Here is a 48,936-nt window from a genome sequence, read left to right as displayed (position 1 = left end):
CCAGAGGTAATTCCACCTAATCCTCCTGGTAATAACAACGAAGTTCCTAATACCCTAACTACTATAACTCCTGATGTAATTTCAATTACTACACCTAGTAATAACGATCAAACTACTAATACCCAAACTGCTAAAGAAAAAATCAAAGAATTAGAATTTGCCAACATTACACCTAGTTCACAAATGAATAATGATAGCAATTTCCTAACACTAAGTACCACAGAGGAAACATTAGAATTTTTAGAAGGAAGGCGTACCAACGAATATTCAAATTACCTTGGAAGAGATTTTAACGGACAATTAATTAGTATCAAAAATATCCGAGAAGTCTTAAGTAGTATAGCAAATAAAACAGGAACAAAACCTGGAATTATTTATGTTCACACTTACACAGAACAATTACAACTGGTATTATACATGGAAAACAGTCAGCCAATTGTTAAAATAATATCAGATTTCAACCGACGAAAACTGATTAATGCTGTGCGAAAGTTACGGGCAAAAATCACGCGAGGTAGTCTTGATAGTGATGAATATCTGTTGCCAGCACAACAATTATATGATTGGCTCATCGCACCCATATCAGCAGAATTAGAAGCCGCGAATATTGATACTTTACTATTCAGTATGGATCAAGGTTTACGAACTTTACCTGTAGCAGTATTACATGATGGGGAACAATTTCTGATTGAAAAATATAGCCTCAGTTTAATTCCCACTATTAGTTTAATGGACATTAATTATCGCCCACTTCAAGATACCAGAGTATTAGCAATGGGAGCAAGTGAATTTACGTCTCAAAGTCCCTTACCAGCAGTACCTGTGGAGTTAGAAACTATTTCCCAAAAATTGTGGCAAGGTAGTCAATTCGTGAATCAAGAATTTACTCGCGATAACTTGGTAACTGAACGCAAAAAATATCCTTATCCTATTATTCACCTAGCGACTCATGCAGAATTTTTAACTGGCCAGGCTAGTAATTCATTTATTCAACTATGGGGATCGGAGCAAATAAAGTTAGACCAGATTAGGGAGTTAGGCTGGAATGAACCCCCAGTAGAATTGTTAGTATTGTCTGCTTGTCGTACTGCTTTTGGAGATAGAAATGCAGAATTAGGGTTTGCTGGCTTCGCAGTAGCAGCAGGAGTCAAGTCAGCTTTAGCAAGTATTTGGTATGTGAGCGATCAAGGTACATTAGGGTTAATGACAGAGTTTTATAGTCATTTGAATAATGCCAAGATTAAGGCAGAGGCGTTAAGACAAGCCCAGCTAGCAATGTTGCGAGGGGAAGTGGTTATTGTAGATGGGGAGTTAAGGGGAAGTGGAGCGCGTAGTGCTGTGGTGTTACCATCAGCGTTAGGAAAGTTTGGGAATCAAAATTTTTCCCATCCTTATTATTGGGCGGGGTTTACTATGATTGGTAGTCCTTGGTAGGGTGATTTCAGTAGTATGGGAGTAGGGGAAAAATTCAAATATATTTTCTCCAAACCAAATATTTTATTTATACCTAATCATCCTGACATGATATAACAAGCAGGATACTTGTGTTACCAAAATTACTAACAGGCAAAGTGCCTTTAACAAATAATAAAATTTTACACCTCATATCAAATCCACTTGATTTGGTATAAAACAATGTTCCATCTTCAGCTACTAAATATGCACGCTTATCTCCCCACCTCCTCACACCCCTAACCCTTCCGACACTCTTTATCTAACTTACACCAATGCTACCAGATTTGATATCACGCGCCTCCGAAACTGCCGTAAATGTAGTATCAAGGAAATCTAAAAAAGACTCCCTTGATTTCTTGATTTCCGGCAAAATTGAGTAAAATTCCCCAATATGGTCTCCAACAAAGCCAACAGAGCACAGAGCAACTAACTGATACTGAGCTAAACCAAAACAAAACTAGACTCTAGTAACAGAATCTTTTTTCAATACATTCACACCCTTACCATTACCATTAACAGAAACATCCAACTGCGGGCGACTCTCCTTACCAACAAACAATTTCTTCAACCAATGGAGAAAATTATCAATGTAAGTAAACCACACAGGTACTACCACTAATGTTAACAATGTAGAAGTAGTTAATCCACCAATAACAGCGATCGCCATCGGACTTCTTTCTGCTCCTCCTGCTCCTAATTCTAAAGCTATGGGTAACATCCCGGCAATAGTAGAAAGGGTTGTCATCAAAATTGGTCGTAACCGAGAAATTCCAGCTTCACGCACTGCATGAAATTGAGACATTCCTTGTTTTTCATTTGCCAAGGAAGAGTCTACTAACAAAATTGCATTTTTGGTCACCAAACCCATCAGCAGTACAATTCCAATTAAAGCAAACAAACCTAACTCCTTCTGGAAAATCATCAACCCTAACAATGCACCACCAATAGATAATGGTAACGCAACTAAAATCACTATTGGATACAGAAAATTATTGTATAGCAACACTAAAATTGCATAAATACATAATATTGCCAAACCTAATGCACCCAAAAACCCACTAAAAATATCCATCATAATTTTGGCCTCACCATCAGACTCTTCAGTGACATCAGGAGGAAGTGGGTTCATTGCTGGTAATGATTTCACTGCTGTTAGTCCATCTCCGAGAGAAATATCCTGTAAGTTTGCCTCAAAGGAAACTTGACGATAACGGTTAAAACGGTTGATTTCCGCAGGTCCACTACCAATAGTAATTTCAGCCACTGCTGACAATGGTACTAACCCACCATTTTGACTGGGAATGCGTAAATTCTTAATTGCATCTAAGTCATTTCTAAATTCCTCTGCTAACTGTACCCGAATAGGAATTTGACGGTCTGCCAGATCGAACTTAGCTAAATTACTGTCAATATCCCCTAGAGTAGCTAAAGAAGCAGTACGAGCGATCGCTTGTACTGAAACTCCTAAATCTCCTGCTCTAGCAGGTAATGGTTTAATCAAAATCTCTGGTTTGACTAAACTAGCACTGGAAGTCACATCCACCAACCCCGGAACTTCTCGCATTTGTTTTTCCAAAGCATCCGATGTCTGTTGCAAAGCAACTGCATTTTCACTCTTCAGAACAATTTTTAAATCCTTATCACCACCACCTGGACCTTGACTAGCAAAATGAATTCGTGCTCCTGGAATATTCTGAAATAGTGGTCGTATCTGTTGTTCAAATTCTTTTTCAGAAATATTTCGTTCTTGTCTAGGTAAGATGGTAACGTATAATCTACCTTTGTACACAACTCCACCGCTTCTACTACCTAGATCGGCAAACACACTGGTAACAAGTGGATTTTCCTGAAATAGTTGCATTGTTTGTTGTGCAACTTGTTCAGTTTCTGCTAAAGTTGAACCAGGAGGCAATTCTATATCAACTATACTCACTCCCGATTCTTCTCCACCTGTTAATCCTTTCGGCAGCAGTGGCACGAGTTGCAAGCTACCAATAAAGAATACTAAAGCAATAACTAAGGTGATAATTTTATGGCGCAACGCCCAAGTTAATAACTGACTGTAAGGACGAATTTTTCTTTGTTTATGGTTTTGTTCTGGAAAACAAGGAGATGTTTCCAGTCTTCTCTGTTTCAATAACCGCGCTCCTAACATTGGTGTCATTGTAATAGCGACTAATGTGGAAAACATAGTTGCGACTGCTACCGTAATGCCGAAAGGTTTAAAAAATTGCCCCGGTATCCCACCCATAAATGCCACGGGTAAGAAGACTGCAACTATTGTGGCAGTTGTTGCAACCACCGCAAAACCAATTTCTGCTGACCCATCCAAAGCTGCTTGGAATGGTTTTTTCCCCTTATCAATATGCTGTTCAATATTCTCGATCATACAGATAGCATCATCTACCAAATTTCCCATTGCTAATGCTAGCGCTAACAAGGTCATCCCATCTAAGGTGTAGTTGAGGGTTTTCATTACTAAAAAAGTAGGGAGTATTGATAGAGGTAATGCTACTGCTGTTACTAAAGTTGGTCGCCAGTCTCGTAAAAATAGACCTACAATGATTACAGTAAGTATGGAACCAATAACTAAAGCGTCTATGGATGCTTGATATGATTCCTCAATTTCTGTTGCCTTTGTAAAAATTAGTTGCAAGTTTACATCTGCTGGCAATATTTTCTCAAGTTCGGCAACTGCTTCCTGCACATTTCTTTCTACAGTAACTAAGGTACTACCTGTGCTACGAAGTACCCCGAAAGCTACAACCGGTTTACCAATATTATTTGTTTCTGAGTCTTGGTTGGAACTATTTTTTTCTAATAACCAAGCTGTTTCTCTAGTTTCCCCAAAACCATCAATAACTTGACCTACGCTCGAAAGGGGAACTGCACTACCAGAAGGCAGAATAATTTGATATTCTTTCAATGCTTCTACTGTGTCAGCACTCCCTAAAGTCCGAATACTTTTTTCTGTACCTCCTGTTTGAGAACGTCCTCCTGGTATATTGGTATTCAAAGCGCGAATTTGATCGTTGACTTGAGTAGCAGTAATACCAAGACTTTCTAGTCTTTCTGGACTCAGTTCGATAAGTATTTCACGGTCAACTCCCCCAATACGGTTGATTTGAGAAACACCGGTAACATTAAGAATAGCGCGACTAATTTCTTTATCAACTAATTCGCTTAACTCTTCTACAGAACGTTTGTCAGAGGTGACGGCGTAGCTCATTATTGGGCCTCCTCCAGCAAAATCTACTCTTTTAACGATAGGATCATCAATGTCTCGGGGTAAATCTTGGCGAATTTCATCTATGGCATTGCGAACATCATTGGTGGCGCGATCGCTATCTACTGCTAAGTCAAACTCAATTATAGTTGTGGACACTCCATCATCTACTTCTGAGGTGAGTTTTTCGATATTTCCCAAACCTGCTACAGCATCTTCAACTTTTTTTGTTACTTGAGTTTCTAGTTCTGTAGGACCTGCTCCTTGTTGTCTTACTGTGACTGATACTAAGGGAATATCAATATTAGGTAGATTATCTATTCCTAATTGGAAAAAGGACATTAATCCTACTACTGTTAAAACGAGAAACATGACAAGAGTAGGAACTGGTTTTTTTATTGACCAAGCTGATAATTGAAATGACATGGTTAATTCAAAATGTGAAAGTAAAAAATCAAAATTTAAGAGTATTCATACCAAAATACAAAATTTTGGCTTACTTCTGGTAAATACTAATTGTGATGGTGTTTTCTCTCTAAATACTTAATTATTTGAGTTAATATGTAACTCTTGAAATTGGGATAAAATTTTTCCTACCCAACTATAATAGGTTGATTTTAGTCAATAACTTTAACTATATCTCCATCTTTGAGATATCCTGCACCTGATACTACTACTTTAGTACCTAACTCTAAACCATTTTTTATTTCAATTTTTGCATTAGCTAAATCACTATTCTTACTCAAAATTTTTCCTATTTCTACAGGTACGGCTTTAACTTGATTATTGTTTTGCAAAACATAAACAATAGACTGCCCATCTGCTTGAGGTAATACTGCTTTTGCTGGAATTTTTAATCCTTGATTTGTTGCAGTTGTAATTATTGCTCGTAAAAACATTCCTGGTCGTAATAAATTACTATTAGGCAAATCTATTTTGACAGTTGCTTCGCGAGTTTTTTCATTAACTAATGGTGCTATTTCTCTCACTATTCCTGACATTTTGATCCGACTATCAGCATCAGAACTAATTTTAACTTTTGTACCTATTTTCACCTGTGGTAATTGAGTTTCTGGTACTTCTAATTGTAGTTCTAATTGATTGTCTTTAATAATTGAAAACAACATTTTATTACTAGAAGTTACATCACCAACACGAGCTATTCGTTCGGCTATTATACCGTTTGCGGGTGCTTTCATTAAAGTCTGTGCTAGTTGAGTTTGTCTCTCTTCTAGACGAGCTTCGTCACTGCTAACATTTGCTCTAGCGCTGTCAATATTTGATAATGCACTTTCAACTTCTGCTCTAGCACTACTTACATTAGCTTTGGCGCTATTGACTTTGGCTTCTGCACTCCGTAGTTGAGCCATTGAACTACTGAGACTTGCTTCTGCACTCTCTACTCTTGCTTCTGCACTGCTAACGTTTGAGTTGGCAATGTCAACTTTGGCTTTAGCGCTACTAACGTTAGCATCAGCAATATCAATTTTGGCTTTGGCGCTATCAATATTAGCATCAGCAATTTCAACTTTAGCTTTAGCACTATTAATATTAGCTTCAGCAACTCGCACCCCTTCTCTTGCTGTTTTCACCGTAGTGCTACGAGTTTCTAATTCTTGAGAAGAAATAACACCTTCTGCTCTTAGGGTTTGATATCTTTCAAAATCTCTCATTGCTTGTTCTTTGTTGGCTCTGGCTTCTGCTAATTTTGCTTCGGTTTGGGCAACAGATGCTAGAGCATCATTACGACTTGCTTGGGTTTGTTTGAGAGCAGCAACAGCATCATCCCGACTTGCTTGAGCTTGTTTGAGAGCAGCAACAGCATCATCTCGACTCGCTTTTGTTTGCTTTAACCCAGCTATCGCCTCATCTCTACCTGCTTTTGCCTGAGTAATAGCAGCTTTAACACCATCGCGATCTGCAATTGCTTGTTCCCAAGCAGCAGTTGCTTGCTCTACTCCTACTTTAGTTTTGCTGTGAGCAGCTCTTCTTTGCTCTACTTCACTCCTAGCAGATGCTACTTGAGATTTTGCCTGGTTAATTTGCGATTTTAAAACGGAGTCATCCAGAATTGCCATTACTTGGCCTTGAGTAACTTTTTCTCCTTCATCTACTAAGACTTGTTTAATTTGCAACCCATTCGCTTGTGGTAACACTGGCAATAGATCAAAAGCAACAACGTTACCTGTAGCATCAAGGGTACGTTCTACTGTTGCTAATTCTACGTTGGCTACTGTTACACTGATGGTGGGAGTCAAGTTTGTCTCGACTGGAGCTGTAGTAGTTTGTGTAGAAGTGCTATTAGCTTCTGTATTTTGCTTTGGTTTGGAAAGTAGCTGCATACTTACCACACTAGCAATTACACCAATGGCAATACCAGGAATTAATCCTTTCCATCCTCCTCTCTTTTTTTGACCGGGAAATTCTTTGGTGTCATTAATGTTCTCCTTATCTTCTTCTGCTTTAGAATAGAGATTCTGGCCATCTATGTTGTAAATCTCTGCTTGGTTAGAATCATCTACACGATCGCTCTGTTGCTTTTTTATGATATTTTCTGGTATAATAACTTCCTTCAATTTACTTACCCCTATCTACATTTACATTGTAAAGAAAAATTATAGTTTTGCTATATCTATTTAAATTACACAGTAATTTGTATAGAACTGTTCCTAACTCTGGTCTAATGTACTTAATTACCTTGACTATTGCAAACTAGAGAAAAAATGAAATAAGAAATTAACAAACAACTCAAACAACTACAATAAAAATTAAATCTAAAAAAATTGAAATTAGTTAAGTGAAAAATATGTTTAATGCCACCGAAATACTAATTAGTTCATTTGTCGAAAAAATTAAGGAAGGCTACCATCGCACTTACGGGGGTTATAAGTCTAATTACGAAGAAATTATTGGTTGGGCAGGAAATATGGCACTAGAAAATATTGCCAATAGTGATGCCCTTTACCATAATGTTGAGCATACTATTTTAGTGACTCTTGTCGGCCAAGAAATTTTAAGGGGAAAACATATTCGAGAAGGAGGTGTGGCCTGCGAAGATTGGTTACACTATATTATTTCTTTAGTTTGCCATGATATTGGATATGTAAAGGGAGTTTGTCGGCAAGATAAAAAAGGTTGGTATGCTACAGGAAGGGGAGATGAAATGGTTAATTTACCTTTAGGTTCTACTGATGCTAGTTTGACTCCTTATCATGTGGATAGAGCAAAATTATTTATTAACGAAAGATTTGGTGGTCATAAACTGATTGATGTAGAAATAATTAAACAAAATATTGAATTAACTCGCTTTCCTGTTCCAAAAGAATCAGATCATCAAGATACCGTTAATTATCCAGGTTTAGTGCGGGCAGCAGATTTAATAGGTCAGTTAAGTGACCCCCGCTACCTTAAGAAAATAGGTTATTTATTTTACGAATTTGAGGAGACAGGTTTTAACCAAAAGGTAGGATATAAAAATCCCAGCGATCTGCTTGATAATTATCCCCAGTTTTTTTGGCAAGGGGTTCATCCTTATATAGAAAAAGCTCTGAAATATTTATCACTAACACAGCAAGGTAAACAAATTATTGCTAATCTTTACTCCAATGTATTTGTTGTGGAGCATGACCCTTCTCAAAAGATTGGTGTTTAGAAGTTAGGAAGTTATGGAGTTAGGAGCTTGGGAAATCTGAAATACATCTGGTCTATTTTTGTTAGGTGGGAAAGACTTAAGATTTTATATATCAGTAATTATCCGAATTTAATATGATACTAATGTCAATTTCATAAGTATCTAGTACCAGTATGCGGAAGTTATGTATTAGTCAAAAATCAAAAGTAGCCTGATTAGGCTTTTAAGATTTTGCAACTGGTCAATTATTTCGGCTATCCTGAACTACATAAAATTAATTACCATTATTTATTCCCTTTATTTTTTCAAACTTATGCTTTTCCGCTTAAGAGAATTTGTGACTAATTTTACACAACTACTTACAGCGCATTCTGTGGTTGATGAAGTACAAACTTAATTTAAAATTTTGTAGAAGTAGGGAATATGAAAAAGTGGATTCAGTAACAATAAATATATCTGATTACCAAATATAATTATTAGATATTAATTATTTCAAGAACCAAATTATCTATTGGCAAAGAGTTTTATTTTTTTTAATATGTCTGTCCTATTCAATAATTAACAATTAATAATTATCTCTCCTTAAAGAAGCATTCAGAACTCAGTGGTTACTTTTTAAAAGTTTAGAAGGAAATTTAAACTGCTGAAAAACTATCCAGCTAACGGGACTTACACAAAAAAGGAGCAAAAAATAGGATCAAATATAGATAGCTAGAAGCTTTTACGTCGAAAAGGTATAATTCTTTTATTACCAAGGGTTCTATACATTTTTAGGGCTTTGACGTAATTCCCTTATCTAGAATGACTTTTCCTACGGAATGCTGCGCAAACAAGCATTTTTCTGACCATAAATTGTGTAAGTTCCACTAACTGAACAAAGAATTTACACAATAGCTAAAAAAGCTGATAGCTAGTTAAAAATAAGAGGATTGACTAAAAATCTTTTTTGCGCCTTAATATGTATAAGCTTTAAACTTTAATTCTTTGGTAAAACCAATTTACTACTCATAGTAAATATACAAATAATTTGGCTTAAATACTTATACAATACTTCGATAATTAGTTATAATTAAGCTATACTAATTAGTAGCTTAATCAAGTTCTACAAAGCTATCATCCTGTAATAAATTTTGCTACAGTATAATATCTTACTCAATTACCCATTACTAACCTTATGAATGTTATATTTTCACCTCTTCAACGGTTTTTAATTACATGGCTTTTATTATTAGTAGCAGGGTGGTTTACTATTGGAGCAATAAGTTATATAGGTGAAATAGTCAGTATTTTGATTACAGCAGGATTAGTAGCATTTTTGCTCAACTATCCGGTGGCTAGATTACAAATATTTTTGCCTCGAAGTTTCGCAGCAGGTTTGGTATATTTAATGGCTGCTTTAATAGTGTTAGTTATTGGTTTAACTATTGTGCCACCAGTATTTAATCAAGCTCGACAATTGTGGTTAAATTTTCCAGAGTTGTTAGAGTCAGCAAGATTACAATTGACAGAATTTCAAGCCTGGAGTGAATTTAATAATTTACCCTTCGATGTCGGGATTTTGCAACAGCAACTATCAGCAAAAGCTCAAGAAGAAATCGAGGCGATCGCTGCTACTAGTTTTGGTTTAGTATTAGGAACGGTTAACTGGTTTTTCGACTTAATCTTAATCTTAGTAATCTCCTTTTATATGCTTCTAGATGGAGAAAGAGTCTGGGATAATCTTACCAGTATTATTGCTCCAAAAGTACGAGATGTATTTACACAATCTCTAGAAGGTAATCTTCAAAGTTTTGTTTCTGGGCAGTTGCTATTAGGTTTATTTATGGCAACTACTTTGTCTCTAGCTTTTTGGTTCCTTGGTGTTCCCTATTTCTTATTATTTGCAGTATTTATAGGTGCAATGGAATTAATTCCATTTATTGGAGCAACTTTGGGCATTGGTACTGTGGGTATTGTTGTAGCATTTATAGATTTGTGGTTAACATTAAAAGTCCTAATAGTAGCGATCGCTATGCAACAAATTAAAGATAATATAGTTGCTCCTAGAATCATGGGTAATTTAACTGGACTTAGCCCAGTAATTATTTTTGCAGCATTACTATTAGGTGGTAGAATAGGAGGACTATTAGGAGTAATACTAGCAATTCCTCTAACAGGAGTTCTGAAAAGTATTGTGGAAGTTTTGTTAAATCCTAAACTACCACCCCAAACAGGTTCTTTTTTTTATAATCCTCTGGATGAAGAAGGGGATATGGGGAGATAAGGAGATGGGGGGATGGGGGATTGAATGGTGAAGTACAGATAGAGTTAAAAACATATATTGTTTATATAGTTAGTGTTTTAAATTATTCGTAAATATCTAGGAAAGTCAAAGAATTACTAAATAAGGACAGTGAGTTTACATCTCAAAAAAAATGCTATATAACCGGATTATAGATAATATAAAATCTGAGTAATTATTTATTTTATGACTTTAGGAGTCATTTTAGTTATTAGTACCTCTGAAAATTTTTTGAACACTAATTATCAAGATAATTGATTCTTGATTGATATAACATCTGTCTGATAGAATAAAATACCATCATTATGCTATTGTACATTTAGTTTTTATTATACAAATGTCAGAAATTTAGAGTAGACAAAGAAAGCGATAAAACAGAAAGGAAAATCTAAAACTTTCTTAGTTGATTTCCATAAGAGTATAGTTCCCAACTTTTTAATCTTTTTGTTTTCTTCCTTACTCTTTATTCCCTACTCCCTATTTAGACTATTAGAACTATGAAATGGTGGAAAAATCTTAAAAAAAATCCTTTAGCAAAATTTGGTGCATTATTACTATTAATTTTTTATCTAGTAGTAATTACTGCTGACTTTATTGCCCCCTATGATCCCTACACATCTCAACCTAACGGTTCCCTACTACCGCCTACTCAAATTTACTGGCAAAACCAAGCAGGTGAGTTTATTGGACTCCACGTTTACCCCACAACTCAAGGCCCTGTAGATTTAGAAACTGGACTCCGGGAGTTAAACGTAGAGTTTGATCAACCATCTCCTCTCGGTTTATTTGTCCAAGGAACGCCCTATAAACTCTTGGGTATTTTGCCCTGGGATCGACATTTCTTCGGAACTACAGGTGAAGCAAAATTTAACTTACTAGGTACTGATGAACAAGCAAGAGACCAATTTAGTCGTTTACTTTTTGGTGGTAGGATTAGTTTATTTATCGGTTTAGTAGGAATTACTATCTACTTTCCCCTCGGAATGATTATTGGTGGAATTTCTGGTTACTTTGGTGGTTGGATAGATAGTATTTTGATGCGTTTCGCTGAAGTATTAATGACAATTCCAGGTATATATTTATTAGTGGCACTTGCTGCTGTATTACCTCCTGGTTTAACCAGTGCCCAAAGATTTCTCTTAATTGTGGTTATTACTTCATTTATTAGTTGGGCAGGGTTAGCTAGGGTCATTCGTGGACAAGTATTATCTATCAAAGAACGAGAATTTGTTCAAGCAGTAAGGGCGATGGGAGCAAATTCTTTTTATATTATTGTTCGTCATGTATTGCCCCAAACGGCAACTTATGTAATTATTTCAGCAACTTTAGCCATTCCTAGCTTTATTATCTCAGAATCAGTTTTAAGTTTGATTGGTTTAGGTATTCAACAACCAGACCCCTCCTGGGGAAATATGTTATCCTTGGCCACAAATGCTTCTATTTTAGTGTTACAACCTTGGTTGGTATGGCCTCCAGCATTATTGATTATTTTGACGGTATTAGCATTTAATTTATTAGGAGATGGGTTGCGAGATGCTCTAGATCCAAGAAATTTACAAAGGTAATTTAACAATTAATAATGGATAATTGATATACAGAGCTTTAAAGCATCTCGTTTTAAGGAGAAAAAATTCCTAGGAGATTTCCGTATAATTTAAAAATCTAAAATGCTCTAAAATAGGTAGAAAATTTAAGGCTTTTTCTCATTATGTTTGTATGATTTTTTCATCAGATGAGATAAGAACATTATTATCGTTTTTTGCTGTTATCATTTCATTGGTATCATTCTACTTTACGCGACGAAATTGAATACAGTCAAATCGACCAATTATTTTTGCCTATATTGTTGCAAATTATCTTTGCAAGAACCAACTTGACAATGTGGGCACATTCTATGATTTAGTAGTATCAAATAAAGGAAATCGTCCGGCAGTAAAGATTTGTCTACATTCTTCACCATAGGAGATTAAAAATATTTTTGAAGATGGAATTAACAGCGAAGATGAAGCTACCAGAAAATTCAAAATTGAACAAATTGAGAATTGTTTTTATCCAAAAAGTGAAATTATTTTATTAGAACATCGTGAAAAATTATCCACTGCTTTTGGAGGTACTTTTGAAGCTGATGTTAGATTTGGAGCTACTGTTAGAAAAAAATGATTAAAATTTGGTTCAACTATTGATATTTCAATAACTTACTTTAATTTAGATGGTCGTTCATTTAAGTCTAAATTACCTCTTCAAATATCTCCAAGAGAGTATTTTTCAAGAATTACATAGAAAAATGTAAAAATTTTTAAGTAGTTTATAGATGGAGATGAAATTATTGAAGCAATATCAAATTCTTTAATAAATTAGTTTATACTGAAGAAATTAATCTGAATAAATCTGATGAAAAAATATATAAAGCCATAAAAAAGCTGTAGTTATACACTATAATTCAGAGATAAATACTGTAATTTTTCCTGTAGAATAAACAAATTAAATTTGTCGATTTACAGAATAAATACAATGAGTTTTCAACACATTAAATTAAACTAGAAAAAAAACTATAGTGCTACACTATATTTAGAGATAAATACTGTAATTTTTCCTGTAGAATAAACAAATTAAATTTGTCGATTACTAGAATAAATACAATGAGTTTTGAACACATTAAATCAAACCAGAAAAAAACTATGGTGCTACACTATATTTAGAGATAAATCCTGTAACTTAGTCTGTAGAATAAACAAATTAAATTTGTCGATTACTAGAATAAATACGATGAGTTTTCAACACATTTTTTGTAGGAGATAAAATGACTACTACTTTCAAATATCAGCCTAATTTAGCTACAAAATTAGTTAATGGAATTCTTTCAATTAAACCACTCGCTAATTTTGCTAAAACTCAAGCACGAAAGATGATAATTAAACGTGCAGAAAAAATTGGTGTTCCTTGGCGTAAACAAGCAAAAGAACTTTCGGAACGTAATTGGGATAAAGAATGGAAGGAGGTAAATAATCCTAATTTGACATATCCAGAATATTACCTCACTTCATTTCATGCTTATGAAAAAGGTAATATGAGTTGGCAAGCTGCAACTGAAGTAGAAGTAGCATCATTGGCAGTTCATGCTGGTATTTGGCCGGAAGAAGGTTTGAGTGGAGATGCTAGACTTCGTAACAGTTTTCTTGATATTTTAAAAGCAGAAATTTCTACACCAAAAGATGTTTTAGATTTAGGATGTAGTGTGGGGTTAAATACTTTTCCTCTACAAAAAGTTTTCCCTGAAGCTAAGTTTACAGGAGTAGATTTATCACCTTATTTTTTAGCAGTTGGTTTGTATCGTTCTCAAGAGCAAAATTTGGATATTAATTGGGTTCATGCTGCTGCTGAAGCAACTGGTTTACCTGATGATTCTTTTGATTTAGTTTCTATCTGTTTGGTATGCCATGAACTGCCACAAGTTGCTACTCGAAAAATATTTCGGGAGGTAAGGAGGTTATTACGTTCAAATGGTAGTATTGCTATTATGGATATGAATCCTAAGTCGGAGGTTTATACTACGATGGCTCCTCATATTTTTACTTTGTTGAAGAGTACGGAACCTTATTTGGATGAATACTTTACTTTGGATATTGAAAAGGAGTTGGTTAATGCTGGTTTTTCAGCTCCAAAAATAATTTGCAATACTCACCGTCACCGCACTATTATTGCTAGTGCAGGATGACGGAAATATGTTACCAGTGACAAAATACTCAAAGCCTTAGCAATCAAAACTTCTGAATTCCCCTCCCAGGAGGGGTTAGGGGTGGGTTGAATTCTGAATTCTGACTTCCGCGTAGCGGTACTAGGGTTGCTTGATTATTAAAGTTGTAATTTTTATCGCCCCTTCAGAGCAAGGAGTCAAGACTTAGGAGTCAGAACTCAGAATTAATATCAATTCAAAAATTTATTAGGGTTGAAGCTAGGGAAGACTTTCACTGTTTAACTGAAAATAGTTTTCCCTTTCTTGAATTGCAATATTTTGGATTAGTTTTGATAATATAGTAGCTAATTTATTTTCAGCTCTTAAAGTTTTAATATTGAATAAAAAATCATGTATAAGGGCGAAGTAAACCTAAGTATATATTAGTGTATCACAATTTTTAGAGAAGTACAATTGGTATCGGCGATTTTTTTTAGAGCTTCAAAGAATGAGAATCTAATACTATAGTAGTAATGCAGATTAATTTTTGAGGCAACAACCATAGCAAATACTATCTAATCAAAAAAGAGAGTGGGAGAGTAGGAAGTAGAGAATAGAAACCCTGACTCTTTAATTTTCTTATATTGCCAAACCAAGGTCTATTATATCCACTAAAAAAAGTTAATGCAGGAGGATTTTGAAATTTGTATAATGTTGCTCAAGAAAGGTTAAATACACTTCTATTTTTTTCCCTTTTCCCTCTTGCCTATTCCCTAAAATATAAAATTTTGTACCTCATTCAGAGACAGAAATTGCTCTCCAAGAATCTAGCGATCGCTATTAACCCTTTTTCCCGTCTGTGCAAGAATAGGATTATTTTTTTGACTTTTTTTGATTTTTTTAGCTCGATCATTACTGCCATCTAAATTTCCTGGTGAATTAGATTTATTTGTCTCACTTACAACTTCTTTTCCTTGTAATTCTGACAACAATGTACGACGTTTTAGCTGAGATTCTGAGTCATCCGGTTTAATAGCAAGAGCGCAGTCATAACAAGCCAAAGCTTCTTTATAGCGTTTAATTTTTTCTAAGACTATACCTTTTCTTCCCCAAGCTTCATAACTATTATTGTTAATAGCAATTGTTCGGTCATAAGCCGTCAAAGCTTCTGAATAACTTTCCAATTTTTCTAATACCCGACCCTGACATAACCAACCTTCATAACGTTCCTTTTGAATAGCAATAGCATGATTACAAGAACTCAAAGCTTGGTCATACTTTTCTAACTTCAATAATGCTTCTGCTTTACCTAGAAAAGCTTGGTAACATTGGGGGTGAATTTTAATTGATCGGTCGTAAGAATTAACTGCTTCTTTATACTTTTCTAAAGCATCCAAAGCTACTCCTCGATTATGCCAAACTTCATAATCATCTGGCATTAATTTAATTGCTTTGTCGTAGCAATTAACTGCTTCTTTATATTTTTCGATTTGCCACAAAACAGCACCTTTGTTGTACCAAATTTCATATCTATCTGGTTGAATTTTCAGTGCTTTATCATAAGAATTAATTGCTTCAGTGAAAGATTGCAACCTTCCAAGTAAATTACCTCTATTATACCAAATTTCAAATTTATCTGGTTGAATTTTCAGTGCTTTATCAAAAGTATTAATAGCCTCCTCATAACGCTCTAATTTTCCTAACAAAGCACCTAAATTATGTAAAATATCAACATTTTTCGGCTGAATTGAAAGAGCTTGTTGATATGAAACAAGTGCCTCATTATATTGTTGTAATTTATTGAGTAAGATACCTCGATTGAGCCAAATTTCTACATGATCTGGCTGAATAGAAAGAGCTTTATCATAGGAACTTAATGCCTCAGAATAACGCTCTAACCTGATAAAAACATTGCCACGATTAAACCAATATTCAAATCGATCGGGATTAATTGCAGTAGCTCGATCATAAGCAGAAAGAGCATCAGCATAACGCTGCAATTTCACAAATACATTACCTCGCTTAAACCAAGCTTCACTGAAACCAGAATTAAGAGAAATAGCTTTTTCAAAATTTACTAAAGCTAGATCGTATTGACCCTCAGAAAATTGTTTTTCTCCTAATTTTAAATAATCATCAGCAATCATATTAGACTGTTTTTCTAATGATTTTATATCTTGATAATTTTTAACCGATTCAGTTGCTGAATTTACAGGGTCATTAATTTCTTGAATAGCCTGATGTTTAGCTTCTTGAGCTTCGGAAATAATCACTTGTAGTTGCATTAAAAACTGAGACTTCAGAGCTTCTATTTGTTCTACAGATGATTTTGAAATTTTAGCTTCTTGATGAATAAATTCAATAGACTTTTTTGCAGTGACTATGTGGCTCTCTAATTCAGTAAATAATTTTTGGGATTGATTCAGATTTGATTCTAACTCACTGATTTTTTTTAACCGCTTATTAACTTCACCTACTAATTCTTTAATTATCAATCTTCTGACCAACCAAAAAAAGCCAATAGTTACAGGAGGCAATAAAGTTGCAACTAATAATAAAGTATTTAATAAAGTCAGAGTAGGATTAAGATCTAGACTAGCTTCTGATTCTCCATCTGTTTGTAAAGCAATTTGATAAGCTACTTGCCGAAATTGATGATTATTTTCTGCTGAAAATTCTACTACTTTCCCTAACCAACTGTTGTTTAAAATTCCTTTAATTTGATTTAGGTTTGGAGTTGATAGAGCAGCCATAATTTTAGGGGTATTATTGACTTGACTGAGTAATATTTCTGGAGGAGCAATTGATTTAGTCGAAGGCAAACTACTAATATTAATAGAGTCAGTAAGATTGCTAGTTTCTGGTGCAGTTGTCTGAGGGTAGGAATTAATATTAGGAGTAGCTGTTGCCTCTGTAGTTAAATTTTGGGAACTTAGGGCAGCAAGGGTTAAGATGGCTGTCTTAGAAATATTCATATTTTATTTATTTATCTATATAATAGAGGTTAGTTTTTAGTCAATTTTTATTGGCAAAGATTCCATTGAAGTACAGGAGTAGTTTTTGATTTCTGTGGAGAAGAAAAATTGTCTACCTGAGTTGAGCATGGAGTCTACCTCCCTATTACAAGAGTTTGTTACACTAAACCGGAAATTTATAAAGTTAAAAGTCATGCATTTAAAAGTTAAAAGTTAAAACTAAGATTTTATAGACTGTAAATTTTGATGCTACAGTAACTTTGGATAATTATTCTACATCTAAGAGTTTGAAAGCATTTGTGAAATTTTACACTAAATTAGTATTAGGAAAAGGTTAGAAAGAATTAAGGGAAAAGGGAGTCAAGAATAAAAGAAAGAAAAAATTGCTTGAGATAAGCAGATTCTAGGATTAATCAAAGCTAATAGTATTTCTCAGATATTGTAGATTTTTAGGGAATAGGGAAGGAACAAAAAAAATATCTTATTAAGATTATAAATGTACTCAAAAGTCATGTAGTTAAAAGTTAAAAGTAAGATTTTATAGATTGTAAACTTTAATGCTAAAGTAGCTTTAGATAATTATTCTACATCTAAGAGTTTGAAAGCATTTGTGAAATTTTACACTAAATCAGTATTAGGAAAAAGTTAGAGATAATTAAGGGAGACCCCTATATTCTAGACTTTTAAGTAATAGTCAAATTCTCACATCTAATTCCTAATTTTTAAAAGCAGAAACTTATCTCTAAAATATCAGTTTGGTAAATTTTTGGTATAGTGCCATGTCTTTTGGTTAAAACAATAAATTTTGCTTGCAAGGAAACATGAAAAATAAGAAAATTGATAGTAGAATGCTCCAAGGTATTTGCCTAGTACCGCTACGCGGAAGTCAGAATTCAGAATTCAGAAGTCAGAAGTTTTGATTGGCAAGGCTTTGAGTATTTTGTCACTGGTAACATATTTCCCTCATCCTGCACTAGTGCTATACAAATAGGGAAACTGGATTATAACCGCTTCATTTTTGTATAGACTTCTCTATGGACTGCTATAGCTAAAGTTAAAAATTAAATTCTTGCTATGGCTAAATTTGAGAGTTTGAGAATTTCCTGAGAGTAATAGCTACTGCTATACACAGCATTTTCTTCATTCTTGCTTCTTCTTTCTTCTTTGCCTTTGCTATAATACAGCGTTACTTGAAGATTAGTATTAGATCAAATAACTATAAACAATTTTCTCAAAGCTACTGTTTGTTTACCTACTTAATAACTCTTGATAATTTCTCAATCAAGCAATAAATAGTATTGTTGAACAAATACTTACAGATTTTGAGTTAATTATTTCTGATGACTATTATACTGATAATACTCCAAAAATTATTTGGAGTTATCTGGAAAAAGATAGTAGAGTTAAATACTTACAAAATTCCCAAAACTTAGGGCTTTTTCTTAATTGGAGTTGTTGCTGATAATCTGCATTTTTAATTATTCCTTACCTTTGCTATAATGACGTATTACTTCAAGATTAGTATTTGATGAAATGCCCATAGACAATTTTCCCAAAGTTACTGTTTGTTTACCTACTTACAACTCTGGAGAATTTCTTACTCAAGCAATAGATAGTATTCTTGAACAGACATTTACAGATTTTGAGTTAATTATTTCTGATGACTGTTCTACTGATAATACTCCAGAAGTTATTCGGAGTTATCTGGAAAAAGATAGTCGAATTAAATACTTAAACAATTCAAAAAACTTAGGACTTTTTCCTAATTGGAATCGTTGTTTAAAATCTGCTTCTGGAGAATATATTACTGTCTTTGCTCAGGATGATGTGATGTTGCCAAAAAATTTAGAACAAAAGGTAAAAATTCTAGACAAATACCAAAATGTTGGTTTAGTTACTTCGTCTATTATGGTGGTGGATGGTGAGAATAATTATCTTAATTGGGATTGGGCAAATTATGGTGATGATAGGTTAGTGAATGGTGAGGAATGGGTAAGAAAAAATTTGGGAGAAGCTAATCCTATTTGTTGCCCGTTTGTATTGATGAGACGAAAGGTTTTAGAGAAAGTTGGCGGGAAATTTAATGACAATTATGCTTTTGCTGCGGATTTAGAATTATGGTTAAGAATTGCTTTATTTGCTGATTTATATTTTGTCAAAGAAATCTTGGGATATTATCGATGGCATGAAGGAAATAAAACTCACAGTTTTGATGATTTTTATCAGGTTGAGGAACATTTACAAATCTGTAGTAATTTAATTGATACTTTAAATTTATCAGACTCAGAATTAAATGATTGGGAAACTGAGGTGTTATCTCGAACTGTTAAATGGGTGAGTTATTATCGAATTTATCGTCATTTGGAAATGGGAAATTTTGATGAGGCGTTAAAGTTATCTGAATTACTCGAAAGTTGGCGGGGTAGATCGGGAAAATTAGGTATTTCTTTGAAAGAGTTAGGTACTAGAATACAAGAAATATTGCAAGTAAATTCTCGCCTAAAGTCTGAGGTTGATGTATATAGTGCTTGGGTGAAAAATCTGGAAAAAGGGAAATTTCAACTGCAAGAAGATTCTCAGAGATTGCATTCTTGGGTGGATAATCTTGAGCAAAAAAATTCTGCTTTAGAGGCAGAAAAATCATGGCTAGAATCTCAGGTAAAAGCTTGGATGCAAACGGCACAAAAGTATTATCAGAAAATCAGAGATAATGGAAATAGTCGAGAGGTAAATTAGACGAACTTTCATAAATTAATGCTACGCCAATCGGGCTGATTTTTTTAGCCTGAGTGGAAAATAGACACCAAAGTAATATTTTAGGTAATTGGTATTAGATAAGAAAGAATAAGAATTTTAAGTACCTCGACAGAATTAATTTAAGATTTGTAGGAGGTAGGTAAAATTTGTTAGTTAGAGGTGTTAGGTATTAGGGGATTTGGGAAAATCCTAAAGTATAAAGTAGTTGTCATGCTAAAGCATTAATTTTGATAAATGGTATGAGATATTAATCTATGATTTTTGCCTACAAGCCAACAGTTTAGACCTCGCATAAATTGTCAAAATTAAATATTTTTTCTTTCCTTTTTTACATACTTCTATATTCCCTTTTCTCTGTTATGTTCAGGTGATTTCTCAGGAATAGTAAATATTTGCCGACTCGACTTTTTCAGAAAATATATAGGTAGTGATTTAGAGAAAAGGTGAACAGAAAAATACTTAAATACTCTGATTTATCAGAAATAGTAAATATTTGCCGACTCGACTTTTTTGGGAAAATATATAAGTAGTGATTTAGAGAAAAGGTGAACAGAAAAATACTTAAATACTCCGATTTATCAGAAATAGTAAATATTTGCCTCCTCGGCTTTTTGGGAAAATATATAAGTAGTGATTTAGAGAAAAGGTGAACAGAAAAATACTTAAATACTCCGATTTATCAGAAATAGTAAATATTTGGCTCCTCGGCTTTTTCGGAAAATATCACTACTTGTACAATACTGCCATAAATAATTTTGCCTAACTACTTATATATATGTCTAATTTCCTCAGATTTTGTGCATTAACATCTTAGATTTTTATTTTACTTTTTATCCTAATTCAATCGCACGACTATAAGCTGCACTTGCTTCATCTATTTTTCCCTGCTTTGCTAAAGCATCACCCAAATTTTTCTGAAATAAAGGTGAGGTGGGATTGAGATTTATCCCTTGCTGAAACATATAAATTCCCTCTTCCAACTCTCCCAATTTTGTTAAAGCTTCTCCTAAATAGTTATAAGCAAAATCTGACTTAGGATTAATTTCAATAGTACGGTGATAAGAGACAATTGCTTCAGACCACCTTTCTTGTTCTGCTAAAACTATACCAAGTTGTAGATAAATATCTGGATTATTTTTCTCTACTTCCAAAGCAAGTTGATATTCAGAGATTGCTTGCTCAAGATAACCTTGTTTTGCCAATATTTTGCCTAAATTAAAATGAATTTCTGGATTTTCTGGTTCTGTTATTAAAGCAATTTGATAAAAAATAATTGCTGATCCTAGTTTATTTTTGCTAAATAAAGTATTAGCTAAACGCCTACATATTTCTGGATTATAGGGCTGAATTTCTAAGAATTTATGGTAATGACTTTCATCCCTAGGAGAATAATCTATTGCTAGACGATAATTACTCAGTGCTAGTTGTAGACTTTGCCGATAACGTTGTTGAAAAATATCCGCTAACTTTTCATATACTTCTGTTAAAGTTGGTTCTAGTTTAACCGCTTTTTCATAACAAGAAATAGCCTCATCCCACTGCTTTTTTCGAGAATATAAATTACCAATAATTTTGTATAATTCTGCAAAATTAGGTTGAATTTTTAATGCCTGAGTATACCAACTCAGGGCGGCTTCTAAATTTCCCTGAGTTTCCCAAGCATTTCCTATAGTTTGATAAGCTGGAATAAAATCTGGTTTTGCCTCTATAATTTGATGACATATAGCGATCGCTACATCAAATTCACCCAAAACCAAATATTCTGTTGCTTTTTGGTGTTTTTCTATCATATTCAGAATTAAGTATTGATTTTTCATGCTTCACCATATTAAGCTAAAATATATTGCATATTCAAAGATTATTTATCAAGTACGTCCCCAAAAATCTCTCATACTATATTTGTAATTGGGAAGTAACTAATTCATAATATGTGGAGGAGAATATCTAGTTTACTTCTCTTTTACTAATATGCTATATAGTTATCAGCTAACCTTAGTAAATTATTACATTCAAAAGCTGAATTTTAGCTGGCTGAATATTTACAAAATATTTAATGTTACCTCAAATTTTTACCTGGAATGAATGAGTTTTATATTCTAGTAATAAAAGTCTAAAAATTATGCATCACAACTATATAAAAATTGTGCATAATGAATAAAAAAAATACTCAATCTCACTTGGATAAATAATAGCTGGAGTAACTATTCAGTAGTCAAAATGAATCGGGCAATTGATTGATTATGAATAGTTAAGGTTAGCTTTTGTTTTTTGATCCATACTTTTAATTCTGCGTGAATTTCTCAATACTTATTTAGAAAGCAGAGGTTATTAAACTGATAGCTGAAGACCTATAAACTAAATATTAATATCTGTGAAGACCCGCTTTCATCAGCTCAAAGAGAACTAGAAATAAATTTTAAACTATAAACACAAGAAAAAAAACTATGGTGTTTCTCAAGTTACTGAGGTAAACAAGGAATCAAAACACAACAAGCTATGCAGACCATATAAAAAATCTGGGAAAAATCTTTCCTAAGCCTAAAGAAATCAATTTTATCCTATAATTGTTTCTCAATATACCTTATTTTAAGGTAGTATTATTCGTCAATTACAGTTCTATAAATTTAACGGCAAACTATTTGAGTATTCTGACCAATGAAATTAGATTTAAAGAATCTTTGTTTACAAAACTCAGTCTCCCCCAGAGGTATTATTCATGTGGGTGCTTATGATGGTAAAGATATTAAACTTTATCAAACTTTAGACATATCAAAAATTCTTTTTATTGAAGCTAACCCAACAGTATTTGAAAGGTTAAAGTCAAATATAAACACAGCATCTCTCGACGTGCAAGCTGCTAACTATGCTATTAGTAATCAAAATGGCATAGTCAAACTATATGTCAATTCAATGGTGCAAAGTAGTTCCATTTTTCCCTTAAAACATTATCGAGATATTTACCCCAATATTCAAGAAACTCATCAACTCACTGTTGAGTCAAAAACTTTGGATACTTTGTTACAAGAGTTAGATCTTTATCCAACAGATTTTAATATCCTCAATCTCGATATTCAAGGAGCAGAACTTTTAGCATTACAAGGAGCAAGTAATCTACTTCAATATATAGATGCAGTTTACACCAAAGTTAATTATGAGGAACTCTATGAAGGTTGTGCTTTAGCAGAAAAAATTGATGAATTTTTAGTACAGAATGGTTTTGGTATGGTAGCAGTAGCAACACCATTTCATCCATCTTGGGGAGATGCTTTTTATGTTAGAAAACAAGTAGTTACTATGTCTACTATTGGTAAAAATAGTGGATTGGGGAATCAAATTTTTCAGTATGCTTTCTTAAAAATATATGCTCAAGAAAATGGGTTATCCGTAGAGACTCCTCCATGGCTAGGTCAAGAGTTATTTGGGCATAAAGATAGAGAAATATCTGAGGATTTACCTGTAATTGTTGAGAATAATAATGAAATTTTCCCTGTTAATGGAGAAGTTTGGAAAAATGTGAATATTCAAGGAAAATTTTTATATCACACTAGGTATTATGCGACCCACAAAGAATATTTTTGTTCTTTATTTCAACCTGTAAGAGAAATAGAAGCTATAGTAAAAGTTGCTTGGGAAAAATTGTGTTCTTATGGCAAAACTATCATCGGTTTACATTTACAATCAGACTCAGATGAAAATAATAATTCTGTTGTTGTTCCTAGTGAATGGTATGAAACTTGGTTGCATGGTTTATGGGAAACTTTAGAGGAACCTGTTTTATTTATTGCCAGCGATAATTTAGAGGAAATACCTCTGCTTTACTTTGCTCAATATAATCCTATAACGATTCGAGATTTAGAGGTAGAAGTTAATCCAGAATATCTGAATTTTTTCTTATTGAGTAAGTGTGATTTTGTTGCTATTTCTAATACTCCCTTTGCTTTTGCTGCTTGTCTCTTAAATGAAACAGGAAAATATTTCTTTCGCCCCCACTTTTCCACAGCAAAACTTATACCTTTTGAACCTTGGAATAGCACACCAGTTTTTCGGGATGTATATATTGATGAGGTAGAGAAAACTGTTTCATTTGAACCAACATTTAAGCATATGCAATCTCAACTCCAGCAAACTTCTGTAGAATTAGAAAATAGTCAATCTCAGAAATACGAACTCTCTCAAGAATTAGTATCTACTCAGTCTCAACTTCAGCAAACCCAAACAGAACTAGAAAATAGTCAGTCTAAGAAATACGAACTTTCTCAAGAATTAGTATCTACTCAGTCTCAACTTCAGCAAACTCAAACAGAACTAGAAAATATTTGGTCTCAAAGAGACCAAATATTAGGAGAATTAGAACAATTCCACTCTCAACTTCAGGAAAGCCAAGAAAAAATTATAAGTGCCGAATCAGAATTACAAAAAACTCGCTCCGAGCTAGAAAAAATCCAATCTCAGCGAGATGAACTTTCCCAACAATTAACATCTGCTCAATCTCAAATTCAGCAAAATCAAGAAAAAGCTATAAATGCCGAATCAGAATTACAAAAAACTCGCTCCGAGCTAGAAAAAATCCAATCTCAGCGAGATGAACTTTCCCAACAATTAACATCTGCTCAATCTCAAATTCAGCAAAATCAAGAAAAAGCTATAAATGCTGAATCAAAACTACAAAATATTCAAACAGAATTAGATAAATCTCACTCCGAGCTACATGATACGCGAGAAGAATTAGAAATTACTCAATTCCAGCTAGATGAACTACAAGCAGAATTAGAACAGTCTCAATCCCAGTTATCCAAACATGAGGAACAACTCAATACCTATCAATCCCAACTTCAACAAACTCAAACAGAACTAGAAAAAAATAAATTAAAACTAGAAAATCAGGAAAAAACATTACCAAATCAAAATACAACTAACTATGCAGCTCATCTCAAAAATCTAGCAAAAATTATCGCAGAAACAATCCCAGATTGATATAATATATAGAGTTTATCTTGATCAATTGAATGAGGTATAAAATTTGTTATTTTAATCAACAGGCAATAGAGAATCTAGGAATATATAATAGACCTCTTGTGAAAGTAAAATTACGTTATAGTAAATAAATAATCAGTTTTTATTACTTTTTACTTTTGAATTACTTTTGTAATAAATCTAATGTACTTCACCTGGATGATAAATGCTATAACCTCCATGATAAATGCTATAAAGAAAATATTTGTAATTGGTTTACTCAATATTGTTACTTTAGCTCATTCATCTGAGAATTACTATATCTATAATTTATAGTTCGCTTCCTTTGGTGGTAGGTGCTAAGTTATAAGTGTAGAAGACTTGTTTGAGCAATTGGGTTATTAAACTTCACACCTCACTTACAGTTTCTTGAATAAGGTTGTAGATTTTATATCTTAGGTTGTAGGTTACTTTCTACCTACCACCAAACACCTTTGTTCAGTTAAATACAAGGGCGAAAATTGAACCTACTACCTAAAACCCTCCTCAAAAAACTGAACTTAGCCTAGAAATTTTTGCTTAAAAGCAAAAATTATCTATAAAATTATCCCCTATTATTTACTTCTTTTTCCTTCCTCCTTAAAAATTATGAAAACAGCATTAATTTCAGGAATCTCCGGTCAAGACGGTTCCTACTTAGCTAAATTATTACTAGAAAAAGGTTACAAAGTTTGTGGCACTTCCAGAGATGCTCAAATGTCTACTTTTAAGAACTTATCTCGTTTAGGTATTAGTGACAAAATAAAGTTAGACTCCATGTCTTTAAATGACTTTAGAAGTGTCTTACAAATATTAACCAAATATCAGCCAGATGAAGTTTATAATCTAGCTGGTCAAAGTTCAGTAGGTCTGTCTTTTCAGCAACCTGTAGAAACATTAGAAAGTATCGCTACTGGTACCTTAAATCTCTTAGAAGCAATTCGATTTACTGGAGCAAAAATTAAATTATATAATGCCAGTTCGAGTGAATGTTTTGGCGATACAGGCGGTCAACCTGCTACAGAAATTACTCCATTTCGTCCTAGAAGTCCTTACGCCGTTGCTAAATCTGCAGCTTTTTGGGAAGTAGCAAATTATCGAGAAGCTTATAACTTATTTGCTTGTTCTGGTATTTTATTTAATCACGAATCTCCCCTCCGGCCACGACGTTTTGTAACTCAAAAAATTATCTCTATTGTTTGTCAAATTGCTCAAGGTAGTAAGGAGAAATTAAACTTAGGAAATATTTCAGTACAAAGAGATTGGGGTTGGGCACCAGAATATGTAGAAGCAATGTTTTTAATGTTGCAGCAAGATGAAGCAGATGATTATGTAATTGCCACTGGAGAAACTTATCCTTTGCAAGATTTTGTAGTTGAAGCTTTTAATTCTGTAGGATTAAATTGGCAGGATTATGTAGAAGTAGATCAAAGTTTATATCGCCCTACTGATATTTCTGTAGGTAAGGCAAATCCAATTAAAGCTCAAGAAAAATTAGGATGGAAAGCACATTATAAAATGCCAGATGTTGTGCGGATGATGGTTGAAGATAGAATAAATAATGGATAATGGATAATTGATAATTGATAATTATTTAGTTTGAAAACTTTTGTATTAAATTGAAAATTTTTACATTTCTCTTCTCTAAAAAAAATAGTTTATTACAAAGTTTAGTATTTTAATTAATTATCCATTATCAATTGGTAAATTATGGTAAATTAGGTCGATTTTTTAGCAATTTTATAATCTTTATTTTTGTGATTTTTTATCTTTCGTTAAAACCTATGAATAAAACTACAATAATACCTTGAGAAAGTAGCTATAGCTAAACTAGAGGAGAGTTTGAAAAGTGCTGTTTTGCTGTGCCAAAATATAAAAAGGGTGAACTTATTGAAGGAATTGTTTATATGGCTTCATCACTGAGATTTTATGGTCATGGTTAACCTCATTTTCAAATTAATACTTGGTTAGAAGTTTATGCTGCTGTAACTCTAGGAGTTAAGGGTACTGATAATAAAACTAGCCGTTTAGATAAAAATAATTAACCTTAACCAGATACCATGCTATTTATTGAACCAAGTTTAAGAGGACAAACAAAAATTAGCGAGGATGATTATATAGAAGGTATGCCAGAATTAATTGTTGAAGTTGCTGCTAGTATTGCTGCTTATGATTTACATGATAAATTAAAAGCTTATTAACGCAATGGAGTAAAATAATATTTGGTTTGGAGAGTTTACGAACAAAAATTAAGTTAGTTTTGGTTATCTGAAAGAGAGTATATTTCTGTTTCTGTAGATGAAAATGGAGTTAGAAAAAGTCAAGTTTTCCCTGGATTATGGTTATGGAGTTAAATCTTTAATACAGGAAAATTAAGCTGAAGTCTTAAATGTACTTCAACAGAGATAAGCTACTTCAGGAAAACAAAAATTTCTAACTCAAATTAACAGTTAATAGAAATATTTATTTGTCTGATATTGAAGTTACTACTGCTCTAGTACTCCTAGACAGTGATATCCTAAACAGACTTATTTTTGGCAATGTAAATTTTTACTTTCTATTATGATTAAGTATGTAACTTTACAAAACTTTATACAATGAATGTAACTACAGCCCCTCTAATAAATCAGCTAGAAGCACAAAGCTGGACTTGGAAAAGCCATAAGATCCAATATACCGTCATGGGAGCTGGACAACCCTTACTCTTAATCCATGGCTTTGGAGGTTGTATAGGTCACTGGCGTAATAATATCCCTAACCTCGCTGCAGTCGGCTATCAAGTATTTGCCTTAGACTTGCTAGGATTTGGAGCATCTTCTAAGCCACCCATAAATTACAATCTTAAACTTTGGCAAGAATTATTATACGACTTTTGGAGTGAGCATATCCAAAAACCCACCATATTTGTTGGCAACTCCATAGGCGGATTACTCAGCCTAATGATACTAGCAGACCACCCAGAAATTTCTAGAGGAGGAATTCTCATCAACTGTGCTGGAGGCTTAAACCATAGACCTCAAGAATTAAACCCACCACTGAGATTCATCATGGGAATGTTTACCAAATTAGTCAGCTCCCCAGCTTTCGGACCATTTATTTTTAACCAAGTCCGTCAAAAACATCGTATCCGTAACACTCTCAAACAAGTCTATATAAATCAAGAAGCCGTTACAGAAGAATTAGTAGAAATAATCCATCGTCCTTCCTGCGATGCTGGAGCGCAAAAAGTTTTTGCTTCAATTCTCACTGCACCTGCTGGACCTCATCCCTCAGAATTATTACCAAAAATTAAAGCACCACTATTAGTAATTTGGGGAGAAAACGACCCTTGGACACCAGTATCTGGCGCAAAAATTTATCAAGACTTAGTAGACAAAGGTGGAGCTATTCAATTTGAACCTATACCAAACACAGGTCATTGTGCCCACGATGAAAGGCCCACAATAGTTAACTCTTTGATTTTAGATTGGTTAGCTCAACAGTAAAACTCTTAATAGGCAATACTTTCAAGATTTATAAAAAAAAATTCCTGAAAGTAGTGACAAAACGAGTCTAGTAGGTTAGACTATCTAGCGTGTGAGGAGCGAATCAGCGAGAGCATCGAGACGAAACACGGCCAGTCGTCGATGCTCTTTCTAAAGAATAATTCTGTTAAAAATCTCTAGTCAAATTAAGACACTATCTTTGTGTCATTTACCTTTTTAAGTGGTGTTGAGGACAATTAAAAAGCGGTCATTAATAATGACCGCTTTTTTAAATTTCAATTAATTTTGATACATTTAGTTGGGATTAGAACTTTCTAACTCTGTTGGCATCCAGTCAGTAGTAACATATATATGCCCTAACTCTTTACCCTGATAACTTCTTTTAGCAAATCGCCACCCAGGTTCAAGAACAATCTTAGTAAATCCATTTGCCAAACCATAAGTTCTACCAATTAGTAGTCGTGGTGCATTAGAATCAACACGAGAAATACCCATTAGACGTATATCACCTCCACTCATTTGTAAAGACAAAGCATAGTCAAGGGCTAGATCGGTACCTGCCATTCGGATAGAATAACCATTACTGTCGGTAGCACGTCCACAAATACCTGTAAAATCGAAATTTAGTAACAATGGATCAACTAAGGTAGGGCGATCGCCACTTTCACTCCAACATTCTCTGGCATCCGTTTTTTGTTCCAAGATTAGCAATTGTGGACCAAAAGCACGGGGGACTGCAATTGCAATGTATCTAGACTGCTCGACTTCTTTTTGGTCAAAGAAATTGGCCTTTGCTGGAAAAATAGAAGATAAAGTCAATAACCCTAAAGTTGTGAGTGCAGCTATAGACTGCTTGAAAAAAGTTTTCATATGTCTTGTTGAGTCTGATTTTATATAACTTCAAGAATGTAAATTTTAGGAAATTTTAGAATTTATTTTCATACTTATGGTGGTATTTGTCAAATCCTATCTAGCCCAAATTTTCTCTGTTAGATACAATTTTGTATTTTTTTAGTTTATCTGTCTTTGAGATTTAGATCTGAAAATTTGTTTCTATGTGAAATTATGATTTATTTGAAATATAAACAAATAGGATTAGTCTAATTGATTGCCGATTTTTAGTAATTTATAATTTTTCAAATTTCCACTTCATACAGAATTTACATTTTAAATATGAATAGATAATTCAATACTTGAGGTAAAAGTTGAATAATTAACAATTAATAATTAAGCAGAGCAAGCTAAAAAAAAGAGGTTACATATTTAGCCACAAAATGCATCAAAATAATGATATACGTGAATTTTGAGATAATTTACAATTTGATACATAACGCACAAAATTTACCACGCTCTACTTAATAATTAGTTATACTGAAAAGAAGATGATTTAGACCTTGATTATTTGGTAACAAAGAATAGGAAAAAATGAATATGAATAAAAAAATTGTGTGATTTAAAATATGAAAATATAGTTTTACAGATTAAAAGCTATCAATAATTTTCCAATGAATTAGCAGAGGAGAGCTTTTTTTACTACAGAAAAATTAGATATGCTTTATATTAATTCTGGATAATTAGTGAGCAAAAATATTTTCCTTTGCCACCTTCATTCCAAACCTTGACCGAAAAATCAAGGTTTAAACCTAGATTCCGCTCTTCAAAACGTAGTATAAAAAAATCAGAAGCATATCATTTCCGATAGCATCGGTATTGTAAGGTAAGGGTAAGGAAGAAAGTTTTAGTTATCTAGGAGAGAAGGCTTAAAAGCCTGAAAAAACTTAAATTTCCTGTAAACATTCACACTCAGATTTACACAAACGATACCAGCGGACATGATATCAAGAGTTAGAAATCAGGAAAAAATCATAGTGGTCAAAAGAAGCAAATAATTAAGTATTTATGCTTAATATTTTCCAGATAATTTGACGAATGAGTAAAGATAAATTAAGATTATTTATATAATATAAATAGCTAGCAAAGCGCCTTTTTTTATAATACTTTTAATGTTACAAATTGACGTGCAGAATGTGAGTTTAAAGCTTCTCCTTTCAGTGATAAAAAAAGAAAAAAATTTCCTTTTAACCAATCCTGTTCTTCAAAAGAAGAGATAATTGTTAATCTATTGAACTTGCTGCCTTTTGCCTTATCCATTCTGGCTTTTATCCACTCAACTATAATTTTTTCACCCAATATGATATTACTTCCGGTGGTCTTTCTTCATAACTAATTCATGGAAACTAGATTTAGTAGTATCAAATGTAAATTCTTTCAAACAGTTAACAATTAACAATATGCTTCTACTTAGGGTGTGCTGAATAATTGTTTGATTCTGATAGGCAAAAAATAATAGACAATAAGCAATAATATTTTTATTTTTGAAGTTTAACAGGAGTGAAATCTTTCAGCAGAAGAGTTCAAGTTCTGGATTATTTTTGAAGAATTAAGCTTCTAACTTACCAAGAGAATGATCGAGGATTATGTTCAAAACTTTTGTGAATTAAGCTTTCAGACTTATTGATTAAGGCATACTTGCAAAAAAGTAGTAACTTATCTCTGTTTCACTACAAGAACTGAGCAGCTTGCCTCAGCAATAACCTGGCTACTGACAGATCCCTGTATAATCCGATTTATACCTTTTAACCCCCGACTACCAATCACAATTAAATCTGCACTATAAATATTAGATAAGCGCACAATTTCTTCAGTCGGATCCCCCATAACAATCTCTAGTTCAGTTGTGCAAGGAAGCTTTTCTCGGTAAAGTTGAAGCTGCTTTTCAAATTCTCCGAGAGAAATTTTTTCCCTTTCAGACTTAGGTATATCTACCTCCAGATCCAAATCATATTTTTCCCTAGCAACCACATGAGATAAAATCACTCTCGTTTCTGATGTTAAGTGAAATTCTGTCAATGCTTGAATAACTAGCTCTAAATCTGACTGTGAATTGCTAAAAGCTACAATAATTGTTTTAAAGACCATATATTATTAAAAGAGTATTATACCATCTGGACAAATATTCCTACGGATCTATCTTCCCTGTCCTCGATGCCCTGTAAACACAGTTTTGTCAAATTATTTTATTAACTTCGTATTAGAGATAAGAAATAGAAAATTCAGGTTTCTCTTGAGAAACCTAGTAAACTTTGAGTGAATTCAGTAGCAATTAATCTGCTCTATAAAACTTAGAAAAAACTTAATAAAGCAAAGCATTAATGTTTATTTCCTGCATCACTCCAAACTGTCAACACCACACTGATCAGAGAGACTTTTTACCGTAGGAGCCAAAAGCTAAATTTACCAATCTTAATACTGGCATCAAAATCCAAGTCACCTTAGAGTATCACCAGCTTCAAACTTGAAAATAGTATATTTGACTGACATATTCTCCCGCGATCAAGATTCTAACGGGAGTCATATAGCATCATTTATAAATTTTTGCCATCATTTTCCTGACTACTTGTTTCTTGTTTTACCCACTCTTGTTGTTCCTGCTCCTGAGCTTTCATCCTCAGTCTGACTGAGTTAGCATGAGAAGGCAAACCCTCAGCAGTAGCCAAGACATCAATAGCAGAAGCAACCTTTTGTAAAGCAGTAGGAGAATATTGAACCAAGCTAGAATGCTTCATGAAAGTTTCTACCCCCAATGCCGAGGCATAACGAGCAGCACCAGAAGTCGGTAAAGTATGGTTTGGCCCTGCTAAATAGTCTCCCACAGCTTCTGGAGTTGAATAACCAAGGAAAATAGCACCAGCATGGCGAATATTTTCCAATAAATCCCAAGGATCTGAAACTTCTAATTCCAAGTGTTCTGGAGCAAATTGATTAGAAAGTTCAGCAGCAGCTTTCAGAGATTCAACAACCACCACCAAACCATAATGGGCGATCGCCTTTTCTGTCAAAGTGCGACGTGGATGATCCTGGAGTTGCAGTTCCACCTCTACTACCACCTGACGTGCTAGTGCTGAATCTGTAGTCAATAAAATAGCAGCAGCCAAAGAGTCATGTTCTGCTTGAGCCAACATATCTGCTGCCAGATGAACCGGGTTAGCCTGAGAATCTGCAATAATCAGTACTTCTGAAGGCCCAGCTAAAGAATCAATCCCTACTGTACCATAAACAATTTTCTTGGCCAAAGTCACATAGATATTACCTGGCCCAGTAATCACATCAACCTTTGGTATAGTATCTGTACCATAAGCCAGAGAAGCTATTGCCTGGGCTCCTCCGATTCTATAAATTTCTTGAATACCTGCTTCTTGAGCGGCCACCAGTACAGCAGGATTAATTTTTTTTCCTTGGGCAGGTGGTGTCACCATAACAATCTTGGGGACTTTAGCTACTTTAGCTGGGATAGCATTCATCAGAACTGTACTAGGATAAGCAGCCTGGCCACCAGGAACATAAAGTCCAGCTCTATCAACAGGAGTATAGCGTTTACCCAAGACTACTTCGTCGTCACCAAACTGAACCCAGGACTTAGGAACTCGTTGTCGGTGAAAAGCTTCTATTTGTTTAGCAGCCAAACGAATTGAACTTAATAAGTCCTTATTTACTTGCTGATAGGCCGCATCTAACTCAGAACCACTTACTTTTAACTCTTCTGGAGTCAAAGTAATATGGTCAAACTCAGAAGTATAGTGTAACAGAGCTTCATCACCTTTTTCTTTAACGGAGCGCAAAATTTCTCGCACCGTTGTTTCTTTATGAATAGCCATATCATCGTGGGTACGCTCTGTGATACGTTTTAATTCAGCTTGTGCCTCAACCCACTGAGTAATTATTCGCAGCATAGAGATTAGGAATGCCAACTAAAAAATAAAGTTCGCGATGCACGAGGGTAGTTTCAGAACCAAAAGAGTTGGATCAACATCAAGAATATATCTATAAAAATGTTAAACACTGATAAGTGAGAAATAAAATACCTACTCATCGCCAATTGTCTTGTAATGACCCAGATTTTATCTAGGGGCAAAAGTCAAACAATTCTCCTAGTTTCCGAATTACCCATTACTCTTTGTTATAGCGTGAACTCGCAACACTGGCATCTTTAATACTTTGTGACATCTTCTCTGGCTTAAAGACGTGGAGATTTATATTGAGTGCTTTGCCTGCACGACTTGAACACTCTTTAGGCAATAACTGACAAATGTCAAAAATTCCTTAATATCAACAGAATAACCCCATAGAGCTAAGTTTAGGGAAAATGTGGATTTGGAGATGTATTTCAATTCCGATGGAAATTCCAAATCATACCAAATTCATTAAATAATGTTATAAATAAATAGCTAGTGTCGCTACGTATAAGTTAAAAGTATTGATTACTAAGGCTTTGAGGATTGTATGATTTGTCAGTTATTCCCACCATCCTGGACTAGGTAATGGTACTCTCAAAAACACGATTCAGACTAAATGCAGTTTATAGAGTATTGTCTTGTAGAGATAAAGAGATGGCTAGTGTAGTGAATCTGAGGATAGGGTGTTGGGTTTCTCCTATGGATAAGCTCGGTTAAAACTTCCTTCTACAATGGCCTACATTTTTAGTCGTGTCAGTCCACTATGACCTAAAACATAAAACTTATTTGTAGCTAACTTTTTTTCAATTGGTACACTACCTTGTGTGCTGATAAAATAAATGCTAAGATACTAAGACATTTTGTAGAATTGATTAGCTATAACTAAGGGAGCTATAAGTCATATAGATTTACTCACTTTTAATCAACCTTAAGACTCAAAGAGAGAAAATTTATCACTAGTTGCTGGGACTGAAACATAAACCTCGCAACTTAAAATGTAATGCGGTAAATCCCGATCCATATTATATTTATAGAGAGCTTCAGCTATAACGGAAATCAAATCTACAGAGAGATGAAAGGCATTTGCATGATGTCAAACCCTAATTAATTTTATATCGATTATAGATACAAAGTAAACTATGGCCAATATTAAGTCTGCTATTAAACGTATCCAAGTTGCTGAACGTAACCGTCTGAGGAACAAAAGCTATAAATCTGCGCTTAGGACTTTGATGAAAAAGTACTTCATTGCTGTTGAAAACTATGCCTCTAATCCCACAAATGAATTAAAGACAGAAGTTGAGCAGCGGATGTCAAAAGCTTATAGTAAAATTGATAAAGCTGTGAAACGTGGAGTTTTACATAAAAATAATGGTTCTCGTAAAAAGGCTAGATTAGCTAGATTTTATAAGAGACATTTAATGGCTGAAAAAAGTCAGCCAGAGTCTACAGTCACAGATGGTTCTGTAGCTTCTTAAAGTCAATTACCACTGATTCAAACTATTGTCAAAAGAAGTGCAGCCTTTAATTCATTTTTTAAGTCTGCTCTTGAAGATAAGTTATAGACTATACTCAGTGGTATTAGGTGAAACATGAACTGATATGCCAAAGATAAAAATATTATTTATGGGTAAGTTTAGTAGAACGGATCGGTCAAATTAACCAGGGAAGCCAAATGCAGCTAATTGATACTCACGTCCACATTAACTTTGATGTATTCAATTCTGACTTGGAAGAAATTCGCAAACGTTGGCAGCAAGCAGGAGTAATTCACCTAGTTCACTCCTGTGTTGAACCACAGGAGTTCCTTTCTATAAAAGCTATAGCAGATCGCTTTCAAGAACTTTTTTATGCAGTTGGCTTACACCCCTTAGATGCTCAAAAGTGGACATCTACCACTGCTAATCAAATTCAAGAGTTTGCTAAATCCGATCCTAAAGTAGTAGCTATAGGTGAAACAGGATTAGATTTTTACAAAGCAGATAATCAAGATCAACAAAAATTTGTTTTTGAACAGCAGCTAACCATAGCCCAAAAACTTAACAAACCATTAATTATCCACTGTCGTGATGCAGCCAACTCAATGGCCAATATTTTGTATGATTTCCAACAAAATCAAGGACTAGTCAAGGGGGTTATGCATTGCTGGGGAGGTACTCCACAAGAAACTAGAATGTTCTTAGACTTAGGATTTTATATTAGCTTTAGTGGAATTGTAACATTTAAAAATGCTATACAAATTCAAGAATCAGCTAAGATAGTACCTGATGATCGTCTATTAGTAGAAACAGATTGTCCATTTATCGCGCCAGTACCAAAGCGGGGCAAACGCAACGAACCTGCTTATGTGAAATATGTGGCTGAAAAAGTGGCTGAACTCAGAGGCGTGACATTCGAGAGTCTAGCAGCACAAACTAGCAAAAATGCTTCTCAACTCTTTGGCTTTTCTATAAAAAGTTAATTCATGGAAGTCACTGGTTTAAGATATAATACGATACGGTTCTAGCTGGAGTGAATCGGATAAAAATATTTATAAGAAACAGTAGAGTTTAGAGTGGGGAGATTACAGAAATATAAAATCTATATTACAATAGAATTCTATCGTAACTGGTAACTAAGTCAAATCATTGCTTCCAAATATATTAATGGAGCTAAGTTAATGATTTGATTTTAACTGTAGTGTATCCTTGTCATTTGTCAAATTAAGATTGCAATTTTCCATATTAGCAAAAACTATCTGATTATCTTCTGTCTTTGCCTATTAGTAGATTAGCTCTTTCCTTAAGTATTTAATTATATGTTTAGCTCTTAAATATTAAATGCTATATAGTAGATATACTCAAGATAATCTTCTCCATCAATTCATATTTTAACTTACTTTCCTGAAATTTATATTAAAATGTATTATTTCTCACTAAAATGACCATCTAATTTGATCGCTCATTTTTTCCATTAGTAAACAGTATCTTATTAACTCCCACTTTTACCTCAAGTGTTGAACTTAATGTTTATATCTTAAATGTAAATCTACATACTAAATTTATTCGTGTAAATGTATAAGGAAATTATTTACTAAGAATATTCATAATCCTAAATCAAGCTATAAACAAGTCTTATTGTAACTGTTTATGCCTCAGACTAAACTTTATTACTTGAAGATAATTAAAATTAATAATAGAGATAGTATTGATATTCAAAAAAAACAGTTAACTTTTAAGATATAGAAAAAAAGAAAAACTATATAGAACAAATAGTAAGATTTAGTGGGAATACTTATGGCTATAGCTATCTCTAAAATTTAGAACTGATTAACTGAGATTGAGTTCAAAATATTTTTTTTGTTGGCAGATTAAAAAAAAACAATAACGTAATTTATATAAATAACTTGAAAAAATCAAAAAAAGTCTTAACTTACCCTTTGACTGAAAAAAACAACAAATATGTTTTAAGTAATTTTAGCAAAAAAAAAAGGAGAAATTAGTAATGAAATGCTACCTGCAAAAGTTTAACCAACTATTACTAAATAATCAATTATGATAATAACGAAAAATTATTCTATCGTCAGAAACTAGGATCACAGATATGAGTAATATGTGGAAAAATTGCACAAAAATAAACATCATGCTTGAAACAATTATTCGGGTAGAAGGAGGAGTTAAGCCTCATTTATAATCTGGCTACAAAAATACCATATACTTCAATAAATTTGAAAGGAAAAAATCAGATTTATGTCAAGAAAACTATTAACTTGAACTTACAGTAAAACAAGTAATGACAAAACATTTAGTTATGGATTGCAGTGATAAAAATATAATATTAACTAGCTTACTAATGTATAAAGTTCCACAAGAATAAATTAAATTGTGGAACTTTAATTCACGATCTTTATACTAGAAAATTGACTCTCAAAAAAAACTTATTTCCCAACTAGGATACTCAAGAATGACTTATCAAAAATTAAACATAGATACCCAAAGTAACTTGCAAATTTTCAATATGCCCGATCTGATTGAAATTCAGAGGGCTAGCTTTCGATGGTTCCTAGAATATGGACTAATAGAAGAACTAGAAAGCTATTCTCCAATTACAGATTATACAGGCAAGCTAGAACTTCACTTTATTGCCAAAAACTATAAACTAAAACAACCAAAATATAGTGTAGAAGAATCCAAACGCCGAGACAGCAGCTATGCAGTGCAAATGTACGTTCCCACCCGTTTAATTAATAAAGAAACTGGGGAAATCAAAGAACAAGAAGTATTCATTGGAGACCTACCCCTAATGACAGATAGGGGAACATTTATCATCAATGGAGCTGAAAGGGTAATCGTTAATCAGATAGTTCGTTCTCCAGGAGTTTATTACAAAACCGAGACAGATAAAAGTGGGCGACGTACATATAATGCCAGTCTAATTCCTAACCGAGGTGCATGGCTAAAATTTGAGACAGATAAAAACGACCTTGTTTGGGTCAGGATAGATAAAACTCGTAAACTTTCTGCCCAAGTATTACTCAAAGCTTTGGGATTAGGAGATAGTGAAATTTTCGACTCCTTGAGACATCCCGATTATTTCCAAAAAACAATAGAAAAAGAAGGACAATACGGAGAAGAAGAAGCCCTCTTAGAACTATATCGGAAATTACGCCCAGGGGAACCACCTACTATAGCTGGTGGAGAACAACTACTCCACAGTCGATTCTTTGACCAGAAAAGATATGACCTAGGGCGAGTAGGACGATATAAGCTAAATAATAAGCTACGGTTAAACTTACCAAACACAGTACGAGTATTAACCAAAGAAGATATATTAGCTTCGGTTGACTATCTGATAAATTTAGAATTTGACATTGGTCAGACCGACGATATTGACCACCTAGGAAACCGACGAGTTAGAAGTGTCGGAGAACTGCTGCAAAACCAAATCAGAGTCGGTTTAAACCGCTTAGAGCGAATTATCAGGGAGCGGATGACCGTATCTGAGGCAGACACATTAACTCCAACATCACTGGTTAACCCAAAACCATTAGTAGCAGCCATCAAAGAATTCTTTGGTTCATCTCAGTTGTCCCAATTTATGGACCAAACAAACCCATTGGCAGAGCTAACCCATAAAAGAAGAATATCAGCTTTGGGACCTGGAGGATTAACCAGAGAAAGAGCTGGATTTGCTGTCCGAGATATCCATCCTTCTCACTATGGCCGCATTTGTCCCATTGAAACACCAGAAGGCCCGAACGCTGGATTAATTGGCTCTCTAGCTAACCATGCTAAAGTCAACGGTTATGGATTTATAGAAACCCCTTATTATCCAGTAGAAAATGGTCGGGTACTGCGCGATCGCACGCCAATATACATGACAGCAGATGCAGAAGATGATTTGCGCGTGGCACCAGGGGATATTATGACTGATGCGGATGGGAAGATTTTGGGGGATGTTGTACCAGTACGTTACCGACAAGACTTTACCACCACCAGTCCCCAACAAGTAGACTATGTAGCAGTTTCCCCAGTGCAGGTCGTTTCAGTGGCAACATCATTAATTCCGTTTTTGGAACATGATGACGCTAACCGAGCGTTGATGGGTTCTAATATGCAACGACAAGCGGTGCCGTTGTTAAACCCAGATAGACCTCTAGTGGGAACAGGTCTAGAAGCTCAAGCTGCCCGAGATTCTGGTATGGTAGTTGTTACCCGGACTGATGGAGAAGTTAGCTATGTAGACTCAACTAAGATATCTGTGATAGATACACAGGGTAATGAAACAGATTACCCACTATGTAAATACCAACGGTCTAACCAAGATACTTGCTTAAATCAAAGACCTCTAGTGTATGAAGGAGACCAAGTAATAGCAGGTCAAGTATTAGCTGATGGTTCCTCAACCGAGGGTGCGGAGTTGGCTTTAGGACAAAATGTTTTGGTAGCTTATATGCCTTGGGAAGGTTATAACTATGAGGATGCAATTCTGATTAGTGAGCGTCTAGTATATGATGATGTTTACACATCTATTCATATTGAAAAGTTTGAAATAGAAGCTCGACAGACAAAATTAGGACCAGAAGAAATTACGAGGGAAATTCCTAATGTAGGGGAAGACGGTCTGCGAAACTTGGACGAACAGGGAATCATCCGGGTTGGTGCTTGGGTAGAATCTGGGGATATTCTTGTAGGTAAGGTTACGCCAAAGGGAGAGTCTGACCAACCACCAGAAGAAAAGTTGTTGCGGGCAATTTTTGGTGAGAAAGCACGGGATGTACGAGATAATTCTCTACGAGTTCCCAATGGTGAAAAAGGTCGTATTGTTGATGTGCGAGTATTTACAAGAGAAAAAGGAGATGAGTTGCCACCAGGAGCAAATATGGTGGTCAGGGTTTATGTAGCTCAAAAGCGGAAGATTCAGGTAGGAGATAAAGTAGCGGGGCGACATGGGAATAAGGGTATTATTTCACGTATTTTACCGATTGAGGATATGCCTTATTTGCCGGATGGAAGACCTTTGGATGTGGTGTTAAATCCATTGGGTGTACCTTCCCGGATGAATGTAGGGCAGATTTTTGAGTGCTTGCTAGGATGGGCTGGTGAAATTTTAAGTGTGCGGTTTAAGTGTGTACCGTTTGATGAGATGCACGGTGCAGAAAAGTCAAGGGAAACGGTGCATCGAATGTTACAATTGGCTAGGGAGACTTCTGGTCAAGATTGGGCGTTTGATGAGAATCATCCAGGGAAACTTTGGGTTTATGATGGGCGGACAGGGGAAAGATTTGACCGTCCGGTAACTGTGGGAGTTGCTTATATGTTGAAACTGGTTCACTTAGTTGATGATAAGATTCATGCTCGTTCCACAGGACCTTATTCTCTGGTAACACAGCAGCCTTTGGGTGGTAAGGCGCAACAAGGTGGTCAGCGCTTTGGAGAAATGGAAGTATGGGCATTAGAGGCTTTTGGTGCTGCTTATACTTTACAAGAGTTGTTGACTGTAAAGTCTGATGATATGCAGGGTCGGAATGAGGCATTGAATGCAATTGTGAAAGGAAAAGCAATTCCACGACCTGGTACTCCTGAATCTTTCAAGGTGTTGATGCGAGAGTTACAGTCTCTATGTTTAGATATTGCAGCCCACAAAGTAGAAACTATGGATGATGGTACTACTCAGGATGTGGAGGTTGATTTGATGGCAGATATACCAGGAAAGCGAACACCATCTCGTCCTGTATATGAATCATTATCGACTGAAGGGAACGAAGAATAATGGATAATGGATAATTGATAATTAAGACCTAGAGCTTTAAAGCTTCTCCTTTTAATTTGATACCTAAAAAGGCTAAAATCTTTATTTGTCCTTGGTTTTAGATTTAATCAGCAAACCCTAATTAGAGGTAGTTTTCATTATCAATTATTCATTATTAATTATTCATTATTAATTATCCATTATCAATTATCCATTATCAATAATGCCAAAACTTGAACAAAGATTTGATTACGTCAAAATTGGATTAGCTTCTCCAGACAGAATTCGTGGATGGGGAGAAAGAACCCTGCCAAATGGTACTGTGGTAGGAGAAGTAACTAAGCCAGAAACTATCAATTACCGGACTCTAAAACCAGAAATGGATGGGTTGTTTTGCGAGCGCATTTTTGGTCCGGCAAAAGATTGGGAATGTCATTGTGGAAAATATAAAAGAGTCCGACATCGGGGTATTGTTTGTGAAAGATGTGGAGTGGAAGTAACTGAGTCACGGGTGCGCCGTCATCGCATGGGACATATTAAGTTGGCTGCACCAGTAACTCATGTTTGGTATCTCAAGGGTATTCCAAGTTATATGGCTATTTTGTTGGATATGCCATTGCGGGATGTGGAGCAAATTGTTTATTTCAATGCTTATGTGGTATTAGAGCCAGGAAATCATGAAAGTTTAAGTTATAAACAACTGTTAGCGGAAGATGTTTGGCTAGAAATTGAAGACCAAATTTATGGTGAAGATTCAGAAATAGAAGGGGTTGAGGTTAGTATTGGCGCTGAAGCTTTACAGGTTTTATTGGCAAATCTTGACCTAGAAGTAGAAGCAGAAAAACTACGGGAAGAAATTGCCAATTCTAAGGGACAAAAACGAGCCAAGTTAATTAAACGTTTACGAGTTATTGACAACTTTATTGCGACAGGTTCCAGACCAGAATGGATGGTGTTGGATGCCATTCCAGTGATTCCTCCTGATTTGCGTCCGATGGTGCAGTTGGATGGTGGCAGGTTTGCAACTAGTGATTTGAATGACCTTTACCGACGTGTAATTAATAGGAATAATCGTTTGGCAAGGTTGCAGGAAATATTAGCACCAGAGATTATTATCCGTAATGAAAAACGAATGTTGCAAGAAGCGGTTGATGCTTTAATTGATAATGGTCGCCGGGGTCGAACCGTTGTAGGTGCAAATAACAGACCTCTGAAATCTTTGAGCGATATTATTGAAGGAAAACAGGGTCGTTTCCGGCAAAACTTGTTAGGTAAACGGGTTGATTATTCAGGGCGATCTGTAATTGTTGTTGGACCGAAGTTAGCAATTAATCAATGTGGTTTACCACGAGAAATGGCCATTGAGTTGTTTCAACCATTTGTGATTCATCGGTTAATTCGTCAGGGGTTAGTGAATAATATTAAAGCTGCCAAAAAACTGATTCAAAGGGGAGACCCGAATGTGTGGGATGTGTTAGAGGAAGTGATAGATGGTCATCCGGTGATGTTAAACCGTGCTCCAACTTTGCATAGATTAGGGATTCAAGCTTTTGAACCTATCTTAGTAGAAGGTCGAGCAATTCAGTTGCATCCTTTAGTATGTCCAGCTTTTAATGCTGACTTTGATGGTGACCAAATGGCGGTTCATGTGCCACTGTCTCTGGAGTCACAAGCAGAAGCCAGGTTGTTGATGTTAGCATCAAATAATGTTTTATCTCCTGCAACTGGTCGCCCAATTATTACGCCTTCTCAAGATATGGTATTGGGTTGTTATTATCTAACGGCAGAAAACCATAAACTCCAAGGTAGTAAAGAACTTTATTTTGCTAACCTTGAGGATGTAGTTTTAGCTTATGAACAAGGTCAGCTAGACTTGCATACTTATGTATATTTGAGGTTGGGTCCTGATGTAGGGATTGAAACTGATAAACCAGAAGAAATGCCTCCTGACATACAACAGATATCTGATGAAGTGGTGATGAAGACTTATTGGATGTCATTAGATAGCAAAATATTACCTGATAATTTGGGAGAGTTGAAATCAGAGCAAACTCTAGAAAATGGTGAGGTGGTGAAGACTTATCATCTGTATAGAATCCATTATACTGAACAGGTTGAGATTAAGAAGGTTTATATTAAATCTCGCCAAGTTCGGGAGATTAATGGAGTAGTGACTACACAGTTTGTGGTGACAACCCCTGGTCGAATAATTCTCAATCAAACAATTCAAAGTGTCCTTTAATAATTGATAATTGATAATGGATAATTGATAATGAAAGAGTTTTTTAAACCTCTAATTTTCTACATAACTCTCTAATGATCTAATTATCCATTATTCATTATCCATTAATAAAGTTATCCATTGTTCATTATCCATTATCAATTAATTATGATTTTCTATAATAGAGTTATCAATAAGGGTCAACTAAAAAAGCTAATTTCTTGGTCTTTTGATAATTACGGTACAGCAAGAACTGCACAGATGGCAAATAAGCTGAAAGATTTAGGATTCCGTTATGCTACAAAAGCAGGAGTTTCTATTAGTGTAGATGACTTGCAAATACCTCCTTCTAAACGACAACTTTTAGATGCAGCAGAGGAAGAAATTCGCAATACAACTGACCGTTATACTAAGGGAAAAATTACGGAAGTAGAACGCTTTCAAAAAGTAATTGATACTTGGAATAGTACGAGTGAAAATCTTAAAGATGAAGTAGTTCGTAACTTTCGAGCAACTGACCCTCTGAACTCAGTTTATATGATGGCATTTTCTGGAGCGCGGGGTAATATTTCCCAGGTACGTCAGTTGGTAGGGATGCGTGGTTTAATGGCAGATCCACAGGGGGAAATTATTGACTTGCCAATTAAGACGAATTTCCGGGAGGGTTTAACTGTAACTGAGTATATTATTTCTTCTTATGGTGCGCGGAAAGGTTTGGTTGATACAGCATTGAGAACTGCTGATTCTGGTTATTTGACTCGTCGTTTGGTTGATGTTTCTCAGGATGTAATAGTTCGGGAAGCAGACTGTGGCACTAAGCGAGGGGTGACAGTCACAAGTATGAAAGATGGCGATCGCGTATTAATTCCGGTAAAAGATAGACTGTTGGGCAGGGTTTTAGCTGAAGACCTCAAACATCCACAAACAGGAGAAATTGTTAGTAGTGGTGATATTCAGGCAGTGAGGAATCAAGTGTTTACGGAGGATTTGGCTAAGGCAGTAGGTACGGCAGGTGTGGAAAAGGTGTTTGTGCGTTCTCCTTTAACTTGTGAGTCACCGCGTTCTGTATGTCAAACTTGCTATGGGTGGAGTCTTGCTCACGGTCATATGGTTGACATGGGAGAAGCTATTGGGATTATTGCTGCTCAGTCTATCGGGGAACCTGGTACTCAATTAACTATGCGGACATTCCATACTGGAGGTGTATTTACAGGGGAAGTTGCTCGTCAATTTGTAGCGCCCTTTCCAGGTGTAGTTAAGTATCCATCTAATGTGCGTACTAGGTCATTCCGGACTCGTCATGGGGATGAGGCAATGATTGCAGAGAATAACTTTGATCTGATCGTACTAGGAGCTGATGGTCGTAAAGAAAGTGTATCCATCCCTCAAGGTTCTATCTTAATGGTGCAAAATGAACAGCAGGTATCAGCAGGAACGGTTTTAGGAGAAGTACAAAAAGTAGGTCAGGTCAAAAAAACAACTGAGAAAGTAACTAAAGAAGTTGCCTCAGACTTAGCTGGAGAACTTAAGTTTGCTCAGTTGGTGCAAGAAGAAAAGGTAGACAAACAAGGATCAACGACTCGAATCGCTCAAAGAGGTGGTCTGATATGGATATTAGCAGGAGAAGTATATAATCTGCCACCAGGTGCAGAACCAATGGTAAAAAATGGAACTAAGATTGATATTAATAGTGTAATTGCTGAAACTAAATTAGTAACAGAACATGGTGGTGTTGTACGAATACCTGATTCTGCTTTGTATAGTGTTGCAGATCAAGCAGGTATAAATGTTTTGGCTGGAGAAACTCAAGAATCAACACTAGATGAAGAAAATTCATTAACCACTACTTCTACCGCACTGCCAGTAACTACTGAAGCACATGATAATTTGCCTCGTGAGATTGAGGTTATTACTGCAAGCGTGCGACTAGACCAGGCAAAAGTTCGGATGGAAAGTATTGCTAACCGTGAGCAGTATATAATTGAGACTCAAGATAATCAACGATTTGCCCTAAAAGTTGCTCCTGGTAGTAAGGTTGGTAATCACGAGGTTATTGCTGAACTTTTAGACGAAAATTACCAAACTTCTACAGGGGGGATTATTAAATATGCTGGAGTGGAAGTTCTCAAACGTGGTAAAGCTAAACAAGGCTATGAAGTAGTAAAAGGTGGTACATTGCTATGGATTCCTGAAGAATGCCATGAAGTTAATAAAGATATATCTCTGCTGTTGGTAGAAGATGGTCAATATGTGGAAGCTGGCACAGAAATAGTTAAGGATATTTTCTGTCAGTCCAATGGAGTCGCAGAAGTACACCAGAAAAATGATATTCTCAGGGAAGTTGTAATTAAGCCCGGAGAACTACATAGTGGGGACTATCAAACAGATTTAGGAGATTTAACTCTGATGGATGGTCAAATTGCTACACCAGGACAGGAAGTAATTCCAGGGTTAGTAACTTCTGAGTTAAAGTACATTGAATATATAGAAACCCCAGAAGGTCCAGGATTATTATTGCGACCTGTAACTGAATTTCATGTACCTGATGAACCTGGTGTGCCTTCTCAGAAATCAATTAATTCTTCCATTGAGCTACGGGCAGTACAACGGATTCCCTTTAAGGATGGGGAACGAGTTAAATCTGTAGAGGCTATAGAATTGCTACGAACCCAGTTAGTATTGGAAATTGGCGAAGAGGCTCCTCAATTGGCTGCTGATATTGAGTTATCACCAGATCCAAAGGAAGAAGGTGTAATGCGTTTGCAGTTGGTGATTCTTGAGTCTTTAGTTATTCGCCGGGATGTGGTAGCGGATACGACTCATGGTAGTACGAGTACCCGCTTATTAGTTAAAGATGGAGATGCGATTGAAGCTGGAGCTGTGGTGGCTCGTACTGAGATTTTATCTAAGAAATCTGGTGAAGTAAGGGGTATCCGGGAGGGTATGGAAGCTATCCGTCGTGTTTTGATAGTCCGAGAAGCAGATTTAATTAAAATACCAGTTAATACTTTACCGTCTTTAGTACGAGGAGATTTGTTAGTTGCTGGTACTGAAATTGCTCCCGGAACAGTTATTAAACACTCTGGTATGGTATCTGAAGTTGAAAAAATACTCTTAGAGAATGGTAGTGAAGGTTATCAGGTAATCTTACGCAAAGGGCGACCTTATCGTGTTTCTACGGGTGCGGTCTTGCTGACTATGGATGGAGATTTGGTTCAACGGGGCGATAGTTTGGTACTGTTGGTGTTTGAGAGGACTAAGACTGGGGATATTATTCAGGGTTTACCTCGAATTGAAGAATTGTTAGAGGCACGCAAACCAAAAGAGTCTTGCATTTTAGTCAAGTATCCTGGTCAAGCTCAGGTTCATGCTAATGATGATAATATAGAGGTAAGCGTGGTATCCAGTGATGGAACAATCACAGATTATCCTCTAGGTCATGGGCAGAATGTGATTGTTGCGGATGGACAAAGTGTTAATGTAGGTGAACCTCTGACCGATGGACCTCAAAATCCCCATGAAATTCTGGAGACTTTCTTCAACTATTACCGCGAGCATGAAAGTGTTTATGAAGCTTGTCTGAGGAGTTTTGAGGCTTGTCAGAAGTTCTTGGTAAATCAGGTGCAGGCAGTTTATCAGTCTCAGGGTATAGATATTTCTGATAAGCATATTGAGGTAATTGTACGTCAGATGACAGCTAAGGTGAGGATTGATGATGGTGGTGATACTACCATGTTGCCTGGAGAGTTGATAGAGTTGCGACAGGTGGAACAGGTGAATGAGGCCATGTCTATTACAGGTGGGGCAACGGCTCAATATACACCAATGTTGTTAGGGATTACAAAGGCATCGCTGAATACAGATAGCTTTATTTCAGCGGCTAGTTTCCAAGAGACTACACGGGTGTTGACAGAGGCTGCGATTGAGGGTAAGTCTGATTGGTTAAGGGGATTGAAGGAGAACGTAATTATTGGGCGATTGATTCCTGCTGGTACTGGCTTTAATGCTTATGAAGATGCCCTGAGTGCAGAGATTAATCGTTTAGAACAGAATTGGGAGGATGATATCGATATTTTTGAGGAAGATGATTTGCAGAGTGTGGTTTTAGATGATCAGACAGCGCGTTCATTAGAATTAGAAAATAGTCTAAATTTGTCATCTGCGAATCAGAATTTTGCAGATTCTCAAAACGGACCTCAAAATCAAGGTGAATTTATTGATGATAGTATGTCTGAGTTTTCTCCAGTTAAAGATAAATCTGAGTCAGTTTTAGATGATTCAGATTTCCCGCCTGGTAATTTTGATTCAGATTTCCCGCCTGGTAATTTTGATTCTAATTTCCCTAATGATTTAGAGGATGAATTAATAGACGATGATGATAGTGATGATTCTTATGATGGTTATGATGATTTTGATGAGAATACACCAGATTTAATTTAGGTACAAAGCAATCAGCTGTCAGCGTTCAGCGTTCAGCAAATACCTGTTTAGCTTTTGCTGGAGCAAAGCTTTCCTGAGAAAAGGAAAGAAAAAACTGAGAGCTGATGGCTGATTGCTGAATGCTTCTAATTAATCAGCATCCGAGAGGATTTGTAAACGAATTGTTTGGTTATTAATATCATTTAGAGCTATTTCAATCACGTTACTTGAAAGTTTGTCCAGACATCCTAATAAATGTCGTAGATGAGGTGTACTAGCACCAGTATCAACAAATAATCGTTCTGAGAGATTACCTACTCGCTTCCAGCTAGTATACAGTTTAGCCATTGTTGTCTCTAACTGAGCAGACTGTTTTACTAAGTCAGAAACTATATTGAGACATTCCAATCTTAAGGCTTCTTCCAATACCATTTCCATATCTAATGATGATTCATTCAATGCTTGAACTTTGGCTGCTGCATCAAGATATTTGGATAGGTTACGAGCATCTGAGGTTAGTTGCTTGACAGTATCTAATTCTGGACTTTGGACTATTTCCTCTTGAATTGCACTTATATGGGATTCTGGTAATTTTTCCATTTCCCGCACTAGGGGAGCTAAATAACGTGGTGGCATTGAACCGGAAGTGGCCTTAGCTCTAATTTCGTCTGGAAGCAAATCTGAACTAACAGCAGTCCATTCGTCCGCTAGTTGCTTAACTTCTCGTCTGGTGATTCGATCGCCTTTTTTGGCTGCATCTGTAACCATTTGTTGGACTTCTGTGGGAGATTTGGCCGTTTCTACAAAAGCTCTTTTGCTAAAGTTATTGATGGAATCTGGGTCTAAATGTCCTTTATCTATTAAAGTATCAGCACTATTGGCCAATTCTATTAAGGCATAAGCTTGGCTCTTACTAATTTCTCTTTCCTTCAGCCAATTTAGGAATCCGCTACCCCGTCCATCGCCTCCTTTCTTTTCTCGATCTCTAATTATTCTTAGGATACGGCCTCGCCAAATTTCGGTCTGGAGGTCAAAGCGATCGCAAACTTTCCATGCTATGTCTACTACATTTTCAAACTCAGAGTCGGGAATTTCTTCATCTTCTGGATCTGGTAGGTCTAAATCTAGCTCTGGGAAGTTATTGAGGGCCTCGGCAAGAGCTTCGGGAAATTGGGGAATGTCAGGCATAGCAGAAAAATATTATGGCTCATAGTGCCGAAATATTATTGCATCATTGACTAAATAATACCAATTAATATTTAAGCTAAAAGTCAAAAATTAGAAGTCAAAAGTCAAAATTAATATAATATGTAGGGGTCGGTTCCAGGTTAAATTAATGGGAATTACTCCAAATCAAATAAACTTGCCCCCAGATGTAATGCGTAGGGCAGGGCGGGTTTATCAATATCAATTGCTAATATACCAAAGCTTTCCACTAAACCCTCCCCTACCAATCTACATAACGAGAGGTCAAACGATTAGCTTTGATAAAATTTATCGCTGTCTTAGCTATTGCTTGAATTTCTATCAAGACAATTTTTTCTATCAAAAATGGTAAGGGAATTTGCCCGGGGATACTTTTATTATCCCTCTCAATATTCTTTTAGCCCAGTCATATGATGTCCGGTAGCATCGGTATTGTAAGGTAAGGGTAAGGAAGAAGATTTTAGTTATTTAGGAGAGAAGGCTTAAAAGCCTGAAAAAACTTAAATTTCCTGTAATATCATGTCCGGATAATTAGTGATCAGGACTTACGCAAAGACACTATATATAGCGTATACTAAATAGAGCGATGTAG

The 48,936-nt window shown here is 35.1% G+C and carries 25 protein-coding genes; 16 read left to right on the top strand and 9 right to left on the bottom strand.

The window, feature by feature from the left end; genetic code table 11:
• Positions 1–1,434 (top strand): CHAT domain-containing protein (locus ACP6PL_RS08865; protein WP_426544657.1); only part of this gene is annotated, 1,434 nt, incomplete at its 5' end.
• 478 nt (positions 1,435–1,912) lie between these two features.
• Here the strand turns inward: ACP6PL_RS08865 and ACP6PL_RS08860 are convergent.
• Positions 1,913–5,107, bottom strand: coding sequence for an efflux RND transporter permease subunit (locus ACP6PL_RS08860; protein WP_426544655.1), 3,195 nt, complete (start codon positions 5,105–5,107; stop codon positions 1,913–1,915).
• 191 nt (positions 5,108–5,298) lie between these two features.
• Positions 5,299–7,257: an efflux RND transporter periplasmic adaptor subunit gene (locus ACP6PL_RS08855; protein ID WP_426544653.1), complete on the bottom strand. Its 1,959-nt coding sequence runs from the start codon at positions 7,255–7,257 to the stop codon at positions 5,299–5,301.
• 230 nt (positions 7,258–7,487) lie between these two features.
• Between ACP6PL_RS08855 and ACP6PL_RS08850 the strand changes: the two genes are divergently transcribed.
• The 4 genes from ACP6PL_RS08850 to ACP6PL_RS08835 all read left to right on the top strand — a co-directional run bounded on the left by ACP6PL_RS08850 (position 7,488) and on the right by ACP6PL_RS08835 (position 14,308).
• A complete protein-coding gene (locus ACP6PL_RS08850; RefSeq protein WP_426544651.1) occupies positions 7,488–8,333 on the top strand; it encodes an Npun_R2479 family HD domain-containing metalloprotein in 846 nt (281 codons plus the stop codon).
• 1,153 nt (positions 8,334–9,486) lie between these two features.
• Positions 9,487–10,575 (top strand): AI-2E family transporter, encoded by a 1,089-nt coding sequence (locus ACP6PL_RS08845; RefSeq protein ID WP_426544649.1) that lies wholly within the window; start codon positions 9,487–9,489, stop codon positions 10,573–10,575.
• A gap of 515 nt (positions 10,576–11,090) precedes the next feature.
• Complete coding sequence (locus ACP6PL_RS08840; protein WP_426544647.1) at positions 11,091–12,158, top strand: ABC transporter permease; 1,068 nt, start codon at positions 11,091–11,093, stop codon at positions 12,156–12,158.
• A 1,235-nt stretch (positions 12,159–13,393) separates the two neighbouring features.
• A complete protein-coding gene (locus tag ACP6PL_RS08835) occupies positions 13,394–14,308 on the top strand; it encodes a class I SAM-dependent methyltransferase (RefSeq protein WP_426544645.1) in 915 nt (304 codons plus the stop codon).
• Positions 14,309–15,093: 785 nt separating this feature from the next.
• Here the strand turns inward: ACP6PL_RS08835 and ACP6PL_RS08830 are convergent.
• Positions 15,094–17,241, bottom strand: a complete 2,148-nt coding sequence (locus ACP6PL_RS08830; protein ID WP_426544643.1) for a tetratricopeptide repeat protein — start codon at positions 17,239–17,241, stop codon at positions 15,094–15,096.
• Positions 17,242–18,529: 1,288 nt separating this feature from the next.
• Here ACP6PL_RS08830 and ACP6PL_RS08825 point away from each other — a divergent pair.
• The gene (locus tag ACP6PL_RS08825; RefSeq protein WP_426544669.1) at positions 18,530–18,703 is read left to right on the top strand and encodes a glycosyltransferase; all 174 of its coding nucleotides are present in this window, start codon (positions 18,530–18,532) and stop codon (positions 18,701–18,703) included.
• 71 nt (positions 18,704–18,774) lie between these two features.
• Positions 18,775–19,977 (top strand): glycosyltransferase family 2 protein, encoded by a 1,203-nt coding sequence (locus tag ACP6PL_RS08820; protein ID WP_426544641.1) that lies wholly within the window; start codon positions 18,775–18,777, stop codon positions 19,975–19,977.
• An 851-nt stretch (positions 19,978–20,828) separates the two neighbouring features.
• Here ACP6PL_RS08820 and ACP6PL_RS08815 read toward each other — a convergent pair.
• Positions 20,829–21,815, bottom strand: a complete 987-nt coding sequence (locus tag ACP6PL_RS08815) for a tetratricopeptide repeat protein (protein WP_426544639.1) — start codon at positions 21,813–21,815, stop codon at positions 20,829–20,831.
• 838 nt (positions 21,816–22,653) lie between these two features.
• Here ACP6PL_RS08815 and ACP6PL_RS08810 point away from each other — a divergent pair.
• From ACP6PL_RS08810 to ACP6PL_RS08795, 4 genes are all read left to right on the top strand, one after another.
• Positions 22,654–24,972 carry an FkbM family methyltransferase gene (locus tag ACP6PL_RS08810; RefSeq protein ID WP_426544637.1) on the top strand — a complete coding sequence of 773 codons (2,319 nt, stop codon included), beginning with the start codon at positions 22,654–22,656 and terminating at the stop codon, positions 24,970–24,972.
• Between the two features lie 627 nt (positions 24,973–25,599).
• The gene (locus ACP6PL_RS08805; protein WP_426544635.1) at positions 25,600–26,559 is read left to right on the top strand and encodes a GDP-mannose 4,6-dehydratase; all 960 of its coding nucleotides are present in this window, start codon (positions 25,600–25,602) and stop codon (positions 26,557–26,559) included.
• A 491-nt stretch (positions 26,560–27,050) separates the two neighbouring features.
• A complete protein-coding gene (locus ACP6PL_RS08800; RefSeq protein ID WP_426544633.1) occupies positions 27,051–27,191 on the top strand; it encodes a hypothetical protein in 141 nt (46 codons plus the stop codon).
• A gap of 396 nt (positions 27,192–27,587) precedes the next feature.
• Positions 27,588–28,475, top strand: coding sequence for an alpha/beta fold hydrolase (locus tag ACP6PL_RS08795; protein WP_426544631.1), 888 nt, complete (start codon positions 27,588–27,590; stop codon positions 28,473–28,475).
• 294 nt (positions 28,476–28,769) lie between these two features.
• Here the strand turns inward: ACP6PL_RS08795 and ACP6PL_RS08790 are convergent, their stop codons facing one another.
• The 4 genes from ACP6PL_RS08790 to hisD form a co-directional block, all read right to left on the bottom strand.
• A complete protein-coding gene (locus ACP6PL_RS08790; protein ID WP_426544629.1) occupies positions 28,770–29,345 on the bottom strand; it encodes a DUF3747 domain-containing protein in 576 nt (191 codons plus the stop codon).
• Positions 29,346–30,464: 1,119 nt separating this feature from the next.
• On the bottom strand, positions 30,465–30,665 hold the full coding sequence (locus ACP6PL_RS08785; RefSeq protein WP_426544627.1) for a hypothetical protein: 201 nt from the start codon (positions 30,663–30,665) through the stop codon (positions 30,465–30,467).
• Positions 30,666–31,022: 357 nt separating this feature from the next.
• Entirely contained in the window at positions 31,023–31,454 is a 432-nt protein-coding gene (locus ACP6PL_RS08780) for a universal stress protein (RefSeq protein WP_426544625.1), read from the bottom strand.
• A 446-nt stretch (positions 31,455–31,900) separates the two neighbouring features.
• Positions 31,901–33,265 carry a histidinol dehydrogenase gene (gene hisD / locus ACP6PL_RS08775; RefSeq protein ID WP_426544623.1) on the bottom strand — a complete coding sequence of 455 codons (1,365 nt, stop codon included), beginning with the start codon at positions 33,263–33,265 and terminating at the stop codon, positions 31,901–31,903.
• A 1,142-nt stretch (positions 33,266–34,407) separates the two neighbouring features.
• Between hisD and rpsT the strand changes: the two genes are divergently transcribed.
• The 5 genes from rpsT (at position 34,408) to ACP6PL_RS08750 (ending at position 47,159) form a co-directional block, all read left to right on the top strand.
• Entirely contained in the window at positions 34,408–34,746 is a 339-nt protein-coding gene (gene rpsT / locus ACP6PL_RS08770) for a 30S ribosomal protein S20 (RefSeq protein ID WP_426544621.1), read from the top strand.
• Between the two features lie 197 nt (positions 34,747–34,943).
• Positions 34,944–35,729, top strand: a complete 786-nt coding sequence (locus ACP6PL_RS08765; RefSeq protein ID WP_426544619.1) for a TatD family hydrolase — start codon at positions 34,944–34,946, stop codon at positions 35,727–35,729.
• A 1,481-nt stretch (positions 35,730–37,210) separates the two neighbouring features.
• The gene (rpoB, locus tag ACP6PL_RS08760; protein ID WP_426544617.1) at positions 37,211–40,519 is read left to right on the top strand and encodes a DNA-directed RNA polymerase subunit beta; all 3,309 of its coding nucleotides are present in this window, start codon (positions 37,211–37,213) and stop codon (positions 40,517–40,519) included.
• Positions 40,520–40,721: 202 nt separating this feature from the next.
• Positions 40,722–42,740: a DNA-directed RNA polymerase subunit gamma gene (locus ACP6PL_RS08755; RefSeq protein WP_426544615.1), complete on the top strand. Its 2,019-nt coding sequence runs from the start codon at positions 40,722–40,724 to the stop codon at positions 42,738–42,740.
• Positions 42,741–42,887: 147 nt separating this feature from the next.
• The gene (locus ACP6PL_RS08750) at positions 42,888–47,159 is read left to right on the top strand and encodes a DNA-directed RNA polymerase subunit beta' (RefSeq protein WP_426544613.1); all 4,272 of its coding nucleotides are present in this window, start codon (positions 42,888–42,890) and stop codon (positions 47,157–47,159) included.
• Between the two features lie 129 nt (positions 47,160–47,288).
• Here ACP6PL_RS08750 and ACP6PL_RS08745 read toward each other — a convergent pair whose 3' ends face one another.
• On the bottom strand, positions 47,289–48,326 hold the full coding sequence (locus ACP6PL_RS08745) for a hypothetical protein (RefSeq protein ID WP_426544611.1): 1,038 nt from the start codon (positions 48,324–48,326) through the stop codon (positions 47,289–47,291).
• Between the last annotated feature and the right edge of the window lie 610 nt (positions 48,327–48,936).

The organism is Dapis purpurea BLCC-M126 (genome assembly GCF_050015975.1).
GTDB lineage: Bacteria > Cyanobacteriota > Cyanobacteriia > Cyanobacteriales > Microcoleaceae > Trichodesmium.
Note: the sequence above shows the minus strand (reverse complement) of the source record. Positions and strands in the feature narration are given on the sequence as shown.

Excerpts from the sequence above, each read along its gene's own strand:
- ACP6PL_RS08860 (WP_426544655.1), bottom strand. The coding sequence starts at position 5,107 with ATGTCATTTCAATTATCAGCTTGGTCAATAAAAAAACCAGTTCCTACT.
- ACP6PL_RS08850 (WP_426544651.1), top strand. The coding sequence starts at position 7,488 with ATGTTTAATGCCACCGAAATACTAATTAGTTCATTTGTCGAAAAAATT.
- ACP6PL_RS08845 (WP_426544649.1), top strand. The coding sequence starts at position 9,487 with ATGAATGTTATATTTTCACCTCTTCAACGGTTTTTAATTACATGGCTT.
- ACP6PL_RS08840 (WP_426544647.1), top strand. The coding sequence starts at position 11,091 with ATGAAATGGTGGAAAAATCTTAAAAAAAATCCTTTAGCAAAATTTGGT.
- ACP6PL_RS08835 (WP_426544645.1), top strand. The coding sequence starts at position 13,394 with ATGACTACTACTTTCAAATATCAGCCTAATTTAGCTACAAAATTAGTT.
- ACP6PL_RS08830 (WP_426544643.1), bottom strand. The coding sequence starts at position 17,241 with ATGAATATTTCTAAGACAGCCATCTTAACCCTTGCTGCCCTAAGTTCC.
- ACP6PL_RS08820 (WP_426544641.1), top strand. The coding sequence starts at position 18,775 with ATGCCCATAGACAATTTTCCCAAAGTTACTGTTTGTTTACCTACTTAC.
- ACP6PL_RS08815 (WP_426544639.1), bottom strand. The coding sequence starts at position 21,815 with ATGAAAAATCAATACTTAATTCTGAATATGATAGAAAAACACCAAAAA.
- ACP6PL_RS08810 (WP_426544637.1), top strand. The coding sequence starts at position 22,654 with ATGAAATTAGATTTAAAGAATCTTTGTTTACAAAACTCAGTCTCCCCC.
- ACP6PL_RS08805 (WP_426544635.1), top strand. The coding sequence starts at position 25,600 with ATGAAAACAGCATTAATTTCAGGAATCTCCGGTCAAGACGGTTCCTAC.
- ACP6PL_RS08800 (WP_426544633.1), top strand. The coding sequence starts at position 27,051 with ATGCTATTTATTGAACCAAGTTTAAGAGGACAAACAAAAATTAGCGAG.
- ACP6PL_RS08795 (WP_426544631.1), top strand. The coding sequence starts at position 27,588 with ATGAATGTAACTACAGCCCCTCTAATAAATCAGCTAGAAGCACAAAGC.
- ACP6PL_RS08790 (WP_426544629.1), bottom strand. The coding sequence starts at position 29,345 with ATGAAAACTTTTTTCAAGCAGTCTATAGCTGCACTCACAACTTTAGGG.
- ACP6PL_RS08780 (WP_426544625.1), bottom strand. The coding sequence starts at position 31,454 with ATGGTCTTTAAAACAATTATTGTAGCTTTTAGCAATTCACAGTCAGAT.
- hisD (WP_426544623.1), bottom strand. The coding sequence starts at position 33,265 with ATGCTGCGAATAATTACTCAGTGGGTTGAGGCACAAGCTGAATTAAAA.
- rpsT (WP_426544621.1), top strand. The coding sequence starts at position 34,408 with ATGGCCAATATTAAGTCTGCTATTAAACGTATCCAAGTTGCTGAACGT.
- ACP6PL_RS08765 (WP_426544619.1), top strand. The coding sequence starts at position 34,944 with ATGCAGCTAATTGATACTCACGTCCACATTAACTTTGATGTATTCAAT.
- rpoB (WP_426544617.1), top strand. The coding sequence starts at position 37,211 with ATGACTTATCAAAAATTAAACATAGATACCCAAAGTAACTTGCAAATT.
- ACP6PL_RS08755 (WP_426544615.1), top strand. The coding sequence starts at position 40,722 with ATGCCAAAACTTGAACAAAGATTTGATTACGTCAAAATTGGATTAGCT.
- ACP6PL_RS08750 (WP_426544613.1), top strand. The coding sequence starts at position 42,888 with ATGATTTTCTATAATAGAGTTATCAATAAGGGTCAACTAAAAAAGCTA.
- ACP6PL_RS08745 (WP_426544611.1), bottom strand. The coding sequence starts at position 48,326 with ATGCCTGACATTCCCCAATTTCCCGAAGCTCTTGCCGAGGCCCTCAAT.